Raw genomic sequence first — 57,671 nt, forward strand, 5'->3', positions numbered from 1 at the left:
TATGATCAAGCACATCCGCGCTCGCGCAAGGGTTGAAGGCTGTTGAATAAAAAAGTTCTTGACGCGAGGATGATGGGTGATTAGAATGAGCGGCTCTTCACTGCTCTGGCTTTTAAGTTTTAGCGGTGAAGCGGTCGACTTGGTTCGGCGGGTTTGAGGTTGTTGATTGGCGGGTTTGTTTTTTTGGTTTCGGTTTTTGAAATGGCTTAAAAATAAATTTGACAAACACTGAAAACGCTGTAGAATATGTCGGCTCAACAGGGCGAAATGCTCTGGCTCTTTAACAAACGAAATCGAAATAATTTGTGTGGGTATGTGTAGCGACTATGTGCCGTTAGAAATAGTCGACACAGAAACCACGTCAATTCGCAAGAAAAGATGTTCTGTAGTCGAGCCAAGATTGGTCACTAATCTTATTTAGTGACAAGTTAAAATTAAACTGAAGAGTTTGATCATGGCTCAGATTGAACGCTGGCGGTATGCTTAACACATGCAAGTCGAACGGTAGCAGGCCTTCGGGCGCTGACGAGTGGCGGACGGGTGAGTAATGCATAGGAATCTGCCTATTAGTGGGGGACAACGTGGGGAAACTCACGCTAATACCGCATACGCCCTACGGGGGAAAGCTGGGGACCTTCGGGCCTGGCGCTAATAGATGAGCCTATGTCGGATTAGCTAGTTGGTGGGGTAAAGGCCTACCAAGGCGACGATCCGTAGCTGGTCTGAGAGGATGATCAGCCACACTGGGACTGAGACACGGCCCAGACTCCTACGGGAGGCAGCAGTGGGGAATATTGGACAATGGGCGAAAGCCTGATCCAGCAATACCGCGTGTGTGAAGAAGGCCTGAGGGTTGTAAAGCACTTTCAATAGGAAGGAATACCTATCGGTTAATACCCGGTAGACTGACATTACCTATACAAGAAGCACCGGCTAACTCCGTGCCAGCAGCCGCGGTAATACGGAGGGTGCAAGCGTTAATCGGAATTACTGGGCGTAAAGCGTGCGTAGGCGGTTGTTTAAGTCAGATGTGAAAGCCCTGGGCTTAACCTGGGAACTGCATTTGATACTGGGCAACTAGAGTTTAGTAGAGGGGAGTGGAATTTCAGGTGTAGCGGTGAAATGCGTAGAGATCTGAAGGAACACCAGTGGCGAAGGCGGCTCCCTGGACTAAAACTGACGCTGAGGTACGAAAGCGTGGGTAGCAAACAGGATTAGATACCCTGGTAGTCCACGCCGTAAACGATGTCAACTAACTGTTGGGTTCTTAAAGAACTTAGTAGTGGAGCTAACGTATTAAGTTGACCGCCTGGGGAGTACGGCCGCAAGGCTAAAACTCAAATGAATTGACGGGGGCCCGCACAAGCGGTGGAGCATGTGGTTTAATTCGATGCAACGCGAAGAACCTTACCTACCCTTGACATCCAGAGAATCTGTTAGAGATAGCGGAGTGCCTTCGGGAACTCTGAGACAGGTGCTGCATGGCTGTCGTCAGCTCGTGTTGTGAAATGTTGGGTTAAGTCCCGTAACGAGCGCACCCCTTATCCTTAGTTGCCAGCGGGTCATGCCGGGAACTCTAGGGAGACTGCCGGTGATAAACCGGAGGAAGGTGGGGACGACGTCAAGTCATCATGGCCCTTATGGGTAGGGCTACACACGTGCTACAATGGCCGGTACAGAGGGCTGCGAACTCGCGAGAGTAAGCGAATCCCAAAAAGCCGGTCCCAGTCCGGATCGCAGTCTGCAACTCGACTGCGTGAAGTCGGAATCGCTAGTAATCGCGGATCAGAATGCCGCGGTGAATACGTTCCCGGGCCTTGTACACACCGCCCGTCACACCATGGGAGTGGGTTGCAAAAGAAGTAGGTAGTTTAACCTTCGGGAGGGCGCTTACCACTTTGTGATTCATGACTGGGGTGAAGTCGTAACAAGGTAGCCCTAGGGGAACCTGGGGCTGGATCACCTCCTTACAAAGACGGCACACCGTTACACGTACTCACAACAAATTATTTCGATTGAAAGACGCACCTGGGTCTGTAGCTCAGTTGGTTAGAGCGCACCCCTGATAAGGGTGAGGTCGGAGGTTCAACTCCTCCCAGACCCACCAACGCATAAAAGGCGAAAGCAATAAGGCGAAACACAATCAGACCACACGCCTGGTTAGAATAACTGGCGCTGTGCTTAGTCACGTTTCGGCTTGAGTCTTGGCTTTAGTCTGCTTTAGGGGCCATAGCTCAGCTGGGAGAGCGCCTGCCTTGCACGCAGGAGGTCGGGAGTTCGATCCTCCCTGGCTCCACCATCATGCTGAACGCTGAGGGTCAACCAGTTCGTCAAACGTAAGAAAAATAGTGGATGAACATCAACGCTATAGGGTTTTATCGGCGGCAACAGATAAAGACTTTATAGCATTGGTATTCGTACCGATAGCTCTTTAACAATATGGAAATCTGTAACTATAGTAATGATCAGCAATGATCAACACTAAAACGAGTTGCGGTTTGAATAACGTCAGTCTCGAAAGAGAAAGGCTGAAAGCAAACGGCATGTCGTTCTCAAGCAGAAAAAATCAGCGAAAATGTCAGCTGACAGTATAACCAAAGTACAGACGTATTCGGGTTATATGGTCAAGTGAATAAGCGCATACGGTGAATGCCTAGGCAGTAAGAGGCGATGAAGGACGTTGTAGCATGCGAAAAGCTTTGGGGAGCCTGCAAACCGGCTGTGATCCAGAGATGTCCGAATGGGGAAACCCGGCGCGCATAAGCGCGTCATCTTTGAGTGAATACATAGCTCACTGAAGCGAACCCGGAGAACTGAAACATCTAAGTACCCGGAGGAAAAGAAATCAACCGAGATTCCCTAAGTAGTGGCGAGCGAACGGGGACTAGCCCTTAAGCTAGGATAAGGTTAGTGGAACGGTCTGGAAAGTCCGGCGATACAGGGTGATAGCCCCGTACACGAAAACCTTTTTCTAGTGAAATCGAGTAGGTCGGAGCACGTGAAACTTTGACTGAATATGGGGGGACCATCCTCCAAGGCTAAATACTCCTTACTGACCGATAGTGAACTAGTACCGTGAGGGAAAGGCGAAAAGAACCGCGGAGAGCGGAGTGAAATAGAACCTGAAACCGTATGCGTACAAGCAGTGGGAGCCCCTTCGTGGGGTGACTGCGTACCTTTTGTATAATGGGTCAGCGACTTACATTTTGTGGCAAGCTTAACCGAATAGGGGAGGCGTAGCGAAAGCGAGTCTTAATAGGGCGTTTAGTCGCAAGGTGTAGACCCGAAACCGGGCGATCTATCCATGGCCAGGCTGAAGGTTGGGTAATACTAACTGGAGGGCCGAACCCACGTCTGTTGAAAAAGACGGGGATGAGCTGTGGATCGGAGTGAAAGGCTAATCAAGCTCGGAGATAGCTGGTTCTCCTCGAAAGCTATTTAGGTAGCGCCTCGTGTATCACTGCTGGGGGTAGAGCACTGTTTCGGCTAGGGGGTCATCCCGACTTACCAACCCGATGCAAACTCCGAATACCAGCAAGTGCCAGCACGGGAGACACACGGCGGGTGATAAGGTCCGTCGTGAAAAGGGAAACAGCCCAGACCGTCAGCGAAGGTCCCCAAATCTATGCTCAGTGGGAAACGATGTGGAAAGGCACAGACAGCCAGGAGGTTGGCTTAGAAGCAGCCATCCTTTAAAGAAAGCGTAATAGCTCACTGGTCGAGTCGGTCTGCGCGGAAGATTTACCGGGGCTAAGCATAGTACCGAAGCTACGGATTTACACGTAAGTGTGAGTGGTAGAGGAGCGTTCCGTACGCCTGCGAAGGTCGATTGAGAAGTCGGCTGGAGGTATCGGAAGTGCGAATGCTGACATAAGTAACGATAAAGGGGGTGAAAAACCCCCGCGCCGAAAACCCAAGGTTTCCTGCGCAACGTTAATCGACGCAGGGTTAGTCGGCACCTAAGGCGAGGCTGAAAAGCGTAGTCGATGGAAAACAGGTTAATATTCCTGTACCAGTAGTAACTGCGATGGGGTGACGGAGAAGGCTATATCAGCGGTCGGTTGGAAGTGGCCGTTTAAGCAGGTAGGCATGCATCTTAGGCAAATCCGGGGTGCTCTATGCCGAGACGTGATGACGAGCGGTTCGAAAGAACAGCGAAGTGATAGATGCCCTGCTTCCAGGAAAAACCTCTAAGCTTCAGGTTACTAGTGGCCGTACCCTAAACCGACACAGGTGGGTGGGATGAAAATTCTAAGGCGCTTGAGAGAACCCAGGTGAAGGAACTAGGCAAAATGATACCGTAACTTCGGGAGAAGGTATGCCCTCATTACGTGAAGGTCCTCGCGACTGGAGCGGAAGGGGGTTGCAAAAAATCGGTGGCTGCGACTGTTTAGCAAAAACATAGCACTCTGCAAACACGAAAGTGGACGTATAGGGTGTGACGCCTGCCCGGTGCTGGAAGGTTAATTGATGGGGTTATCTTCGGAGAAGCTCTTGATCGAAGCCCCAGTAAACGGCGGCCGTAACTATACCGGTCCTCAGGTAGCGAAATTCCTTGTCGGGTAAGTTCCGACCTGCACGAATGGCGTAACGATGGCCACACTGTCTCCACCTGGGACTCAGTGAAATTGAAATCGCTGTGAAGATGCAGTGTACCCGCAGCTAGACGGAAAGACCCCGTGCACCTTTACTATAGCTTGACACTGGACTTTGAACCTACTTGTGTAGGATAGGTGGGAGGCTTTGAAGCGGGAACGCCAGTTCTCGTGGAGCCAACCTTGAAATACCACCCTGGTATGTTTGGAGTTCTAACCTCGATCCATTATCTGGATTAGGGACAGTGTCTGGTGGGTAGTTTGACTGGGGCGGTCTCCTCCTAAAGAGTAACGGAGGAGCACGAAGGTACCCTCAGCCTGGTCGGAAATCAGTCTATGAGTGCAAAGGCATAAGGGTGCTTGACTGCGAGACGGACAAGTCGAGCAGGTACGAAAGTAGGTCTTAGTGATCCGGTGGTTCTGTATGGAAGGGCCATCGCTCAACGGATAAAAGGTACGCCGGGGATAACAGGCTGATACCGCCCAAGAGTTCATATCGACGGCGGTGTTTGGCACCTCGATGTCGGCTCATCACATCCTGGGGCTGAAGCAGGTCCCAAGGGTATGGCTGTTCGCCATTTAAAGTGGTACGCGAGCTGGGTTCAGAACGTCGTGAGACAGTTCGGTCCCTATCTGCCGTGGGCGTTTGAGATTTGAGGGAAGCTGCTTCTAGTACGAGAGGACCGAAGTGGACGAACCTCTGGTGTTCCGGTTGTCATGCCAATGGCATTGCCGGGTAGCCACGTTCGGACAGGATAACCGCTGAAAGCATCTAAGCGGGAAGCCCCTCCCAAGATGAGATCTCACTGGGACTTTAAGTCCCCTGAAGGGCCGTCGGAGACTACGACGTTGATAGGCACGGTGTGGAAGTCCAGTAATGGGCGTAGCTAACGTGTACTAATTGCCCGTGAGGCTTGACCATATAACACCCAATGCGTTTGGGTCAGGTCAGATGACAAGCTGATAACCAACTGAGAACGATAAGCTCAATACAGATTTCCATGAAAAACAGGACCGGGAACAACCTAAGTTAAATGCGAACGCATCACCCAAAGGTTTTTCCTAAAAGCAAAAGCTTATAACCTGTTTATGAAGGCTGACTAAAAGCAGCCAAACCAGTTTGCTTGGTGAACATAGCAAGCGTGAACCACCCGATCCCATCCCGAACTCGGAAGTGAAACCGCTTAGCGCCGATGATAGTGTGGCAGGTTGCCATGTGAAAGTAGGTCATCGCCAAGCTCTTAAACCAAAAGCCCCGCTAGCCTAGCGGGGCTTTTTTTTTGACCCCAAATCACCCCTACTGTTGCTCCCTTCTCTTTTGCGGACGGGGTTGTTAGAATCCCCTCTCATCAATGTTTAACGAGAAAACGCATGAGTGCAATAGACAGAATCCAAGCCCAATTAGCCAGCCATCCTGTGGTCTTATACATGAAAGGCACGCCAGATTTTCCCCAGTGTGGATTTTCCAGCCGGGTGGTGCAAGTCTTGCAGGCTTGCAATGCGGATTATGCCCACATCAATATCTTCGAAGACCCTGAAGTGCGTGAAGCCTTAAAAGAATACTCGCACTGGCCTACCTATCCCCAACTGTATATCAACGGCGAATTAATCGGCGGCTGCGACATCGTCATCGATCTGTTTAATAAAGGTGAGCTTAATAATTTGCTGGCAAGCGTTGGCTCCAAGCTTTAGTCGAAAAAGGTATATTAATTAAGCAGCAGCGTGCCTATTCGACCGTGTATTGCGATGGACTTTCTGCCATTCTCGCCAATATGTTTGGGTGCAATGTGTTCTAAGTCGCTAATTGGCTACATTTACGTCGCTTCGTACTCGCTTAATTTTTTCCAGCGGTTGATAATCATACAAAACAACTCGGCAGTTTGTTCGGCGTCGTAAAGCGCTGAATGTGCTTTTTCGTTATCCCAGACAATTCCGGCAGCTTGAGCAATTTTTGCTAAAACTGTTTGGCCGTACATTAGCCCTCCGAGTGTGGCGGTATCGAAACTACTGAATGGATGAAACGGGCTTCGTTTGTAGTTGGTTCGTTCAATAGCGGCGTTCAAAAAATTGATATCGAAAGCTGGGTTGTGTCCAACCAAAATGGCTCGCTTGCATTCGTTACGTTTTACAGCGGCTTTGATAGGGGTAAACAGCTTGTTAAGCGCATCCTTCTCTTCTATAGCCATGCGGAAAGGATGGTATGGATCGATACCGGTAAATTTGAGCGCTGCGTCATCCAGCTCTGAGTTTTTGAAAGGAATGATATTGCAGTGATGTTTTTCGGTGACATGCAGCCATCCATCAGTGTCTGGTTCGACTATTACGGCGGCGATTTCCAATAGTGGATTTTTTTTTGAATTAAAGCCGGCGGTCTCTATATCGACAATAACAGGAAGGTAACCTCTGAAACGGTTGCCTAACGGATTTAGGTTTATTTCCATTGAGTTTGATGGGCAAAAAAAGTCGGTTGTGCGTTATGTTACGTGAGTTTTGGATAGGTATAAACAATATTCAATTGGTGAGGTGAAGTTATGCAAGATCGGAAAAAAGGTTGGGTTATCTTAGGGTTACTGACCGTATTAAACGGTTGTGCCACGACCCGCGGTGTCGATCCTAAAGATCCTTGGGAGGGCTGGAACAGAGGCGTGCAATCATTTAATGACGGCGTGGACGATTATGTCATGAAACCGGTTGCCAAAGGCTACGATTGGGTGATGCCCGATTTTGCGGACCAAGCGGTTACTAATTTTTTCAGCAATGTCGATGACATAGGTGTTTGTACCAACGATGTTTTGCAAGGAAAACTCCTGCAATCGGGTCAGGACGGCGCGCGTTTCTTGGTGAACACCACCATCGGTGTCGCCGGGCTTATCGATGTTGGGACGATGATCGATTTGCCGAAGCATAATGAAGATTTTGATCAAACCTTAGGCTATTGGGGAATACCTACCGGCCCTTACTTGGTCCTGCCGTTTTTCGGACCCAGTTCGCCACGTGGCGTGTTCGGGTTGGTTGGCGATGCCGCGATGAATCCGTTTACTTATGCCGGTATCTACATAAATCCAAATTGGATTGGCGCGGCGGTTTCGATTGGTCCTGGTGCATTGAAAGTCATCGACGCGCGCTCAGATCTGCTGGGTATGGAAAAAGTCGCTACCGAGGCGGCACTGGATCGTTACGAGTTTTTTAAAAATGCCTATCTTTCCAGACGTAATTATCTGGTTCACGATGGCAAGGTTCCAGACGAAGATGTGTTGAAATTCGACGAAATGCAGGGCGGTGGGCGTGGACCGCTCGATCCGAATCCGTATTGATTTAAACTGTTCTACTCTTATGTAAAAGGCCGTAAAGCAAATAGCTTTGCGGCTTTTTTATTGCTTCAATCCAAGCGGACGAGCACGAAATCCGGTTTCGCTTCTATCAGTACTCCCGACATTATCCTATTTTCCAGAATGAGGTCGGGTGCCACATCGCAGGCTACCCTTAGATAGTTCGGTGTGTAGCCGAAATGGCGGACCACGCCATCTTGCTGAGCTTCTTTTTGCCCTTCCCATAAAATGTTGGCCTGTTCGCCGAGGTTTTCGGCAATGAAGTTATGCTTCATTGTGTCGGCTAATTCATGCAATTGCTTGCTGCGCAGTTTCTTTGTGTTCTGATCGACTTGATCCGGCAAACCCGCGGCTTTGGTGCCTTCCCGAGGCGAATAGCTGAAAATGTGAATATGACCAAAACCCAGGCTTTTGATGTAATCAAAACTTTCCTGCCATTCCAGTTCGGTTTCGCCCGGAAAGCCGACGATGATGTCGGTAGTGATATTGAAATGCGGAATCGTCGCTCGGGCCAGTTTAACAATCTGGCCGAATTCCTCCGTTTTACAGCGCCTGGCCATGCGCCGTAGTACGCTGTCACTGCCGCTCTGCAAGGGCAAATGCAGATGTGGCATCAGTCTTGAATTTTTGAACAACTCGAAGAAACCATCCGGCAATTCCCAAGGTTCCAGAGAACCCATGCGCAGGCGTGGAATCTCCGTCTTAGCCAGGATTTCGCTAACCAATTCGACCAAATTACTGTTGATGTCACTGCCGTAACCGCCCAAATGCACACCGGTGATGATGGCTTCGTTGATGCCTTGAGCGTGCAGCGCGTTGATCTCGTCAATGACTGCTTGAATCGGCCGGCTGCTTTCCTCGCCGCGAGCAACGGTAACGATGCAGAAGGTGCAGCGGTAGCGGCAGCCGTCCTGTACCTTGACGAAGGCGCGCTGGCGGCCACGGCTGAACAGCGACACTTCGCCGGGTTCGGTCGACATCGTCGGCATGCTATCCAAATTCAGTTCGGCCAGGGTTTTCTCCACCAGCTGGTTTTTGTCCTGGTTGCCGACTATCAAGTCCACGCCCATCAATTGCGCGGCTTCTTCCTCGTTCAGTGTCGCGTAACAGCCGCTGACCACCAGCTTGGCTTGCGGATTATCACGGTGAATGCGGCGTATCATTTGCTTGGATTTTTTCACGGCGTCCTGAGTCACCGCGCAGGAATTGATGATCACCAATTGCGCGTCGCTCAAGTTACGGGTGATGTCGTGGCCTCTAGCCTGAAAGGCTTGTGCCCAGGTTTCCAGTTCCGCTTCGTTGAGACGGCAGCCGAGGGTTTTTAAATGTATCTGCATGTAAATATAAAACAAAATGTAGGGTGCATAAGCGTAGCGTCATACGCCGACAATCAAAATAATTAACCAAAAAACCAATAAGTCACCAAAATCGCGGTCACGATGCCGCCAAGGTCTGCAACGATGCCGCAGGCGGCAGCATGGCGAATCTGCTTGATGTTCACCGCACCGAAATACACCGCCAACACATAAAAGGTGGTCTCGGTGCTGCCTTGCACCACCGATGCCAGCCGGCCGGCAAAGGAATCGGCACCGTGGGTCTGCATGGTGTCTATCATCATCGCCCGCGCGCCGCTGCCGCTGAACGGTTTCATCAGTGCAGTCGGCAGGCCGTCGATGAAACGGTTGTCGATGCCGGCAGCATTGACCAATAGCCTTACACCGTCGGTAATCAATTCCAACGCGCCGCTGGCCCGGCACACTCCGAAAGCCACCAGCATCGCCACCAGATAAGGAATGATGGTGATCGCGGTCTGGAAACCGTGCTTGGCGCCTTCGACGAACAATTCGTAGGCGTTCAGACCTTTGTAGGCAGCGGCGGCGATGAACGACACCACCAAGCCGAACAAAATCACATGGCTGACCAGAGCCGATTGCTTGAGCATTTCTGCCTGATCCAAGCCCGCGAAATAAGCCAGTATGCCGCCGACCAAGATGGTGATGCCGCCCAGATAAGCCATCACCACCTTGTCCAGCAAATTGATCTTCTGCACGGCGGCGACGGCCAGCAGGCCGGTCAGCGTCGACATATAGGTGGCGATCAATATCGGAATGAACACGTCGGTCGGATTGGCGGCACCCAGTTGAGCCCGGTAAGCGAAGATCGTTACCGGAAACAGCGTCACCGAGGAGGTGTTGATCACTAGAAATAAAATCTGCGCATCGCTGGCCCGCTCGGGATGCGGATTCAAGGTTTGCATTTCCTGCATGGCCTTGATGCCCATCGGCGTCGCGGCATTGTCCAGCCCCAACATATTGGCGGCGATGTTCATCACCATTGCCCCCTGCGCCGGATGACCTTTGGGAATCTCCGGCATCAACCGGCTGAATAGAGGATTCAGTGCCTTGGTCAATAGATCGATGAAACCGCTATGCTCGCCGACTTTCATGATGCCCAGCCACAAGGCCAGCACGCCGCTAAGCCCCAGCGAAATCTCGAACGCGGTCTTGGATAGGCTGAACATCGCATTCATCAACTCGGAAAACACCTGGGTATCGCCCAGCACCAGCAGCTTGAAGGCGGCGGTGGCGAAGGCGGTCAGGAAGAAGAATATCCAGATGAAGTTCAGCAACAACCGGTCCCGTGATTAGCCGATTTTCTTGGCCAAATCTGCCGCGTAGCCGGTGTAGCTGTGCGGCGTGAGTTTCAGCAACTCGGCCTTGGCTTCCGTAGGAATTTCCAGCTTCTCGACGAAGGCACGCATGCCGTCGCCGGTGACGCGATTGCCGCGGGTCAGCTCTTTCAATTTTTCGTAAGGCTTTTCGATACCGTAGCGGCGCATCACGGTTTGGATGGGCTCGGCCAACACTTCCCAGTTTTGGTCCAGGTCTTGATCGAGTAACGCCGGATTGATTTCCAATTTGGAAATACCTTTCAAGGTCGATTGTATGGCGATGCTGGTGTGGGCGATGCCGACGCCGATGTTGCGCAAAACTGTGGAATCGGTCAAATCGCGCTGCCAGCGCGAGACCGGCAGTTTGTCGGCCAGGAAGCCAAAAATCGCATTCGCCAATCCCAGATTGCCTTCGGAGTTTTCGAAGTCGATCGGGTTGACCTTGTGCGGCATGGTCGAGGAGCCGACTTCGCCGGCCACGGTTTTTTGCTTGAAATAACCCAGCGAAATATAGCCCCAGACGTCGCGGTCGAAGTCCAGCAGAATAGTGTTGAAACGGGACAGGGCGTGAAAAAACTCGGCCATGTAATCGTGCGGCTCGATCTGGATAGTGTATGGGTTGAAAGTCAGGCCCAGCGACTCGACAAAGTTTTGCGCAAAAGCAGCCCAATCCACATCCGGATAGGCGACGCTGTGTGCGTTGTAATTGCCGACCGCGCCGTTGATTTTGCCCAGCAGTTCGACGTTCGCCAGTTGTTGGCGCTGGCGTTGCATGCGGGCGACGACATTGGCGAATTCCTTGCCAACCGTGGTCGGTGTCGCCGACTGGCCGTGGGTACGCGACAGCATCGGTTGTTCGGCGCTATTCAGTGCCAATTGCTTGATCGCGTCTATCGTCGCATCGACTTCCGCCAGCATCAGGCCGCGGCCTTCCTTCAGCATCAGCGCATAAGACAGATTATTGATGTCTTCCGAGGTGCAGGCGAAGTGGAAAAACTCATTGATGGCCTGCAGTTCCGCGTTGCCTTCGATCTTTTTCTTCAGGAAATACTCGACTGCCTTGACGTCGTGGTTGGTGGTTTTCTCGATGTCCTTGACCGCTTGGGCGTCGGCTTCGGAAAAATCGCTGACGATGTTATTCAGCACGGTGGTCGCTTCGGCGGATAAGGCTGGCACTTCGGCAATTTTGGCTTCGGCGGCCAGTGCTTGCAGCCAGCGCACTTCTACCTCGACCCGGTAACGGATCAAGCCGTATTCGCTGAAAATGGGGCGCAAGGCGTCGACTTTGCCGGCGTAGCGGCCGTCGATGGGGGAGATGGCGGTGAGTGTCATAAAGCTATTTCCTTAGAAAATATTTGGATAATTATTTAAAAACCGAGACTAACCAGTTGCTGAAATTAGCAGCGGCTTCGATAGTTAATAGGTTTTCGGACAACGCATCCGGCAATCTTATGCCAGGCTCTTTTTGCCAAGCTCGCCATGTATAGATTCTGGCTTTCGACAAATGAATGTCTTTAAATAGCTTGGTCGGTAAGTTATTTATTGAGAAGTTTGCGTGAGCTAATAGCGATTGTTGTTCGGCGCTGGCTGAAATCATTTGCTCGACAAAATTTTCAATCATTCCGTCATTTTGATGATCGGGCATGATCCATAAGCCAATATCAGGTAAGCCGTTTGTGTGCTTGAAAATATCGCCTGTTTTGTAATTAGGCTGATCCGATATTTCGTAGAGGCCGTAATTTTGTTTTTGTAAAAAGTCGTTTATTTTCTTGGTGACCAAATCTCGTCTTGAAGTAACTCCACCATTGTTGTCTAGCTCAAAGTCAGCATCTATTACAATGGCTAACTTATCAATATCACCGCTACGTAAGCGTTTAATTTCTGTTGGTAAATGGTCAATCAGGTTGGTCCAGCCGTTTCGTTGTGAGCCCCTGTCCTTCGGAGTGACGATAGTTATTTCGGGTACTTCGACATCAATAAGTCCCAGTTTCTTGCAGAATGCTTTGAAAAAGGCTCGATCATCATTACCTTCAACTAACAATATCTTTTTAGACATTATCTAATCTCAAGTTCTGATGCAGTTATGGTTTGTAACTCGGCTTCATCGTAAACAGTGGTAATGATCTTTCCATTATCGCTGGTGAGTTTGCTTCTGGATACTTTCAGCAAAATGCCATCGCCAGGGCTTTCAATTGCCGTTTTGGTAAAACTCTCGATACAATCCCAGCTATGGGTCGTTGCAAATACTTGTATATTTAATTCTTTTGCAAGTTGAAAAATGATACGCCAGACTTCTTCTTGAACACTGTAGTGCAAGCCGTTTTCAAACTCGTCAATTAATAAAATGCCATCTTTTGCAGGAAATACAGATAATATCAGCTGTAATATGCGCGACATGCCGTCGCCCATGCTGCTGAGAGGGATTCTATTTTCAACATCTTTGGTTTTAACGATCGCAAAACGGCTGTTGTTTTGATGAGATTCGATGAATGCAAGTTTTTCAATACGATCATCAATCAACTTTAAAGCTTTTATGACAATATTCTCGTATGGGCTTAGTGTTATTTCATCCCAGAGAGTAGATAGTTGTTCTGATGATAAAAAATCTGACGGAACATAACTTAATCCAAATGAATAAAGTTTAGAATTCAGGAGCCAAAATGTAGAAAACTGATTTTTGGTTTCCTCTAATTCCTGAATTGTATTTTTACCTGATTCTAAGGTTATGCGAATTGCCGGATATAATAAAGCTGAATCTTTAACATTTGACAAGTCAGGTTTTACGATAACTCTTCGGCGAGTGGAAAATGGCTGCCCGTCTTCATCAATATCTGATTCATCTTTAAAATAATAAAAGATATACTCAATTTTTAGAAGATTTTTTTCATTGGATGATAAAGATATATTGATATTTTCACTTGAAGGGAACTTTCGATTAGGAAAGAGGTTTTTTAGCCCTAGCCAATTTTTTATACTACCGTCAAGAGATGTGCGATCTAAACTATATGATTCGTCATGTTCATTCAGTATTGCGCTGAGTAGCTCAAGATTTGCGTCCCCAGCATAGATGCGCAGTGCCTCAAGAATAGAGCTCTTGCCACTATTATTTTTTCCTACAATTAAATTCACGCGGCCAAGCTTTGGGATTTCCAAATCCTCTAACATGCGGAAATTTTTAATGCGTAAATTGGTTAGCATTGTTAATCCTTATGTTTGATTATATTTCGACTCAATTATCCCGCCACCCAAACAAACTTCGCCCTTATAAAACACCACCGACTGTCCCGGCGTAATCGCTCGTTGTTGTTCGTCGAAGCGGACTTTGACGCGGCTGCCGCCGTCGGTTGGTTCGACTATGCATTCCTGGTCAGGCTGGCGGTAGCGGGTCTTGGCGGCGCAACGAATGGTTTCAGTCAAAGGCCGGCTGCAGCACCAATCCAGTTGACCTGCTTCCAGGGTGTTATGCAGCATCAGCGGATGTTCATGCCCTTGGCCGACGATCAGCACGTTGTTATCCAGGTCTTTGTCCAACACGAACCAGGGTTCGTCAGGCGCGTCCTTGACGCCGCCAATGCCCAAGCCCTGGCGTTGGCCCAGGGTGTAATACATCAAGCCATGATGCTTGCCGATATATTGCCCTTCCGGAGTGCGCATTTCACCAGGTTGGTGCGGCAAATAGCGTTGCAGAAATTCCTTGAATTTGCGTTCGCCGATGAAGCAAATGCCGGTGCTATCTTTCTTCCGGCTGTTGGCAAAGCCGGCTCTGTCGGCCATTGCGCGGATTTCCGGCTTGTGCAGGTGGCCTATTGGAAACAGGGTACGAGACAAGGCTTTTTGTCCCATCGCATAGAGAAAATAGCTTTGCTCTTTGTTGGGATCCAGGCCTTTTAATAGCTGGAATTCGCCGTCTTGTTCGCGAACGCGGGCATAGTGGCCGGTGGCAATATATTGGGCGCCCAAGTCTTCAATGGCGTAATCCAAAAAAGCTTTGAATTTGACGTGTTTGTTACAAAGTATGTCGGGATTGGGGGTGCGGCCGGCCTTAAACTCTGACAAAAACACTTCAAATACCTCGTCCCAATATTCGGCGGCGAAGTTGACGGTTTTTAGTTTTATGCCAAGTTTGTCGCAAACTTGCTGTGCGTCGGCTAAGTCTTGCATCGCCGTGCAATATTCGGTGCCGTCGTCTTCCTCCCAGTTTTTCATGAACAAGCCCGTGACTTTGTGGCCTTGTTCTTGCAGGGCTAGAGCGGTAACGGAAGAATCGACGCCGCCGGACATGCCGACGATGATGTGTTTGCTCATTCTAAATCGATAAAAGACTGTAAGATGCTAAGCGGAAAGCGGTGACCTTTCAGGTATTCGTCCACAGTGGTCAATACCAAAGGGCTGCGCAATTGCTGGCGTTTTGCGTAAATTTCATTGCGGCTTAACCAGTGAGTGTCGATAATGCCGTCGTCGAGAGCTTGTTCTGGATTGTGGTTGTTGACTGTGCCGGAAAAACAGAAGCGAACAAAGCTGGGCATATGCGGATTTCTGCGCCATAACTGTGTGGCGATTAAAGCCTCCGGTTCAAATTGCCAAGCTGTTTCCTCGCAAACTTCGCGTTTGACGGCACTGATTAAATCTTCACCTTCTTCCAAATGACCAGCGGGCTGATTGAACGCAAGGCCTCGTGCCGTTGTCTCCTCAACCAGCAGAAAGCGACCGTCTTTTTCGATCACGGCGGCGACGGTGACGTGAGGTTTCCAAACCATGATATTGATAGAAAACGGTAAAAGGCGCGCATTTTACTAGAAATGTTTTTTATGTGCCTAAAGATTGAAATTTAATGTTTAAGACGCTATTTTTAAGACCACAATGATTCACAGCACCAAAGATTATGTCAGATTTTGAACCCTTGAAAGATGGTGACGGTAACACCGCGCTGCAAGAAGCCAAACCGCAGCTGAAAAGACCGCCACTGTATAAGGTTATGTTGCTTAATGACGACTTTACGCCGATGGATTTTGTCGTCGAGATATTGACTGATTTTTTTAACATGAGCCAAGAGAAAGCAACGCAGGTGATGTTGCAAGTGCATACACAGGGTGTCGGGGTTTGCGGTACCTATACCAAAGACGTAGCTGAAACCAAAGTACATATTGTTAATGAATATTCCCGTGAGCACCATCACCCGCTGATGTGCACGATGGAAGAGGCGTGAGGGCTAACCATGCTAAGTAAAGAACTTGAAGTGACATTGAATGCTGCTTTTACCGGAGCTCATGCCAAAAGACACGAATTCATCACGGTCGAGCATTTATTGCTAGCCTTGTTGGACAATGTCACGACGATACCGATTTTGATCGCTTGCGGCTGCAATGTTAATGCACTGCGGGCCGAACTAACCCGGTTTATAGATGAAACCATTTCCTTGATTCCGGAAGGCATACAGCGCGAAACGCAACCCACTTTGGGTTTCCAGCGCGTTTTACAGCGCGCCGTATTTCATGTCCAGGCTTCCGACAAAAAAGAAGTCACCGGCGCGAACTTATTTGTCGCCTTGTTCAGTGAGCAGGATTCGCACGCGGTTTATCTGTTGAACAAACAAGACATTACCCGTTTGGATGTGGTCAATTATCTGGCGCACGGGGTTTCCAAAATCGAGCAGTTCAGAAAAGAAAATAACGAAGAGCCGGAATCCGAGCGCGGCAGCAATGAAGCTTTGTCCAGCCCATTGGAAAAATACGCAACCAACTTGAACGAAGAAGCCCTGAAAGGCAACATCGATCCTTTAATCGGCCGCGAGCTGGAAGTGGAAAGAACCATTCAGGTGCTTTGCCGCCGCCGCAAAAATAATCCGCTATTGGTAGGGGAGGCTGGTGTCGGTAAAACCGCTATAGCCGAAGGTTTGGCGAAACGAATTGTTGAAGAACAAGTGCCGGATATTTTGTTGAATAGTGTGATTTATTCGCTAGATATGGGCGCACTGGTGGCCGGTACCAAGTATCGCGGTGACTTTGAAAAACGACTCAAGGCTTTAATTAGCCAACTAAAAAAAGAACCGGACTCGATTTTATTTATTGACGAAATTCATACCATTATTGGTGCGGGTTCCGCTTCCGGTGGGGTGATGGATGCCTCTAACTTGATCAAACCGGTGTTGGCATCCGGACAATTGCGTTGTATTGGGTCCACTACTTATCAAGAATATCGGGGTATTTTCGAAAAAGACCACGCTCTGGCGCGGCGCTTCCAGAAAATCGATGTGATAGAGCCATCAATAGAAGATACTGTATTAATCTTGAAGGGCTTGAAGTCGCGCTTTGAAGAGCATCATGGCCTGAAATACACCCAAGAAGCATTGCGACTGGCGGTGGAATTATCAGCGCGTTATATCACAGACAGACATTTGCCCGACAAAGCCATTGATGTGATCGACGAAGCCGGGGCCAGGCAGCGGTTGTTTGCCGGTATTGATCGCAAGGATCTGATCGATACTGCCGAGATAGAAGAAATCGTCGCCAAAATTGCCAGGGTTCCGGCACAATCGGTATCGTCAAACGACATTGATAAATTGTCGAGCTTGGAAAAAAACCTGAAGATGCTGGTGTTTGGCCAAGACGAAGCCATTTCAGAGCTGGCGTCGGCAATTAAGCTATCGCGAGCGGGTTTGCGCGATACCACTAAAACGATCGGTTCGTTCCTGTTTGCCGGTCCTACTGGTGTCGGTAAAACCGAAGTGACTCGGCAGCTAGCCAAAGTATTGGGCATAGAGTTGATTCGCTTCGATATGTCTGAGTACATGGAGCGGCATACTGTATCACGCTTGATCGGCGCGCCTCCGGGGTATGTCGGGTTCGATCAGGGCGGATTGCTGACCGAAGCGGTGACCAAACATCCCCATGCCGTGTTGTTGCTGGATGAGCTGGAAAAAGCGCACCCGGATGTGTTCAACCTGTTACTACAGGTGATGGATCACGGCACATTGACCGACAACAACGGTCGCAAAGCGGATTTTAGAAATATCATTTTGATCATGACGACCAATGCCGGCGCGGAAGAAAGCAGCCGGGCATCTATCGGCTTTACCCAGCAAAATCATGCTTCCGATAGTATGAAAGTGATCGAGCGAGGGTTTTCGCCGGAATTTAGAAATCGTCTGGACGCAATTGTGCAATTCAAACCGCTGGATTTGGCGGTGGTGGGCAGTGTGGTCGATAAGTTTATTTTCGAGCTGGAAGCCATATTGGCGGACAAAAATGTCACATTGACTTTAGAACCTGCGGCGAGAGCGTGGCTGGCCGAACATGGTTGCGATCCAAAAATGGGTGCGCGGCCAATGGCGCGATTGATTCAGGAAAAGATCAAAAAACCGCTGGCAGAAGATTTATTGTTCGGTCGTTTAGCGAATGGCGGTCACGTGCGAGTGCATGTCGAGAACGATGCGTTGGCTTTTGCGATCGAGAGCAAACAACTAATCGTTTCGGAATTGAATCAAGTAGTATAAAGCGAGGGAAGCAATCGCTTTCCCGAAAGACGGGTTAGCGATTGCGGAAAGTAATGCGGCCTTTGGTCAAGTCGTAAGGTGTCATTTCTACGCGGACTTTATCGCCAGTCAGGATGCGGATGTAGTGTTTGCGCATTTTGCCGGAGATGTGGGCGGTAACGATGTGACCATTTTCCAATTCGACGCGAAACATAGTGTTGGGCAGGGTATCGATAACCTTGCCATCCATTTCAATCTGATCTTCTTTTGCCATAGTCAAAGCTCTAAATTTAAAACGCCTATGTTAGCATGAATCCTCTGCTGAGCCGCTAAAAAAGTCTCCCGGATAGTTGAATTAGTGCTGATACAGGGCGCGTCAGACTTTCCTTCTCACTTCAATAATATTTGGCAAATGGCTGATACGTGCCAGCACCAAACTAAGTTGCTCGGTATTTTCGATTTGAATTGTCATATTCAGAATCGCGGACAAATCGTCGTGGGTCTTCAATGAGGCGTTGCTGATATGTACTTTCCCGGCGGCTAATACCTGAGAAACGTCGTTCAACAAATTTTGCGCGTTAAAGGCATGAATCAAAATCGGTACGCTGTGATGTACAGTTTGTTGACCGCTCCAATCGGCTTTCAACAATTGCAATTGCTGCTCGGGCGACAGATGCCGAATATTCTCGCAGTCGCGGCGATGAATAGTGATACCGCGTTTATGCGAGATAAAGCCGATAATTTCGTCACCCTTTACCGGCGAGCAGCAATGGGCCAGCGTGGTCACTACATTATCAATGTCATCGATAGTAATCGCTGATTGCGTAGAGGATTTGCTGGGCACCAATTTGATCGGTGTTGGTTCCAATTCCGGAATTTTCAACGCGCCGGCCAATTGCCGGTTGTTGATGTCGCCGTGGCCTAGCGCTTCATAAAAATGTTCTGTATCCGCGAATTTAAAATGCCTTAACAATTCGTTGATATCGACGGTTTTCAAGCCTAGCCGCTTGCTTTCCTTATCCAGCAGCAATTTGCCGGCCGCAATATTTTCGGCTTGCTGTTGTTGTTTGAACCAGCTTTTTACCTTGCTGATGGCTCGCGGGGTTTTTAGGTAACCGAGGTTGGGATTCAGCCAATTGTGATTGGGTTGACCGTTTTTAACGGTGATGATTTCCACCTGCTCCCCAGAGCACAGCTTGTAAGTCAAGGGCTTGATCTGGCCGTTAACTTTTGCGCCGCGGCAACTGTGACCCACCTCGGTATGGATCGCATAAGCAAAATCCAGTGGCGTAGCGCCCTTGACCAGGTCGATCAATTTGCCGGCAGGCGTCAGCACGAATACCCGGTCGGAGAACAGCTCGGTATGAAAGTTTTCCAGCAAGCCGTCAGTGTTATCTTTGTCTTCCAGCAGTTGTCGGAGCGAGGCGATGTTCTTCTCGGTGGCGGCGGTGACCTTGCTGCCCTCTTTATAACGCCAGTGCGCTGCCACACCCAGCTCTGCAAAGTCGTGCATGGCTTTGGTACGGATTTGAATTTCGATACGGTTGCCGTCTTCATCCAAAACTACGGTATGCAGGGACTGATAGCCGTTTTCCTTAGGGTTGGCGATGTAATCGTCGAATTCCCGCGGAATATGCTGCCAATGGCTGTGCGCCAAGCCTAGCACCATGTAGCAGGCCGACAAACTGTCCACCACCACGCGCACTGCCAATAAGTCGTACAGTTCGTTTATCGCCAGTTGCTTGCGGCGCATCTTGTTCCAGATGCTATAGATATGCTTGGGCCTACCGTAGACCTTGGCCTGTATGCCTTCCTGGTTTAAACGGTCTTGAAGTGCCGCTAAAAACCGCTCAATAAAGGCTTGGCGTTGTTCCCGATTGACAGCCAATGAGTCGGTGACAAAGCGGTAATGCTCAGGATCGGCATAACGAAACGCCAGGTCTTCCAATTCCCATTTGAATTGATTAATACCCAGGCGATTGGCGAGTGGCGCATAAATATCCAGGGTTTCCCTGGCAATGAAGCGGCGGATATTGTCTTGCTCGTGTTGGAGTCCGCGCAGCCGCTGAATACGAAAAGCCAATTTAATCAGCACCGCCCGCACGTCATGGGTCATTGCCAGCAGCATGCGTCGCAATATCTCGGCTTGATTGGGCTGGTTTGCCATGTCGGTACTGTAAATGCTGACATTATTCAACCAACTCACGTCTTTAACCAAGTCGGCGACTACCGGTCCGAATTGCTCGCGTATTGTCGAGTCGCTGAGTTTCCCGGCAACACGTGAATCGCTGAGCAGCGCCGCCAGAATAGTTTCCAGATCGATATGCACACTCATTAAAATTGAGGCGACATCGACGCCTTTGGGGCGGAGAGTGTCCTTGCAGTTTGCCGAAAGTTGCTCGACCAGCTTCAGCGCGTGGCTTATCTGTAAGCTATCGGCGTCTGAAAACCCGGGAAACAGTTTGCTGACGGAAGAATTATTTTGAGTCATACCAATATTGTAAGACTAGCGAGGTGGGGCGGAAAATAGGGAATTTCCTGAAACTTGGGGTTCGAATCCAGGCGTCAGATTAAACGGCTAGCGACGCGCTTTACCCGTCCGCGTTCCCCGAGTGTCTATACGGGCAAAGCTATTGGGCAAAATTCAGGACACTCTCAAGCAGCCTACTCAGGCAGTAAGAAAACCACTCAAGTATGGCCGGATTTATTAAACCGGCCCTCAATAAAGTCGCTCACGCTTATGCTAAGGCCGAGTTTTCAAGATGGATTCCCGCTTACGCGGGAATGACGGAGCAGGGAAATTTAAGTGTCCGGTTAACAGGCAGGAAATTCTAAGATTCTTAGCATTAAGTGCCTGGGGAGACAGCTATTAATAAGCATCTTTATCCGTGATTTTGCCCTTGTCGTTGACCGCCACCTTCCATTTGCTGCCACCCACCTCAATAAACAATTCGTATTCTTCGCCCACGCCGTTCGGATTAATCACCAATTCCGCCTTATGCAGCTTATAGCCGGGGAAGTTATCGGCCAGCACTTTGGTCACGTCAGGTGATATTTCTAGACCGTTGTCCAGCAGGATTTCGTTCGCAAACAACGCGCCGTCGGTTCTAAATAACTCATGCTTCAATTCGTCTTCCGTATCCTTAAAGCTGACTTCCAGTAGCTGTTGACCAAAGTGGGTTTCCTGAGTCGCTTTCAGGTCCTGCGCTTGCGGGTGTCGTTTCAAAATATTGGCCCTGACTTTATCCGGGATTGCCACGCTAGCGGAATCTTGGGCTTGAGCGGTTGATAAGCTGCTGTAAAAGGTGGTAGCGGCAAGTAAGGAAAGTAATAAAGTACGCATATGTTCTCCTGCTGTGTTGGATCCCCCAATGACTTAAAGCGCTGGGGATGGTTTCATCGTTGTTTTTGCGGTATTAGCAAAAGGTGGACGTTGGAAAAATTCATTCAAAACCAGAACGTGCTCTTCTGAGAGCTTGAAGCACTCTTAGCGCTTAACTATGGTCGATTATGCGATAAAAATAAAAATCGCCGGTAGGATTTTTCCGCGAACTTGGCATAGATCAATATTTGCATATCGATTATTCTAAAAGCAGTTTGATGCCATTGAGCCGCTGGGGAGCCGATTTGGCTTGCCGGAAGCTTCCGCAGCACCAGTCTAGCGCCATGGATCGTGCCCACTTTGCCTTTTTCTAAATTGCCTATGCCGAAGCAATATCGCCGTTTTCGAGATATTTCCACCAGTGAGAAGATTTTATATACCGTGTTTCTGTTGACCATCGGTTTGGGTTATCTGATGGCCCTCGTGAATTTGTATTACACCCATCAGGGCCGCGATGGTAAGCGCGGTTTGTCGATAGACGACATTGTCATCATGTACCACGGTTCGACCACTCAGTCCAGGCTTGGCGCGGCAGTCAACGGCATCATGGAGCCGAATCTGAAATACAAAAGCGATAAGGAAGTGATCTTGAAATGGATTCAGGATGGCGCGGAGCAACCGGCTTACGAGCAACAGATCGCGCCGATTTTGAACCGCGATTGCATCCACTGTCATAACCCGGCCGCCAACCCGAGCCTGCCCAATCTGACGCATTACGAAGGTGTCGCGGAAGTGGCGCATAAAGGCGGGGCGTCGACGCCGGCGCTGGTCAGGGTGTCGCATATTCATTTATTCGGCATTGCCTTCATCCTGTTTTTCATTGGCAAAATTTTTCTGCTCTGCGATATGAATATCTACGTCAAGCGGGTGGCGCTGGTGATTCCGTTTTTTGCAATGCTATTGGACGTAGTGTCCTGGTTTGTCACCAAGCATATTTCCGAATTTGCCTATGTGGTAGTGCTTAGCGGTGCGTTGATGGGCTTATCGATGGGCGTACAAATACTAATGAGTGTTTATCAAATGTGGTTTTACCAAAAGGACTGATGTTTTGACTGTTTCTCCCGTTTCATCCATGACGACCAACCCGCGCTGTTGTCCGGCCATGTTAATCAGCGCCCCGGCTTCCGGGCAAGGCAAAACCACCGTCACCGCCGCGCTGGCTTACTATCATAGACAGCAAGGCCGTCGGGTTCGGGTATTCAAGACCGGCCCGGATTTCATCGATCCGCAGATTTTGGCTTACGCCAGCGGGCAGCCGGTTTATCAACTGGATTTATGGATGATGGGCGAGGCCCATTGCCGTGACTTGTTGTACCGCGCCGCCGGCGAAGCCGATTTGATTTTGATCGAAGGCGTGATGGGCTTGTTCGACGGCGACAGCAGCAGCGCTGATTTAGCCCAGGCGTTGGCGGTACCGGTCGCGGCGGTGAGTGATGCGCAGGGCATGGCGCAAACCTTTGCAGCCGTGGCCTACGGCTTGGCCAATTATCGACCGGGTTTGGCATTTGCCGGTGTGATAGCCAACAAGATCGGCAGCGCCGGGCATGCAAAATTGTTGCAAGAAGCCTTGCCGGCGCAAACGCCACTGATTGCTGCAGTGGCCAGAGATGACGCCGTCGGTCTGCCATCGCGGCATTTGGGCTTGTGGCAGGCTGATGAAATTGGCGATCTGGACACGCGGCTCGCTAGGGCCGCCGAATTGCTGAACAGTTATACACCTTGCCAGTTGCCGGCCCCCGTGTCGTTTGTCGGAGTGTCGATCGATCCCCCGCCCCATTTGTTAGCGGGAAAGCGCATTGCCGTGGCCCGTGATGCGGCGTTTTCATTTATCTACCAAGCCAACCTGGATTGCCTGCAAGCGATGGGCGCCGAACTGGTGTTTTTCTCACCGTTGAAGGACTGTGCTTTACCGGAGGCTGACAGCGTCTACTTGCCGGGCGGCTATCCGGAGTTGCATCTGCAAGCCCTGGCCGACAATACGGCGATGAAGCAGGCATTAATCAGGCATCATCAAGCCGACAAAGCAATCTACGCCGAGTGCGGCGGCTTCCTATACTTGCTGCAGACCTTGGCCGATATAGATGGCAATCAGGCGGCGATGGCGGGTTTGTTGCCAGGTCGTGCGCGGATGCAAACCCGCTTGGCCAATTTGGGCATGCATAGTCTCCAACTGGAGCGCGGTGAGATTCGCGGTCACAGTTTTCATTTCTCCACGCTGGAAACCACGTTAGAACCGGTTGCTTCGTCCGTCGCGCAACGCAGCTTTGGCCACGGCGAAGGATTTTTTCGCAGTGGCTCGCTTCAAGCCTCGTATCTGCATTTATATTTTCCTTTCAATCCGCGGCTTGCCGCCGGCTTTTTCTGAACTTTGAATGGATATAAAAACTGTTTCACAGCCAGGGTCTATGGGATAATGCGCGGCTTTCACCGGCCAGACAACAGCAGGTACTCAAATGGACGAAAACAAGAAAAAGGCGCTGGGCGCCGCGTTGATGCAGATCGAAAAACAATTCGGCAAGGGCTCCGTGATGCGGATGGGCGATGTCGCCGCCAGCCGCGACATTGAAGTCGTATCAACCGGCTCGCTGTCTTTGGATATTGCGCTGGGTGTCGGCGGTTTGCCGCGCGGCCGGATTATCGAAATCTACGGCCCGGAGTCGTCCGGTAAAACCACCTTGACGCTGCAAACCATCGCCCAGATGCAAAAGTTGGGCGGCACGGCGGCATTCGTCGACGCCGAACACGCGCTGGATCCAATCTATGCGCAAAAAATCGGCGTCAATATCGACGATTTGTTGGTTTCGCAACCGGATACCGGCGAACAAGCCCTGGAAATCACCGATATGCTAGTGCGCTCCGGCGCGGTCGACATCGTGGTGGTCGACTCGGTGGCCGCTTTAACACCCAAGGCCGAAATCGAAGGCGACATGGGCGACTCGCACATGGGCTTGCAAGCGCGCTTGATGTCGCAAGCCTTGCGCAAACTGACCGCCAACATCAAACGTTCCAACACATTGGTGATTTTCATCAACCAGTTGCGGATGAAAATTGGGGTGATGTTCGGCAACCCGGAAACCACTACCGGCGGTAATGCGCTGAAGTTTTATGCCTCGGTGCGTCTGGATATTCGCCGCATCGGCGCGATCAAGAAAGGCGACGAGGTGATCGGCAACGAGACTCGCGTCAAAGTGGTTAAAAACAAAGTGGCGCCGCCGTTCAAGCAAGCCGATTTCGAAATCCTCTATGGCGAAGGCGTGTCATTCTTCGGTGAACTGGTCGACTTGGGCGTGGAATTCGGTTTCGTGCAAAAGTCCGGTTCCTGGTATGCCTACAACAACGAGAAAATCGGCCAAGGCAAGGACAACGCCAAGCAGTTTTTACGCGATAACCCGGATAAGGCCGCCGAATTGGAAAAGGCTATCCGCGAGAAGGCCTTTGCCAAATTAGCCAGCGCGCCGGCTGCAGTCAGTGAAGACGACGACGCCGAGTTTGTCGACGGCGATTGAACGCCGGCAGCAGATCGAAGCGGTCTGTCTGAGACTATTGGCCCGGCGCGAACATAGCCGCCGGGAATTGCTGGATAAATTGGCACTACGCGGCTTTAACCGCGACGACGTTGAACCGGTTATCGATCAGATAGCCGAGCAGAACTGGCAAAACGACGCACGCTATACCGAAGCCTATGTTCGCCAACGTATCCGAAGCGGTTACGGTCCGATGCGAATTCGTTATGAACTGCAGCAGCGCGGTATCAACGACGCCAATCTCGATGCGCAGGCCGAGGAGCAGGGCGGCTGGCAAAATCTGCTGCTGGACGTGTATTTGGGTAAATACGACGGCGAAAAATCGCTGACCCAAAACGAATGGCTGAAGCGCAGCCGCTTTTTACAGCAACGCGGCTTCAGTGGCGAAATGATCAAGCGCTTGTTTGCGGAATTGAAAATCAAACTATGTAGGTCGGAATAAGCGGTACCGTTTTCGACAAACTTTTAAGGCCAATTAGATGAAGTTCAGTAGAGTTGCAACCGGATATACAAGATCTAAAGCACGGCGAGACAACCTTCAAGTAGTTGAAATTGATGGTCCGAACATTAGTTGGGATTCCGGCAAGAAAGTTATAGTTCTGAGTAAGCAAGCGGTCCCTGATTTTGCACCAAGCTCAACGTCAACTTATAACTGCGACATTGAAATTTCCTTATCGGAAATTGCTGAAATGATAAAAGTGGTTGGGGATTCCTTAGTAAAAGTAACTCCCAACCCACCAAAGATTTCATTCCCTAAATTGAAGTCTGAGCTCGTAGCTCCGAATAGCGAAGCGTATTCGGAGAAATAGTTGAAATAAGGTTCAAGCAAATCGAAGCTAAGAGCTATTTATGCATCCTCTGATTCAGCAAAATAAATCCGCAATCGTCGACTTATGCAGGCGCTATCGGGTTAAGCGTCTGGAGGTCTTTGGCTCGGCCGCGCGGGCTACCGACTTCGATTTGGAACACAGCGATGCGGACTTTTTGGTCGAATTTGCCGAGGACGGTCAGTCGTCTTCGTTGCAGGTATTTTTTGCCCTACGGCAAGAACTGGAGAGCCTAATTGGGCGGCATGTGGATTTAGCGGAGACTGCAGCGTTGCAAAACCCTTATTTGCTAGCCAGCATAGAACAAAGTCGCGAATTGGTCTATGCAGCGTGATCCTCGGGTCTTTCTGTGGGACGCTCATTCCGCTGCTGAAGCGATACTGGAATTTGTTGCCGGTAAAACTGTTGCGGATTACAGATCAGACCGTTTATTACGCTCTGCTGTGGAGCGCCAATTTGAGATTATTGGCGAAGCTTTAAATCAGTTATGCAAAATAGAACCGGCTTGGGCCGAACGCATTCCGGATTTGCCGCAAATTGTGGCTTTTCGCAATCTATTGATTCACGGATATGCGTCGGTTAACGATTTAACGGTTTGGAATACCATCGAATCATCTTTGCCAGCATTGCACGAAACGCTGGCGAATTTGTTAAACGATTGAAAGTCCTATAGATGAGCTCTTATCATCAGCATATGCAACGTAAATTTACTTTCTGAAGTATCAAATCAACCGAAGTAACCACCATGAAAAAAATGACTAGCGCCGAATTGCGGGCCGCCTTTTTGGAATTCTTTCGCCAACACGGCCACGCCGTGCGTCCCTCCAGTTCGCTGGTACCGGGTAACGATCCGACCTTGTTGTTTACCAACGCAGGGATGGTGCAATTCAAAGACGTATTCCTGGGGCGGGAAAAGCTGGATTTTACCCGTGCCGCTACCAGCCAACGCTGTGTGCGGGCTGGCGGCAAACACAACGATTTGGAAAACGTCGGTTATACCGCGCGTCATCATACTTTTTTCGAAATGCTCGGTAACTTCAGCTTCGGTGACTATTTCAAGCGGGATGCGATTCATTTTGCTTGGGATTTTCTGACCAAGGAGTTGGGCATTCCTAAGGAAAGACTTTGGGTTACAGTATTTGATGAAGATTCCGAAGCCGAAGCGATCTGGCTGGAAGATGTAAAACACGACCCGAAACGCTTCTCGCGGATCGGTGCCAAGGACAATTTTTGGTCGATGGGCGATGTCGGCCCCTGCGGTCCTTGCACGGAGATTTTCTACGATCACGGCGAGCATGTAGCCGGCGGCCCTCCGGGCAGTCCGGACGAAGACGGTGATCGCTACATCGAAATTTGGAACTTGGTCTTCATGCAATACGACCGGGACAAGGATGGCAATCTGACGCCGCTACCCGCGCCTTCAGTAGATACGGGTATGGGCCTGGAGCGGATCTCGGCGGTGATGCAGGGCGTGCACAGCAACTACGAAATCGACCTGTTCCAAAACCTGTTAAAAGTCGCCGCTCAATTGGCCGGCACCACGGATTTGGCGAATAGTTCGTTGCGGGTAATCGCCGATCATATTCGTTCTTGCGCGTTCTTGGTGGCCGATGGTGTATTGCCTTCCAACGAAGGCCGCGGCTACGTGTTGCGCCGCATCGTCCGTAGGGCTATCCGTCACGGTTACCGCTTGGGCATTCAAGACACCTTCTTCTACAAATTGGTCGCGCCGCTAGTGGCGGAAATGGGGGAGGCTTATCCAGAACTGGCGAATGCCCAGGAACAAGTAGAGCGGGTGCTGAAAAAAGAAGAAGAGCGTTTCGCGGAAACCCTGGAACAGGGCATGAAGATACTGGAAGCCTGCGTCGCCAAAATGGACGGCCATGTCATCCCCGGCGATGTCGTGTTCTTGTTGTACGACACTTACGGCTTCCCGGTGGATTTGACCGCCGACTTTGCCCGCGAACATAAGCTCAGCGTCGATCACGCCGGTTTCGAAGTGGAAATGGCTGCGCAGCGTGATCGGGCTCGGGCCGGCGGCAGCTTCGCGGCCGATTACGATCAGGACATCAAACACGACAGCAGCACCGAATTTACCGGTTATTTTCATCTGGACGGCTCGGTACAAATTCTGGGCTTGTTCAAGCAAGGCCAGCCGGTCGAGGCTTTGGAAGCCGGCGACGAAGGTGTGGTGATTCTGGATCAAACCCCGTTCTATGCGGAATCCGGCGGCCAAGTGGGCGACACTGGGCGCATCGAATGTGGTGACGCGGTATTCGAAGTACACGACACCCAGAAACAGGGCGGTAAATTGTTCCTGCATAAAGGCAAGGTTTTGCGCGGCACGCTCAGCGAAGGCCAAGCTTGCGAAGTCAGCGTCGATGCCGAAATCCGCAAAGCGACCGAACGCAATCATTCGGCGACGCATTTATTGCACGCCGCTCTGCGGGCGACCTTGGGCGAGCATGTTCAGCAAAAAGGTTCGCAGGTCAATTCCGAACGCTTGCGTTTCGACTTTTCGCATTTCGAACCGATGACGCCAGCGGAAGTTGCCACCGTCGAACGCTTGGTCAACGAACAGATTCGTTTAAACAACGCGGTTGCCGCCGAAATCATGGCCAAGGACGATGCGGTGAAAGCCGGCGCGATGGCCTTGTTCGGCGAGAAATACGGCGATGAAGTACGCGTATTGACGATGGGTGAATTTTCTACCGAGCTTTGCGGGGGCACCCACGTGCAACGTACCGGCGACATCGGCTTGTTCAAAATCATCGGCGAAACCGGCGTCGCTGCCGGCGTCAGGCGTCTGGAAGCCGTGACGGGGCAAGGCGCATTGGATTGGATAGATCAGCGCGAAAAAGCCTTGCTCAGCATCGCCGGCTTGCTGAAAGCCGCACCGGACAAAGCGGCCGACAAAGTCCATCAGTTGATGGAAAAAAACCGCGGCCTGGAAAAAGAACTGGAAAAACTCAAAGCCAAACTGGCTAGCTCGGCCGGTGACGAGATGACCAGCCAAGCCGTCGACGTGAATGGCGTGAAAGTGCTGGCCGTGAAACTCGACGATGTCGATCCGAAAGCCTTGCGCGACTTGGCCGATCAATTGAAAAACAAGTTGGGTAGCGCGGCCTTGGTATTGGCGGCGGTCAGTGGCGACAAGGTGAGCCTGATTGCCAGTGTGTCCAAGGATGCGATGGACAAGGTCAAAGCCGGCGAATTGGTGAATTTTGTCGCTACTCAAGTCGGTGGTAAAGGCGGTGGTCGGCCGGACATGGCGCAGGCTGGCGGCAACGATCCTGCCGGATTGCCGGCGGCGTTGGTGGCGGTGCCGGAGGGGGTGAGGGAGCGGTTGGGTTAGATTAATCGCTACGGCGGGTGGTTTAAGCTTTTTGTTCGGAGATGGCGATGAAAACGGTTGAATATACTTCCTGGAAAGATGGCGATTTTTATTTGGGTTTTTTGAATGAATATCCCGATTATTTGACGCAAGGCGAAACCAAGCAGGAATTACAGGAAAATTTGTTGGATTTGTTTAAGGATTTTGAAACGCAGGAAATTCCTTTCGTTCGTAAAGTGGAGACTTTGCAGGTCGCCTGATGAAAAGACGGGATTTGCTAAAAATTCTTGAAGAAATGGGTTGTCGTTTATCTAGGCACGGTGGCAACCACGATTGGTATACCAACGAAGAAACGCGGCAATCTCAGGCCGTGCCGAGGCATAACGAAATTAACGATTATCTGGCCAAAACGATTATCAAGAAATTGAGTGGTAAATAGGCTGTTGGTTTGGTTGTGTCGCTATCGCGACGGATTATTTTAACCTCGGTTCTCGGACCGACAACCGAGATACTTTCGCTACGAAAACCATCCCTGGTTTTCGCCCTGCGGGCCAGCCTATCGGCTGTTCAAATTCGTTCCAGACGAATTTGTGCTTGTCCAAAGAAAAGTATCCAAAAGAAAAGACACCCGGACGCCGCTTGTTTCCTGCGCTCCTCGCTTTTGCCGGGGGTTGCCGAAAGGGGCTTCCTGCCCCTTCGTCAACGCGATGCATCCCTGCATCGCCCCTACGGGCTATTCCGTTCAAAAGCTCCGGTGCTCGGCGCGGCATACGGGACAAAACTCGCCCCAATTTAGGTTGGGTAAGCGATAGCGTAACCCGACATTTCGGAGCGGAAATCATTGGGTTATTGTTAGGTTTTGTAAGTTGAGTTGAATGAAATAAAACCTAGCTTGACGATTTTTCTGGGTTTCGCGTTGCTCTACCCAGGCTATAGGCCTAATAGGACCTTATTACGATGACTAGTTCAAAACTAATAACTTTTGTAATCTTATGTGGATTCGGTTTTTTATCGAAAGCACAATCTGCTGTTGTGACGGTAAATGCAGATGATTTTACACGAGGAGAAATTTCTAACAGTTTTCTGCCCGGGTTGTTTATTTATCCTGCCGGAAACCAGGGTGGTCAATTTGCTATTGTTGATAAACCTGGAAAGAACAATCACTTAAATACTGATTACGTATTTGGATACATTCAGAATCCTAATTGGGGATGGGGGGGAGGATATGATCAGACTTCGATAATGCTACGGTTTGATTTTTTATCTCCTATTGATTATTTTGCAGTTCAGTTTGCGACAGGTACTGGAACTAGTGAGTTTGTCGGCGAAATACGGGCTTATGATTCTTCTGATAGGTTATTAGACGATATTCTTTCCTCAATAAAAGGTCTTTCTGACACAGCTTGGTTGACTTTATACAGGGACTCTAAGGATGTCTCTTACTTATTAGCGTCAGGATATGGTGGTACTATTGCAAGTATAGATGCGTTCAAATACAGTCCTGTACCGATTCCTTCCTCAGTTTTTTTGATTATGTTTGGTATTCTATTTGTATTGAGAGCAGGTGGTATGAAAAACCGGATAGGCACCCGATGAATTTACTGAAAAAGCTTATTCTGATCGGTTTTTCCGGGTTCGTTTAACTGTACGTCTACAGAATAACCTTCAAAATATAATTCAAGTTGGTCCTTAATTGATCTCGTGGCTTGATCAAGAATTCCAGCCTGAAGAGCAACTTGTCTCATTGTAGCCTTTGCTTTTTGTATTAGGGCATTATGATTATTGATCGTAAGCTGACCTTTGATATCATAGTACTTATAAGTGGGATCAATACTGAGAATCTGGGGTTTTGGTAATCTAATTTTTATTAGATGTTCAGGATTTGAAACAGATACTGAAATATCTTTTGACAGATCAAAGCCGGCTGATACTTTGGCTTTTGCAATTACAATTGCTTTTTGATCTGGTTTGTACCATGGCTCTTGTTCATTAAACTCAACAATATCAGTTACAAAATGTTCAATAGTGATTAATTTCGCAGCCTTTTGTATTTTCTCTACTATTGTGTTTTCGCTAGGTGAAAAAGGAAGTATATCTATCTGCTTAATGTAAACTCCTAATATAGCGCCAATTGAGGTGAAAATTATATTTATCAAAAATCCTTTCATAGTAAGTTGTCACTTTTAGGTAAATTATAAATTCAATTCGTAGTGTAACCTGATTTATGGATTGTTGGTGTATGACTGCCTTATAACGTATCTAAGGCAATAATGAAAATATGCATGGTCAGTTTTTGTGGAAATTGGTTGGCTAGACACGAAGTATTTTTGCAGATGCCAATTAATTTTCAGGTGCCAGGATGGGTTTCTCCCGTATGCCGCGCCGAGCACCGGAGCTTTTGGCGGGATTAGCCCGCAGGGGCGATGCATGGATGCATCGCGTTGCCGAAGGGGCAGGAAGCCCCTTTCGGCAACCCCCGGCAAAAGCGAGGAGCGCAGGAAACAAGCGGCGTCCGGGTGTCTTTTCTTTTGGATACTTTTCTTTGGACAAGCAAAGAAAAGTATCTCGCCTGTCGGTGCGAGAACCGACGTTAAAATAATCCGTCGCGATAGCGACACATTATTACTACAGATTTTAAATTCGTCGGAATAGGCCCTAACCATGTTGACTTACCAAGCCACAGACAAAACAGTCAATTTAAGTTTTTCTAAAGAGTTTCTGTCGGCCCATGAATTAACAAGATTGATCGAAATGCTGCGTGTTAAAGAGCTGATTTCCAAAAGCCAAATGTCCAATGATGACGCAAGCTCGCTTGACAATGAACTGAAAGAAAATTGGTGGCGGGAAAATCAAGAAAGGTTTCTGGCAAAAATTAAATGAAACCGGTGATTGTCGATACCAATATCGTTTTTTCGGCATTGGTGAATAAAAACTCCAAAATAGCCACATTATTGTTGCGCTCGGAGCAGCCCCTATTAATGCCTAAATATGGGTTTGTCGAACTGTTCAAATACAAGGAAAAAATCTGCGCGGTCAGTAAACACACCCAGGATGAAGTCCTAGAGCTACTTTATGAATTGATCCGACATATTGATTTCTTCGATGAAAATAGTATCTCGGCCGAAGCTTTACAAAAAGCGTGGGCATTGGTGAAAGATGTGGACGCTAAGGATTTGTTGTTTGTTGCGCTGACCATTGAAATGGGCGGCTTGTTATGGACCGGCGACAAGCAGTTGCGAATGGGGCTTGACGCACTCGGATTTGATGCGTTCTTTTTACCAACCGATGACGCCGGATAATTTTGCATCGGCTAAATCGGTATCTCGCGTTAAAATTGGCCGTTATCTTGGCGACATCAAACAATAAATCGCCAAGTAAGCAAAAATCCTAATGAAGAGATCGCATTCGATTTTCCTCACTCCAACCCTCCCCAGCACGGCGAGGGCGTAATAAAAGCCAAAAGGTCAATAAAAACATGGCATTGTACGTCTATAAATTTGGCGGCACTTCCGTTGGTACGGTGGAACGTATCAAGGCGGTCGCCGAGAAAGTCAAAACAGCCCGCGATGCGGGCGATCAGATTGTGGTGGTGGTGTCCGCGATGAGCGGCGAAACCAATCGCCTCGTGGCCTTGGCGAAAGAGTTGCAGCCGCAGCCGACCGACCGGGAGTTGGACGTGTTGCTGTCCACAGGCGAGCAAGTCACCATCGCTTTGCTATCGATGGCCTTGCACCAAATCGGTTGCGAGGCGCGATCCTATACCGGCGCGCAAGTGCGGATTCTCACCGATAGCGCGCACACCAAGGCGCGGATTCGGGAAATCGACGAAGCCAATATGCGTGCCGACTTGGACGCTGGTCGAGTGGTGGTGGTGGCCGGATTTCAGGGCGTGGACGAGCATGGCAACATCACGACGCTTGGCCGTGGCGGCTCGGATACTACCGGTGTGGCATTAGCTGCGGCTTTGAAGGCCGATGAGTGTCATATCTACACAGATGTGGACGGTGTGTATACGACCGACCCGCGCGTGGTGCCGAAAGCCCGCCGCCTGGATCGCATCACGTTTGAAGAAATGCTGGAAATGGCCAGCCTCGGCTCCAAAGTGTTGCAAATCCGCTCGGTCGAGTTCGCCGGCAAATACAATGTCAAATTGCGCGTGTTGTCTTCGTTTATGGAAGGCAACGGCACCCTAATTACCTACGAGGAATCAGAAATGGAAAGAGCGTTAATTTCAGGCATCGCGTTTAACCGGGACGAGGCCAAGCTGACCTTGACCGGCGTGCCTGATCTGCCGGGCGTGGCGTCGAAAATCTTGGGACCGATCGCCGCCGAGAATATCGAGGTGGACATGATCGTGCAGAACATCTCCGCGCATGGCACCACGGATTTTACCTTTACCGTCAACCGCAACGATTTCGCCCGCGCGCAGAAAGTGTTGGACGGTTTGCGCGCCGACCTGGGCGGCAATACCACGGTGATTGGCGATAACAGTATCGTCAAAGTGTCGATTGTCGGCGTTGGTATGCGTTCGCATGCCGGTATTGCCAGCACGATGTTTAAAGTGCTGGCCGACGAGGGTATCAATATCCAAATGATCTCGACATCCGAAATCAAAATTTCCGTGGTGGTCGACGAGAAGTACCTGGAACTGGCGGTGCGTGCGTTACACAAAGCGTTTGGTCTCGATCAGGAGTAGTTCCGGCACTCTAATGTTTGCTCGTTGCGAGCGCTAGAGAGTCAATATATCCCCAGTTTTTTGTATCGTATTCAGATACAAGGCTGGGGATTTTTTTTGAATGTCCTTTGCAAAAACTATGTTAAATAACTTAAAAATAACGAGGCATTTCCCTGATTTTTTCTGGTTTTTTACAAGGCATTTACTTTTAGTCAATATAATCAAACGATTATATTTTGGCATTCTTTATGCTGTTTAGCTCCGGTGGATTTTAAATTTATTCTGCGTGAGGTATCTAAATGGCTCAAGAATTAATTGTTGTAAATCAAGAAGTCGTGGCACAGCAAATCAATACTGCCGGCTTGGTGCTGGGGGCAGGTTTGGCGGTGGCGTCGATGATTTTGGTGCCAGCTTTGGCGATGCGCCTTGGTTTGAGCGCGAGTTTGACTGGCGCACTGAGAATTGCTTTGATGAAGGCATCCAGTCGAGCGGCGCACGGCAAACGATGATCGCAGTCGCTACCTCAGCGGATGTATTGATTGGTCAGCTTCAGAGTGATCGATCATTTCCTGCTTGCGCTGGCCTTGTCAGCGTATGATTTTGTTTTCGCTCGTGCCGTGTTTACCAAGGTTATTTAGGCGCTATAATCCGCGCATGTGCACAGGTAATAAGTGAGTTCGTGTAACAATGGATGATAATAAGAAAAGCTGCGATCTTTGCGGGCTAGCTGTTGAAGTGGAAGGGTTTAGATTAAAAACCCTGCAAGGCGACAAGCGCTTTTGCTGCGAGGGCTGCAAGGGAATCTATCAAATGTTGCACGAGGCACAGGTTTTACCTGAAGACGCCGACGATTCAACCCAGCCCCAGTCTTAACCAGCAACGAGGATGCATATGGCACATGTTCACAACCCAAAGAAGAGCTCGAACGATTCATCCATGACTAAGCAGGTGGTGGCTGGTACACTAGCCACTGCAACTGTAAACACTGGAGGAAAATTGATGACTAAATTAGCGAAACACCCTCTATTGGTGTTCGGTGCAGGCATGGTGGCGGGCTATTTTGTGTACAAATACAGAAAGGAAATTATTTCCAGCGCCACAAAAACGATTGATGCCGGCAAGGATTTTGTATTGCATCAAAAAGAAAACCTCGAAGACATCGTTGCCGAAGCGAAAGAAGGCAACTAATCCCGTTCGATTCTTGGACATTTGGCTGTAACTTGAAACGGGTGGTCGTTGCCATGGCAGGACCGCCCGTTTTACTTTTCCCTGTTGACTATGGCTATCCAAAAAGAATTTGTACTACGTTACCGCCATGACGGTCATGTGCGTTTTCAGGTGCCCGCGCAAGCTTGTCAACCGACTGCGGCGAACTTAATCAGCACCAAGCTTGCCGCAATTAATGGCGTCCAATCAGTGAACCTTTATCGCGGGCAGGGCAAATTATCAATCCGATACGATGGGGCTGTCTGTGGCTTTACCAGTTTGGCGGCACAGCTGTTTCAAATTCTTGCCGAGCTGGAACAGCAAGGTTATTTCGACAGTAAGCCGCTAGCGGAGAAGGCTAAAAAGTCTGTTCTCGGCATTAAAAAGCGCTTGAAAGGCACCCGGATTGGTGGCTGGTTCAGTGATAAATATCAAGCCGGCAAGGAAACGGTACAGGCGGCCAAAATTATCGGCAAAGTCAGTACCAAAGGCCCGAAAGCCCTGTTTAAAGATCCCGAAAAAGCTACGATAGATTTCTTGAATGATGTGCTGGTCTTGTACTTAATAAAAACCCACTGGACCCGCATCACGCAGGAGTGGCTGGTCAAACCCATCGTGCATCGTTACGAGTGGATGGCGGTGTTTTATATGTTTTTCTTATTAGTACGTTCGCGCCGGCCCAAGTAGAGATTGTCAACGCCCATCCTATGATTTCCATAGGATGGGCTCGCTAGTCCATCAAATCCTCAGTCGCCCATGGAAACCGATACTCTAAATTACGCGCATTTTTCCGTTCGACATCAGCTAAAAAATCGGATTCGGATCATTACGCCGGTGTTGCTTAACGACCCGGAGCGTGGCTATATCCTGGAAATCCTGCTGAAAAAGCGCCCGGAAATTAAAAGTGTGCGCTCGGTGTTTGAAATTGGTTCGGTAGTCATCGAATTCGATTCTAATCGTCTGCCGGCGAAAAATTTGCTGATTATGTTGGACGCGGTGTTGGGCAATATCGCGTTAAAGCAGACTGAGTTAAAAAAAGACAAGAAAAAAGCCTTCGACGGGCCGTTGCAAGAAGTTGATTTGGCCGTGCAAGGCATGAGTTGCGCGTCCTGCGCGTTGTTGATCGAAATGGTGTTAAACCGCGACGAACGGGTTAAAAAAGCCGGCGTCAATTTTGCCACTGAAACCGTTACGGTGCAGGGCCAGATTAGCAAAGCCGAGGTGATCGATAAAATCGAAAAACTGGGATATAGCGCCATGCCCATCGATACGCTGTCGCAGCGGAAGAAGCTCATCGAAAAGGAGTTGCAACGAATTGACGTAGCCCGGCGTCGATTTGTATGGGCAGGGCTGTTAACCACACCCGTGGTGACGATAGCCATGACGATGGGCGGCCGCTCCTGGATGCATTGGTTGCAGTTTGCGCTGACCACGCAAGTCGTATTCGGCACAGGCTGGCAATTTTTCAGCAAGGCGTATCGGCTGGCCAAACAACGCGCGGCCAACATGGATAGCTTGATCGCGCTGGGCGTGGGTTCCGCGTACGGCTACAGTATTCCCTCGCTGTTCCGGCGGCGCGGGCATGTGTATTTCGAAGCTGCCGCCGCTATCATCACCTTTGTGTTACTGGGCCGTTATTTGGAAGAACGGGCCAGAGGCAAGGCCGGCGAAGCGATCCGCAAGTTGGTGGATTTGCAACCGCAAACAGCAACCTTGTTGATGAGCGACGGTAGCGAGCGCAGCGTCGATGTAGACGAAATCAAGATCAATGACGTGATGCTGGTCCGGCCGGGTGAAAAAATTCCCACCGATGGCGTGGTGATTGTCGGCCTTTCCACCGTCGATGAAGCAATGATTACCGGCGAAAGCATGCCGGTGGTGAAAAGTGTCGGCCAAACCGTGATCGGCGGTTGTGTCAACGGCAATGGCGTATTGCATGTCAAGGCCACGGCGGTAGGCATGGATACGGTGCTGGCGGGCATTGTGCATATGGTCGATCAAGCCCAGGCCGCTAAGTTACCGATTCAAAAGCAGGTCGATAAAATCTCGGCGGTGTTTGTGCCGGCGGTGATGGCTATTTCCGGCGCGACGCTGGTGGGATGGCTGCTGGCCGGCGCGCCGTTCGCGTTTGCTTTCGGCAATGCCATCACCGTTTTGTTGATCGCTTGCCCATGCGCGTTGGGTCTAGCAACACCAGCGGCAATCATGGTCGGCACGGGTCAAGCTGCTAAGCAGGGGGTGTATATCCGCAATGGCGAAAGTCTGGAAATCGCCAGTAAATTGAACGCCATCGTGTTCGATAAGACCGGCACCATCACCGAAGGTAAACCTCGGGTGAGCAAGGTTTATAAAATATCCCGCCTGGCTGAAAACAAACTAGTCATGTTGGCGGCTTCCGCCGAGAACAACTCCGAGCATTTTCTCGGCAAAGCCGTGGTGGCCTATGCCCGCGACGCGGGTGTCGAGTTACAGGATTGCGCCTATTTTTATAGCGAAACCGGTCACGGTATTCGCGCCGAGGTGGACGGTTATAAATTGTTACTGGGCAACCGGGCTTGGCTGGAGAATCAGCAAGTTGATGTAAGTCGCTTAGTGGAGCAGGCCGATAATTTTGCTGATCAAGGGCAAACTCCGGTTTACATGGCGATCAACGGCAAGGAAGCGGCCATATTCGCGATTGCCGATAATCCGCGCCCGGAAGCCGCCGCCGCTATTGCGCGGCTGCACGACTTGGGTATTAAAACCATGATGGTCACTGGCGATACCGAAAAAACCGCTTATTGCATCGCGGATACGGTCGGCATCGCGGATGTAGTCGCTAATGCCAAGCCCGAGCAAAAGCTGCAAATCATTCGTCAGTTGCAGGATGAAGGGCATAATGTCGGCATGATAGGTGATGGCATCAATGATGCGCCGGCGCTGGCGGCGGCCAATGTTGGCTTTGCAGTAGGCAGCGGCACGGACATTGCCATCGAATCAGCGGACCTGACGCTGGTGCAGGGCGATATTGGCAAGGTCACCGACACTATCGAACTTAGCGCATTTACCATCCGCGTCATTAAGCAAAACCTATTCTGGGCGTTCGGTTACAACACCATAGCGATTCCGGTGGCGGCGCTGGGCAAGCTCAATCCGATGATAGCCTCCGCGGCGATGGCCTTGAGCTCGGTGTCTGTCATCGTCAACTCACTTCGATTGAACAAATAAATGGAACACAATATGGAAGGTATGGATCATGCCATGCACGGCATGACCGAAATGGCTGCGGCCACGGGATTCGATTATTCCCTGGCTTTTGTGGCCGGATTTTTAGGCAGCGGGCATTGTCTGGGGATGTGCGGCGCGTTGGTGTCCGGTTACTTCATGCGGGCCGGGAAAAGCCGCACCTATCTACCGTATGTTGCATATCAGGCCGCTCGCATTTCCGTGTATACCATGATCGGTGTATTGGCTGCTTCTTTGGGCGTGGTACTGGTGTCCAGCGGTTTGTTCGGCAAAATCCAAAGTATCTTGCAAATGTTGATGGGCGCGGTCGTCATTGTGCTGGCGCTGGGCGTATTGGGCTGGATACCTTGGCAAGGCTCGATACGCTTGATTCCCATGCAAGTGTTGCGCAAAGGCTATGCTGCGGCGAATCAAAAAGGGCCGCTGCTAGGTTCGGTTATCGCGGGTCTCTTGAATGGTTTGATGCCCTGTATGTTGACGTTTGCGATGGCTGTGAAAGCCACCACGGCTGCTACCTTGCTTGAGGGGGGCGCGTTGATGTTGGCATTTGGTGCAGGGACTTTACCGATGATGCTGTTTATCAGCGTCGCCTTCGGCAAAATGAGTGTGAAATTACGCGGTTTAATGTTGAAGGCGGCGGCGTTCATCATGTTGTTGATGGGGGCTAATACTATTAACAACGGTTTGAGTTTTTACAAAGATCAAAACTTCAACCACAGTCATTTTCTGATGTTTGTGCAGGATAAACTCGATGAATTAATTGTTTTTCTGCACGAAACCCTCAATTACATCGGCAGCATGCTGAGCAGTATTCAAGGGGTGTGACTGCAATTCGACGAGCTAAGTGAACTTAGTGCTGGAAATGTTCGAAATAACAGGTATAATGCGCGAATAATTTGCTGGTGTAGCTCAGTTGGTAGAGCAGCTGATTTGTAATCAGCCGGTCGCGGGTTCGAGTCCCATCGCCAGCTCCATATATATCAAAGGCTTAGGTGTTTTTCACCTAGGCCTTTTTTATTGCTTGTACAAAATACCGTCCAAAATCGTTTGTGTAATCGGTAAAACCCCTGGTGACAAATTTTCACCCGGTTCTTAAGTTCCCTGTCACCGATAGGGACTGCAGTTAAATCTCCCTTTCCTCCGAAACGTGCGTGCGGTTTTCTGTGCGCAGTTCTCCAGTTGATGCTTTTCTCATGTTGGGTGTCTTTCAGTGTTACTGAAGCAATTCTGTATTCCGGAAATATTTGATGATGTGCCGTTCTGCACATGCCAATTCGCTGAGGTTTCTTGAGCAAAACAGAGAAAATAAGCAGTTTTCGTCCATTCGGACTTATTTCGCCAAACTTTTTTTACGGACAGGACTGCAATATCCGCTCTTGAGCGTCTTGTAGCCTAATGGCCATGCTGAGTCCCTGGTGCGCACGACGTTTGTCGCCACGCATTGTCGGGGATTCAATTTCTTCTAGGTTGAAGGGCAGGAGCGGCTGCCAGTAAGAGTCGATAAGGTGATTTTAGTCGCACCAGAATGGGTGCTAGCGGCGTATTACATGTCATGAAAACTTAACAGAACTGCAACTTTAATTTCTTGAGCGCTGGTTAACATTCTTTCTGCAAATTCTGTGAGGCAGATTTTTGCGGAAGACCAAAAACAATTAACCGACTTTGCTTTAGGAATGACTTTTTTATGAAAGCTTTTAAATTAACTCTGATTGCCGCAGCTGTTACCGCTGTCGTTTCACCTTTGACTGCGCAAGCGGCTTCAACCGAATTCGACAATTTTACGCCAATGACAGGCAACACGGTTCCTGTTAACCCAGGTTCAGCGACACCTTATAAATTGTCTTCGCCCAATTTTACTCAACAAACCATCGCCGACCGTAAGACCCAAAACACCTTGGTGCCAGGTTCCAACTCAGGTAGCTGGGACATGATAGCCGCCAACGAAACCGGTCCTGACGCCGGCCGTTATTTGTTCATGCCGTTCGAAACCGGTTCCGCGGGCGTGCAACGTATCGATCTTTGGAATAACGACTACAACTCGCGCACCACCACTATCGTTGCGCCAGGTACGCAAGGTTTTATTTCCGGCGATGCCTCATTATGGACACCACGGGGTGGTTATTTGACCGCTGAAGAATCTTGGGGAACTGGCAGCAGCAAAGGCCGTTTGTTTGAAGTGACCAATGCCACCACTGCGGCGGCGAATGGCGGCACATTTATCCAACGTTCCATTCTGCCGCGCGTTTCTCACGAAGGTTTGGCGTTCGACAAAAACAACAACTTGTATTTTGTCGATGAATTGAACGGTGGGTCTGTATACAAATACGTATCGGCCAATCCATTTGCCACTAGCGGCGACAGCTTTTTTGCCGCGGGGCAAACATTTGCTTTAAAAGTCGGTGCAGGAGCCCAGTTTGAAGGCACTACCGGTGCTGCTATCACCGGTGCATCAACATGGGAAGCTATTACCGATGTCAACGGTGGCGTTTTAGCCGGTATTTCCGCACAGCTTAGCGACGGCACGATCGACGGCCGCGTCAGCGCTGATAATGCCGCTGTAAAAGGCACAGGTTTTAATCGCCCTGAAGACATGGAAATTCAAAACTTGGCTAACGGTAACCAGTTTTTGTACTTCACGACTACCGATTCAGACACCGACGGCAACCAAGGCACCGGCCGCAGCCGCGTTTATTCTATTGATCTTGGTACTAGCGAAGTCAAACTGTTTGCCGACAGCAACACCATCGATTTGGCGACTGGTTTGGCGGCAGGCGGTGAATTCAAAAATGCCGATAACTTGGCTATTGATGCCGAAGGCAATATCTACATCGTTGAAGATCAAGATGGTGGTGTGGAAGATGTATGGTTTGCCAAGGATGCAGATCGTGACGGGGTTGCCGAGTCTCTCTCCAAATGGATCAGTTTGACTACTCAAGGTGCTGAAAGCACCGGTTTGTATTTCGACAAATTCAATCCAAACAAAGCGTATATCAACGTACAGCATCCAGCTGATGGCATTGATCGCACCATTGAGTTGACTGCTGCGCCAGTACCGGTACCTGGAGCGGTTTGGTTGTTCGGTTCAGCAATTGCCGGCATGATCGGCCTGCGCCGCCGTAAAGCCTGATTGCTTAGGGGGCAGGGCGTGTTCCCAAATTGATTGATCGAAAGCCCGACTTTATGTCGGGCTTTTTTGTGATGGATATTCTTCCGGGCCCGATAAGCAGTCCGGAAATGTCTTCTTGACCACCAATAATTAAGAGAATCCAAACATGAACAAAAAAATGATGATGGCTAGCGCGCTAGTGGTTCTATCTGTAAGCGCCGGCGCGGAAGCGGCTGTAATTACACAATGGAATTTCAACTCGAATCCTGCTGATTCTGCCACCGGTACCGGCACAGGCGCCCCTAGCATCGGTAGCGGCTCGGTTTCGCTGGTAGGAGGCACCACAGCAACTTTTGCTAGCGGCGATGCGAGTGGCGGTTCATCCGACCCGGCGATAGGCGATGATAGTGGTTGGAATACCACCAGTTATGCGGCTCAAGGTGCCGGCAATAAAACCCGCGGTACGCGGTATCTGGTTAGCACTGTGGGTTTCAATAACATTCAGGTTAGTTACGACTTACGCCACAGCAATACGTCTTCTAAATATGAGCAAGTGCAATACACTACGGACGGTAGTACCTGGACTGATTTTGCCTTGTTTAGCGGCGCAGCAGGCGATACTTGGTTCAACGGCCGTTCAGTCGATTTCAGCAGTATCGCCGGGGTAGCCAACAATGCTAATTTTGGCTTTCGTGTCTTAGCGGCATTCGCGCCTTCAACAAGCGCATACGCGGCATCTTCTCCAACCGGTACTTATGGTTCTACCGGCACCTGGCGTTTTGATATGGTAACGGTATCAGGCACTGCGGTAGTAGCCGTACCAGTCCCTGGCGCAGTTTGGTTGTTCGGTTCCGCATTGTTAGGTTTTTTGGGCGTTCGCCGCAAAGCTTAATCACCGTAGTTCAAGATATTGGCAATTTCTTTAGGAATGGCGACATGAGGTGGCTTGCTTCAAAGCAGCTGGCAACTCACTGATCAGGAAATGACCTTCTTGGTGTTGAATTGATCGCAGATGAAACGGGAGAGTTTTTAACGCCATGCCTGTGGATTCAGACATGGCGGAGGATTTTCAGACTCAGGAGTAGATTACGTGTGGTTTGCCGTCGCCGAGGACTATGTCGCCGATGCTGAAGGCGGTTTCGCCTTGCTGTGCCAATATTTCCAGCGTAGCGGCTTCGTCTTCTGCCGCGACGCAGACTATCATGCCGATACCGCAATTAAAGGTAACCAGCATGTCGGCTAATTCGACATTGCCTTGTTCTTGCAGCCAGGCAAAAATCTCCGGCAATTGCCAGGCGGATAGCTGAATGCTGGCGTTCAAACCGTTGGGCAATACGCGCGGCAGGTTTTCGGTGATCCCGCCGCCGGTGATATGGGCCATTGCGTGTACCGGCACAGTTTTCAGTAGTTCCAGCAGGGGCTTGACGTAAATACGGGTTGGAGTCAGCAGGGTTTCGCCTAGTGGTTTGCCGTTGACATTGTCGGACCAAGCCAGACCACTACGGGCGACGATTTTGCGAATCAAGGAATAGCCGTTGGAATGCGGGCCGGACGAGGCCAGGGCGATCAGTTTGTCGCCGGCTTTGACTTGGCTGCCGTCGATGATGCGATCTTTTTCGACGATGCCGACGCAAAAGCCTGCCAAGTCGTAATCGCCATCAGAATACATGCCGGGCATTTCCGCCGTTTCACCGCCAACCAAAGCCGCGCCGGATTGCTCGCAGCCTTTGCCTATGCCTTCGATGACGTTGGCGGCGGTATCGACTTCCAGTTTGCCGGTGGCGAAATAATCCAGGAAAAACAGCGGTTCAGCGCCCTGGACGATGATGTCGTTCACACACATGGCCACCAGATCGATGCCGACGCTGTTGTGGATGTTTAAATCCAGCGCCAATTTCAATTTGGTGCCGACGCCGTCGGTGCCGGAGACCAACACCGGCTGTTTATAACGATCCAGCGGTAATTCGAACAGCGAACCGAAGCCGCCTAAACCGGCCATGACGCCCGCATTACGGGTTTTGGCCGCGATGGGTTTGATGCGCTCGACCAAAGCGTTGCCGGCTTCAATATCGACGCCCGCGCTTTTATAATTCAGGCGGTCTTGTTGTTGTTCGCTCAATGTCAGTCTCTCGTTAAAGTTAAGGTTGAAACGGGCGATATTGTACTATAGTTCCCATTAATGCACTGTCAGGGTAGGCTTGTGGTCAAAGTTTTTATGAAGGGTAAATCGGGGTTTTTCAGCCTTTGTATGTGGGGATTGTTGTGCAATTGCCCAATAGCGGAGGCTGTCGAAGTAAAAGGTTTGTATGAGATTGAACTGATCGCCAACAGCCAATCCGCGGAGGATAGGACGCAAGCAATCAAGCAGGCCATGTATGCCGTTTTGAGTCGGGTCTTGGTGTCTGAGGATATTTCCAAAATTCCGGTAGTGCAGCAGGCGTTGTCCAGTGCGCAGAACTATGTCAAGCAATCGCAATTTTCCTTGATTTCCGCCGATGAACTGCCTGACACCGACGCGCGCTTGCTTAGAGTGCAGTTTGATGAAGATCAACTGATGGAAGTCATGCGCAAAAGCCAAGTGGGTATCTGGAGTGAAATTCGGCCGGAAACCCTGGTGTGGCTGGTTGTCGATGACGAAGAGGGTAGACGGTTTTACAACGCTGACAGCATGCCGGAGTTGGAAAGTGCATTGGCGTTTGCGTCCAAAATTAAGGGCGTGCCGATGATATTTCCGATGCTGGATTTGGAAGAACAGCAAAAAATTTCGCTAAGCGAAGTGCTGGGAGCTGATTCCCGCAATTTGTTGGCAGTATCTGCTCGCTACGAAGTGACCTCCGTGATGGCGGGTCGCATCGCCAAAAAAGGCGATTGCTGGCAGGGCGAATGGGCGTTTTATTTCGATGGCAAGATCAAGCAATGGAGCGGGGCTTGTTTACCTTTGAAAGCGGCAGCGGTTGCGGGCGTGCAAGGCGCCTATGATGTGCTGTCGAATTATTACGGCGTTAAACCGGAGTCCTCAGCCGCCCACTAAGCTGTAGATGCCGTAGGCCCCGCCGTAAGTGGTTAGAAAATAGAATAAAGACACCACCAAACTGGCCGGAGTATTAACCTGCAATACGTCTTTAAATATCCGCGCAATAATCGCCATGTCCCACATCAAAAACAACGCCAAGGTTGCATAGCTGGGCGTATCTTCGGCTACGGTCACCCAAAATACGATAGGAATCAGAAAGATCGCGACGACATTTTCACAAAACAAAATAGCCGACGCGACTTGTATGAAGGTGTTAAAAGTTCTATTCAGCAGTAAAACCAGCGCGATAAAGCCCAGCGTTAGCAAGGTCTCCAGCAGCACTTCGAAGGCCGAATCAATGTCGTCCGACATGTTGAATTGAATAAAAAACACCGCGATAAAATAAAAAATCGCATTGTTTTTAAAAAAGCGCGTCGATCTGGGCAGATTCAATACTGAGACATTGAACCAGCACAGCGGGAAATAATGTCTGAAAATTTCCATCACGACGCACGCTACTTAATCAGTTTTCCTCTGAGTCGGCATAAGAATATGCGTCGTATTGGCTGCGATATTCCGGTTGCTGACCGTGGCTGAACTGGTCGTTCAATGCTTGTACCAGATCTTTGGTTTGTTCTATGAGACCGTTCAGTTTTTTGCGGTTTTTCTTGTTTTTACCGACTGGGTCGGTGATGGGCATTAAAATTCGCCAGAAACTCAGGCTTTTTTCAAACAAACCCGCCAAATCTTCACTGAGGTTCAATTGTTTCTGCCGCTTGTGCAAGTGTTTGATCAGAAATTTGGCGTGTACGCGGCTGACGATTATATGTAGCGGTGTCAATAAGGCAATCAGTGCAGCGAGGATGGCCGGGCCGATAATCGGGTCGATCAGTAGTTCGAGTATCCCCACCGCAATTTCCGCAAATAACATCAGCATTACGATAAAGCCCAGCACAATGAGGGTGGAGGCGTTGCATCTGTCCTTCCAGGTGGTTAACGCTTCTTCCACTTCCGAAAAAATGGTGTCGTCGATGGCGCGGATGCTGTTTTCCAGGGTGCCGAGTATGCGGTACGAGCGGTCATTATAAATGTTGTTGAAGCGCTGATCGAACAGCGAAGTATCGCCCGATTGCGATAACACAATAAATTGGCCGGTGTGGATGCCCAGTTCGGCCAGGCGGCGTTGCCAGGATGCGGCGATTTCCTGGCTTTTCAGCGCATCGATAGTTATTTCCGAATGGTCGATCACGAAAATGAATTTATTGGCATCCTGGTGAGCAACGATCTCTGCCAGGGTGTCCTTGATCAAATCGGCATCGGCCTCGAACAAGTCGTTAAATACCAATACCAAATCGGAGATGCCTATCACGTATTTTCGCAACAGGCCGGAGACTGGATTTTCCGCGGCGGGATTGAATACCGGGGTGTCAATCAACAGCTTGTTTTTTAATTTGCCGCTATTGACGGTGACCAGTTCCAGATAGCCGTTCAGTTTGCTGCCTTCGCCGTTGGCGACCAAATCGATTTGACGGCTGATTTGATAGAAAGGTAAACGGTGGTCGGCGTCCAGTGCGGTGCCGGGTAGCGTCGCGGTATTGGTTTGTGGCGTATATTGCAGTACGGTGAATTTATGGCGGGCGGTGTGTAGTTGCACGCCCAGGTAACGATTAACAAAGTCTGATTTGGCGGGCGAGTAACCGCCCAGCGTACTGACGATGGGCCACCAACTGGTTTTGCGTGCGGTGGTCTCGTCGTTATCGATCAACCCCAGTTCAAACTCGATTTCATCCAGGTCCTGGAATATCTTGGCGGTTTTTTGCAAAACCGGATCGTTCGCCGCGAACTGCCGTTCAAGATTGCTCAGGTGTTTACTTACCGTTTTATCCGCCATTAGATATGAACCTTCTCTGCTTGTTATTGAGGTTAATCAGACGGCGGGAGTATACACCGATGGCATTTAAACGGATAAAAAAACCTGCCGGTTTTTGCCGGTCAAAATGCCCCGGCAAACGGCTGTCGCAAATACCAAGCTGCGCCGGAAATGGCGGCTTTCCCGCCGCGCTTATTCTCTAATATCCAGCTCCTTGATTTTGCGGGTCAAGGTATTACGACCATAGCCCAACAATAGTGCTGCTTCGTGTTTGCGGCCATGCGTATGATTCAACGCGGCCTCGATCAACAGGGTTTCCAAGGTGGGGATAGCCTGTTTGGCGATGTCCACTTTGCCGGTTGTTAATTGTTGCTTGACCCAGTTTTTGAACTGGCTTTCCCAATCTCCCGGTGTCGTTTCGCCGGATGCGGAATCGCCGCTATTGTGGGTTAGTTCCGGCGGTAAATCTTCCAGATGAATTTCCCGGCCCGAGGCCATCACCGTCAGCCAGCGGCAGATATTCTCCAATTGCCGCACGTTGCCGGGCCACCTTAAGCCGCTTAAAAATGCCTCTGTTTCCGGTTTTAACAGTTTGATTTCGGTATTCAGTTCCTTCGCGCTTTGATACAGATAATGCCGCATCAATAATCCTATATCTTGCCGGCGCTCGCGTAAGGGCGGGATATGAATCCGAATAACGTTCAGGCGGTGAAACAAATCTTCGCGAAACCGGCCTTGTGCCACCAAGGCTTCCAGATCCTGGTGGGTCGCGGCAATGATACGCACGTTGACTCGCACTGAGGTATGCGCGCCCACCGGATAAAACTCGTTGTCTGCCAGCACCCGCAGCAAGCGGGTTTGTAATTCGGCGGGCATGTCGCCGATTTCGTCCAGAAACAGCGTGCCGTTATTGGCTTGCTCAAACCGACCGATGCGCCGGGCTTGGGCGCCGGTAAATGCACCTTTTTCGTGGCCGAACAGTTCCGATTCCATCAAATCTTTGGGGATGGCCGCCATATTCAAGGCAATAAACGGCTGGTCGGCGCGCGGACTATGGCGATGCAGGGCTTTGGCGACCAGTTCTTTGCCGGTACCCGATTCGCCATTAATCAACACGGTGATGTGCGAGCGGGCCAGACGGCCTATTGCCCGAAACACTTCCTGCATGGCCGGCGCTTCACCGATGATCTCCGGGGTTTCCTCGACGGTAGGCGGTGCTTGCACAAGGTCGCTTTGCCGCTGTTTGCTGTGCGCGCAGGCGCGTTGTACGGTTTCGACCACTTCGGTGACATCAAAGGGTTTGGGCAGGTATTCGAAGGCGCCGCCGTGAAATGCCGACACCGCGCTTTCCAGATCGGAATGCGCGGTCATCACGATCACCGGTAAATCCGGATAACTGTTTTGAATGTTCCGCAGCAATTCGAAGCCGTCCATGCCCGGCATGCGAATATCCGTGATCAGCACTTGCGGTAGGCCGCCGGGGAGCGATTTTAGCAATTCGTTGGCGCTGGCGAAGCTTTGGGTATGCACGCCGGCTTTTTGCAAGGCTTTTTCAAGTACCCAGCGGATGGATTTGTCATCATCGACAATCCAGACCTTGTCAGGTATTTGCATGATTCGTCTCCAAAGGTAGGTAGATGGAAAATACGGTATTGCCCGGCTCGCTTTCGCATTCAATCAAGCCGTTATGCTGGTTGATCAAAGATTGAGCAATCGACAGGCCAAGTCCGGTACCCTCGGCGCGGCCGGTGATCATCGGATAAAAAATCTGCCCCATCAGCTCGGGTTTGATGCCCGGGCCGTTATCGATAATGTCGATTTTCACGGTCAGCTTGTAGCGTTTGCGGCCTATAGTCATATGCCGCTGCACCCGGGTTTTTATCGTAATCACGCCATGGTTTTGCACGGCTTGTACGGCGTTGCGGACGATATTGAGTATGGCCTGGATCAGCTGGTTTTTGTCGGCGAAAATCTCCGGGATGCTCGGATCGTAATTGGTCTGCAGCATAATGCCGTGGGCGGCCTCCACCGTAACCAGGTGCCGGACCCGTTCCAATACCTCGTGAATATTGAGCTGGCTTTTATGCGCGGGTTTGTTGGGGCCGAGCATTTTGTCCATCAGATCCTGCAAGCGGTCCGATTCGGCGATAATAATTTGCGTATATTCCTTTAATTCAGGATCTTGCAATTCCAGGTCCAACAATTGTGCTGCGCCGCGCAAACCACCTAGCGGGTTCTTGATTTCATGCGCCAGGCCGCGCACCAGCATGCGGCTGGTGTTTTGCTGGGCCAGCAATTGTTCTTCTTTGGTGATCCGCAAATGCCGGTCTACCTGTTGCAGTTCGATCAGGATTTCGCTTAATTTCCCATCCTCGAGCAAGGGCGTGGCGCTGAGGTTAACCGTAATCGATTGGCTGAGCCGTTCTAGGATTAATTCTCTATCGACCAGCGGCTCGAGCAAATACAAGCGCGGTAATAAATCGTTAAATAGCGTGTTGTGCGCGGTTTTGAACAGTTTGTGCGCCGTTTGGCCGAGCAAATGCTTGGCGCTGTCGGCAAGCAGCATTTCGCCGGCGGGATTGATATAGGTCAGGCGCAAGTCCTTGTCGAACAGCAGGATTGCTTCGTTTAAATGATCCAGTATCTTTTTGTGCACGGGTTAATTTAAGTGTTAAGAGTTGTAGTGAATAAGCAATTTGTACGCCAAGCGTAAAGTTGCCTTATTGCTTCATTTGTCTGATAAAAAACGGCTCTAATGCACAATATTAGTGCGTTCGCCCAGTTTGGTGGTTCATGTTAGTGCAAAGGTGGGTGCGGAGTGGGATTTTTATCGCTATCCCGGCTTTAAGCCTTATGCTTAGGAATACGATCAATATCGATTAAGGCGGCTAAAATGTTTGGGGACCTTATCAGCAGCTCGGATACGCGGCTATGCGGCATATGATTGCACAATATTGGTGCATTAAAAGTTGAGTTGAATCAAGCGACGTTCCGGGGTGATAGTGATCCATTCAAGCTGTTTGCATCGTGTATCCTGATCGCTGTTCCAGCATAGATGAAGGCGTTATGGGTTGAAGGGCTAGTGAATAAACCGGTAGGTGATCTCTGGCAATGGCACACTTTGATCTGAATTGGTGCGCCTTTCGGCATCGGTAACCAGGCTGGTGCGTCAGTCGAACAGCTGCTTCGCTAATTCGGTGCGTTTGTCGATTGGCGGCTAGTCTGCGTAATCAACGATCAATGGCGCATGGTCGCTGAAGCGTTGCTCTTTAAAAATGCTGGTTGACTGTGCACGATTGGCTATACCCGGCGTGGCGACTTGGTAATCGATTCGCCAACCGACATTTTTGGCCCAAGCCTGGCCACGATTGCTCCACCACGTGTAGCAGGCGTCGGTAGCGTCGGGATGTAGTCTGCGATAAACATCTACCCAGCCCAGCTCATCATATATTTGGGTCATCCAGGACCGTTCCGCCGGTAAAAAACCGGAGTTTTTCTGGTTGCCGCGCCAGTTTTTCAAATCGGCTTCCTTATGGGCGATATTCCAGTCGCCGCAAATGACCACTTCCCGGCCGCTGGCTTTGAGGTCGGCAAGATGCGGATAGAAGCGTTCCATCACGCTGTATTTGACGGTTTGTCTCTCTTCGCTACTGGAGCCGGAAGGCAGATACAGGGAAATGACCGATAGATTGCCGACTTGCACTTCCAGATAGCGGCCTTCGCTATCGATGTCCGCATGGCCCAAGCCCTCAATGACGTTATCGGCCGGCTGTTTGCTGTAGATACCGACGCCGCTGTAGCCTTTCTTTTCGGCATAATGAAAATAGCCGTGCAGGCCTTTCGGTGTCAGCATCTCGGCTGTCATATCGCCGGCCTGGGCTTTGAGTTCCTGTAGGCAGACGAAGTCTGGATTTTGGGTGTCTAACCAGTCGTAAAAACCTTTTCTGGTTGCCGAGCGAATGCCGTTTAGATTGGCGGAGATGATGCGGAGCATGGACTTTGGTTGGGGAATAGGTTAATAAACTGCGTCGCAGTTTAACAGTTTCGATGCCATCGCCCCAAAGCGCTTACGGCCGCTTGGCCGACACTCCGCGCACGTCTGTCGGGAATGAGGCTTTAGCCCTTACTCAACAATTGCCGGGCTCGGCTATCAGCGCCGGAAGGCAGTTGGTTTGGGCCGGATTTGATCCAGGCCACGATGTCCTGCCAGGCGGTAGGGGCTTGTAGATCCCGGAGTAGCATGTGGTAACCATTTTGGTAAATAGCCACGGTTTTTTCCGCGGTATCGGTAGTCAGCATTTGTTGCAGGAAAGCGTAGGTGGGTTCCTTGGGGATGACTTCGTCTTTCTCGCCGTACAGCATTAGCGTATGCGCCCGCAACGAGCCGGCGCTGTCGAACGCCGTATCCATCAAGTTAGTTAAGCCGTAGACCGTTTCTACGCGGGTGGCCTTGATCACCATCGGATCGCGGCCCATCGCCCGCAACATATCGATATTATCCGACGGTAAAATTTCCAGTCCGCTGCCGGTCAAGGTCAGCCAGGGCATGCTGTGCGCCAGTGTCCACAGTAAGCTGGTTTGATACCAAGGCATGGTCGATCTGGCCCATAGCGCCGGCGCGGCCAGGATGATGCCGGCGACGTCCGGCATGTTTTCCTGCTGCATGGCGGTGATCACAATCGCACCGCCCATGCTTTCGCCCAGCAGGTAAATCGGTTTGTCTGGGTAGCGCTGTTTCAGCAGTCGGGTTAATTGTTTTAAATCCTGCGCGTATGCGTCACTGCCGGCCCACAACCCGCGTTGCGGCGCCGCGCCGAAACCGCGTTGGTCGTAAGCAAAACAAGCGATGCCGAGTTTGCTGAAATAGTGGCCAGGCGCATCGAAAAAGTGGCTGTAATCGTTAAAACCGTGCAGCGCGATGATCACTGCATTGGGTTCTGCCTCGGGCAGCCACCGCCGTAGCGGCAGACTTGCACCGTCTTCGGTTAGGAAAGCATTGTCGCCTAACTGCGCGGTATTGGTTCTGGCGCCGGGTGGATAGCTCATTGGCATGCAGCCGTTCAGCGACAGCAGCACTAATAAGCCGACCAGTTTGCCTGCGTGTGGCATGCGTTGTCGATAGGTTCTGCGAGCGTTCACTATTTTCAAAACAAGATTGTTCATCGCTAACACATTATTTCAGTATTGAATTTCCCAAAATATCCCCGAGTGTGATGCGCAAAACGGGGCATTGTTCCGGTCAAACTTATCTTAGCTGAAGTGGATGCCCAATTTTATGACAATTCAGGAATGGCTAGTTTCCTGTTATCGAACTATTCATCGTCCCACAACACGGGAAATGCTTTACGCACCCGCTCGATGGCCTCTTGATCGACGTTTTTACCGCGCAAGGTCAATACCAAGGCATAAATATCCTGGGTGCTGACCTTAAACGTGCGTTTGGGATCGGTTTTTACGGAGCTGGACAAACGCTTGATTGTGGTGTGAAAGGGCAGGGGTTTGGCGACTGCTTGCACGGGCCGCGACAGCTCACTTTCGATGATCTGTTTTTCGTTGCCGGGCGGTGCGTTTAAGGCTTTGCGCAAGATGTCGCGCGCCCTGGTCCAGGACAGCTCGCCGCCGGCCAGTTTTTCGCGCATCGTCTCCGTAGTCAGCGGCGCGTAGCGAATGATGTCGTCGATCCAACTGACGCTTTTGTCGAAGAATTCGGCGATGCACTCCCTGGACCAGTTGGCATTGTTCAAGTAAATCACCGTTTGAAAATAATCGGTGATGCAGGTATCGACGCGGTCGGAATTCAGCTTCAGATTCAGTGCCTTGATTTCATCCGGATCGCCGGTGACGATTCTGACATCCACTCTGTCGAAATAGCCGGGATTGGCGCGGCGGATACCTTGAATGGCTTCCATGCGATGAAAGCCGCCGACCAGATAGTATTCGCGATTGTTACGTTCCCATACCACCAGTGGCTCAAACAGGCCGTTGACCAGAATATCTTTTTCTAGATGACTGACCTTGGCCCGATCCAATTCCCGGTGGTTGGTCAGGGTGTGGTGAAATTCAATTTGGTCGATGGGAAGATATTCATAGCGTTTGGTGGCTAGCATATTCGATTCTCCGAGAAAGCGGGGTCCGCCTCGGGGTGTGTCGGCCTGGTGCCTATTCCCTTGTCCGGGCAGATAAGCAGTCACCATCGCATTTTTTCTAACGAAATTCAATCGTTTGGCATTGGCGATACGCGGCTCCTGCGGACGGTGGACGGCTTTGCGAGGCTAACCGAGTACTTTCATCATGATGGATAAGTAGTCTGTATAACCGATGGCGGCGGCCATGATAATTAGCAGCATGCCCTGAAAAATCGGGCGCTGCACAAACGGTTTATAGGTACCTTCGGCGTAGCGTTCCGCCAACTCGGAGAGGCTGGTCAGTTTACCGGCGAGGGATGAATCTTTCACGTTGCCATGATTGGCTATCGATAATCGGCGCAGGTTTTTCATGGCGTTTTGCTCGGTTTCATCCGCTAACGCTTTCAGGCGGAAGTCGCAATAGAACAAGTATGCGATGCAAAAGCCGATCACGATCAGCAGACCGGGCGGCGTATGCCAGTTATCGAAATAACTCATGCGCGCCAAAACCATCAGAGCGGCGGCGAATAGCGGATACGAGATCAGGCGGCTTGTCTGTTGCGTCATATCGCCGACCAAACGTATCGTCACCCAGTCCTGAAGGTACGCTGCATCGATATTCAATGTGTCGCTGTATTCCTTCGTCATGGACGCCGGCCAAGGCGCCGCGCGCGGAATGGTGCGGATAAACTGGATGATCGCTTGCGCTGCCTCGGTGACGCTGATCATCAAAAACAGGAATGCCGGCACCAAGATCGCCTTCAGCAGGATTAAATCGAGGTAATAGACGAAAGGGCCGCGATAAGGCGTAAAAGGCACGCCCAAGGACAAAATCACCACAAACGATAAGATCCACGCTAAAAATGTCAAAATGCTGATTCGCCTAACATGCATATTTCGTTTCAGTCGCCTGTCCAAATATCTATCATGCGCGTAACAGCGATTGTCGGCGGATACGCCGAACTTACCGCTGAAGTTCAGCTGTTCCCAAAGCAATAGCGGAAACTTGGCGGTTTCGATAACCCAATACACTGTGACAACCAGTGCGGCGAAGCGGATTGCCTCCGTCGACCACATGCTTACGCCTTCGATTAAGGCCAATGGTTCGGTTTGTAGGGTATTGAGCACGAAAGCCGCCAGTCCGCAGCCAATCGCGAAAGCGGTTAGCAACCAGACTCTTTGTCGGCGCAGCACGGCGGCTTTCACCGGGAGTTTGGCGGCAGTCGCGATTTTGATTTTGCGCCGAAAATACAGCCCTAGCCCGATCAATACGAATGCGCCGATTAAAATTTTCAATGTCAGGCGCGGAAATCTTGAAAATGGTTGCGCGGCTGCCGAATCCGGTGTCGAGGCGGTGTCGCTGAGATCGCCTCCGGATTGTATCAGGGTCTCCATAGGCCCTAAGGCATCACATTTTTGCCGGTCGGTTTTGCCGGTGTCCGTGTCGAGAGGGAAAGCTTTGCTACGGCCGATTTCATGCAAGGCGGGTTGATTGAATACCTCGCTGTCCAGCAATTGTTGGCGCTTGGTCGTATCGCACGCGGTTGCTGCGCCAGTCGCTTCGGAGGGCTCATGGTTGGAATCCCACAAGGCCATTTGCGCGGCTAAAAAATATGCAGTTTGATAGCTGTCGCGGAACGGCGGGATACGAGTTTGTAATGCCGGTGGTAATTGCAAACCGAAACTCGAGACAACAATCAGGTTACGAGCCCACTCGTTTTGCTCCGGGTGTAGAAGTCGGGCATCCATCACGTTTGTGAAATACCAAACATCCGGAAATTTGGCATGCAGCGCTTGCAGCACCAGTAGTTTGTCGTAGACATCGCTGCCGAGGATGCCGATGGCACCTATGGCTTGGTCGTGGTCTTCCAGTTCCTGTTCCAGTTCTTCAACCCTATCGGTTAACCGGCGCATGTAATCAAACTGACTGTCGCCGTCGGCATGCTCCATGGCTTTGGAAGCCTCGGCGGCACTGTTGGTATCATTGTTGCCGGATTTGTTGCCGGTGCTGGTACTACTTTGGCCGCGCAGGGTTTTGCCGTCCAAGCCTCGGAAATAGGTGTATTGGTGTACGTATTTTTGCAAGTAATTCGCGCAACCCGCTGTTGAAATCATGGGGTCGCGGCATGCGCCAAACGAGTGTTTTCCGTTCATGGCGGTTTCGACTAACGCATCGGCAAATGTGGTGCCAATATGGTAGGCGTACAGTGATTCGGTTTCGGAGATCAATACCACGTGTTTAGTGGGCTTAGCCAGCTCGGCTTGGTCGCCGATCCGTACGCCGCGGAGTTCCAGTTCCTGGCTCAGCGCGCCCGCCAGCTGGCTGTCGGTCGCCGTGGTGCGGAGGAACGACAGGTGATTTTTGAAGTGCTCGGCCAAGTTGCTCGGTTGATGGGCCGTTGCCGCTTGGTTGCCGTACATTAATTTACCTTCATCGACCGTTGCTCGGGGCGAATACATTCGAAACAACGGCGCGTCCTTGGGCTTGCCGACTTTCAGTGCCTCGCTCGCCATGGCTTGCAGATCGTCCGAAGTTGCCGGTCCCAGTACGTTGAGCTCTAGCTTGTTGTTTTTCTCGTAAAGTTTGCGCAAATTTTTGAAAAGATCTTTTAGCGGCTCATAGCCGAAGGCTTTGCTGTCAAGGTATAGCAGCAAAATAGGCGGATGTTTCTCCGCTTCCGGACTCCGGGCCATCGGTTGGGCTTTCCAAACCAAATGTTCGAATGCGATCAAGGTACTCGATTTGTTCAGCAGGTAATTGACGTAACCGATATGCTCCTCGTCGCTTGGGCCGTACTCTTGTTTGGAATTGCCGATTAACCCTGATAATACCGCGTAGCGGATACGGCGCCGGGTTTCCACGTCTTCTTGATAATGACCATTGGGCATTAGTGTGGCGATGACGATTTGCCGCCCGTCGGGAATGTCTTCCAAGTGGGACTGAAGGGTTTTTATCAATTCCTTCTGGTCTTTATATTGCTGATACCCCTGACTATTCACATTTTGGTTGGCGATGGCTTCGAATGGATCTTGCCACAAACGCGCGTCTATGTCGGACTTAAAGCCGGCTTGTTGCAATTGCGATAAGGACGCTTTATTGGGTCTGGAATCGTTGAAGGGGCTTTGGCCTACGAACAGGCTGCCGCCCAAAATGATCAATAGCACGCTTAATAAGTTAGGCGAGATCGCTGTGGATTTGTTTTCTTTAGACATAAGCGCCAATCTCTGATTGCGATGGAGAGTAGTGGGGCATACCCGGTTGTGCAACTAGACTAACACTAGAGGTTTTCGGCTTCAAAGGCAGAAACTAACAACGTTTTTTGTAAAATTGCACTATCGAGCAGGGCGCGGATTTCAAATTTCGCGAACCCAGACCATGAAATCCATGTTTATTTTCGCAACAACCAAGGATTGCCGCCGATAGCGGTGAGGTTGGTGGTCAGGGTTTGTTCGTTGGCAAAGCGTTGCAAGTAATGGGGGCCGCCGGCTTTCGGGCCGGTGCCGGACAGGCCCATGCCGCCGAACGGCTGCACACCCACCACCGCGCCTATCATGTTGCGGTTGATGTAAATGTTGCCGACCCGCGCGTGCTCTTGGATGTAACGCATATTGGCGTTGATGCGGCTGTGAATGCCCAGTGTCAAGCCGTAGCCGCTGGCATTGATGGCCTCGACCACTTTTGCCAGCTCGTTGGCTGGGTAACGGACTATATGCAGGATGGGGCCGAACACTTCGTGGTCAAGGAAGGATAGGGCAGGTATTTCCGCTAACGTCGGTGGAAAAAAACAGCCGTTTGTTAGATCGTCGGTCAAGGGCAGTTGATATAACAGCTTGGCGTCGTGTTCAAGCTTCTCGATGTGCTGTTGCAGGGCGGCTAACGCGCGTTGATCGATAATAGGGCCGACGTCGGTGGCAATATCCAGCGGCGAACCGACCCGCAGCACACGCATCGCGCCGATCAAGCGCGCAATGACGCTGTCGGCGATGTCGTCCGGTAGAAACAATACCCGCAATGCCGAGCAGCGTTGGCCCGCGCTGTTAAATGCTGATTGCAAGGCGTCCGTCACCAGCTGTTCCTGGTGCGCGGAGCTGTCGGCGATCATCGCGTTTTGCCCGCCGGTTTCGGCAATAAGCGTGGCGATGGCGCCGTTACGACTCGCCAGTTGCCGGTTGATATTCAGGGCGGTGGCGACGGAGCCGGTAAACGCCACGCCGGCGACGCGCTCGTCGCTCAGCAAATGACGGCCAATCTCGGCGCTCTCGCCCGGCAAAAACTGCAGTACCTGTTCCGGGACGCCGGCGCTATGTAACAGGCGCAAACAGGCCGTGGCCGTTAATGATGTTTGTAGCGCCGGTTTCGCGATTACCGTATTGCCGGCCACCAACGCGGCGGCGATTTGGCCGATGAAAATCGCAATCGGAAAATTCCACGGACTGATGCAGACAAACACGCCGCGCCCGACACTAAATAATTGATTGTCTTCACCGGTTGGACCCGGTAAGCGCAGTGGCTGAGCAAATTGTTCGACCGCGCAGGCCGCGTAATACCGGCATAGATCGACAGCTTCCCGCACTTCCGCCAGCGCGTCGCGCACGGTTCGGCCACCTTCGCGAATGCACAGCGCCACCAATTTCAGGCGCTGCTGCTCCAATAAATCTGCCGCTTTTAGCAGATACCCGGTGCGGGTTGCGACCGGGCATAAACGCCAGTCATCGAACGCGCGTGTGGCTTGTTGCAAGGCTTGTTCTATATCATTTGCGGAACTGAACACCACTTCGCCAACCAGGCTGAGCTGGTCGTGCGGACTATAAACCGGATGCGGTTCGCCATGCATTTGTTGACCAGCAATCAATGGTGCGGCTTGCCAAGTCTGGTCCGACATAGCAGCCAATTCATTTTGCAACTGCTGTAATTTCTCGGGATCGCTTAAATTCAGCCCCTGCGAGTTCTTGCGTTGCGCGCCGAATAAGTCAGTGGGAACAGTAAGAGGGTTAGTCTCGACTTCGTTTAACTGGTTCAAAGGATCGCCGGACAGCATGGCAGAGCTAATCGCCGGATTTTCGATTTGATTGATAAACGAGGTATTCGCACCGTTCTCCAGCAAGCGTCTGACCAAATAAGGCAACAAATCCCGGTAGCTGCCGACCGGCGCATAGACGCGGCAATTGATCGGGCGTTGATTGAGCAATTCATCATACAAAGCGCTCCCCATGCCATGCAGTCGCTGGAACTCAAACCCCGGATGCTCTTTGCCAAACTCGCAAATCGCCGCGACGCTGTGGGCATTATGCGTGGCAAATTGCGGATAAAAAGCTTG

The 57,671-nt window shown here is 50.6% G+C and carries 48 protein-coding genes, 3 tRNA genes and 3 rRNA genes (1 of these 54 running past the window's edge); 32 read left to right on the forward strand and 22 right to left on the reverse strand.

Annotated elements, in window-relative coordinates; all coding sequences use genetic code 11:
- Window positions 1–436 precede the first annotated feature (436 nt).
- The 6 genes from CWO84_RS00855 to grxD all read left to right on the forward strand — a co-directional run bounded on the left by CWO84_RS00855 (window position 437) and on the right by grxD (window position 6,287).
- Window positions 437–1,970, forward strand: a 16S ribosomal RNA gene (locus CWO84_RS00855).
- Between the two features lie 60 nt (window positions 1,971–2,030).
- Window positions 2,031–2,107 (forward strand) — tRNA-Ile (locus CWO84_RS00860).
- Window positions 2,108–2,223: 116 nt separating this feature from the next.
- Window positions 2,224–2,299, forward strand: a tRNA-Ala gene (locus CWO84_RS00865).
- Between the two features lie 323 nt (window positions 2,300–2,622).
- Window positions 2,623–5,517, forward strand: a 23S ribosomal RNA gene (locus tag CWO84_RS00870).
- Between the two features lie 201 nt (window positions 5,518–5,718).
- Window positions 5,719–5,834 (forward strand): 5S ribosomal RNA (gene rrf, locus CWO84_RS00875).
- Together the 16S, 23S and 5S rRNA genes with 2 tRNA genes alongside form the textbook arrangement of a ribosomal RNA operon.
- A gap of 132 nt (window positions 5,835–5,966) precedes the next feature.
- The gene (gene grxD / locus CWO84_RS00880) at window positions 5,967–6,287 is read left to right on the forward strand and encodes a Grx4 family monothiol glutaredoxin (RefSeq protein ID WP_033157254.1); all 321 of its coding nucleotides are present in this window, start codon (window positions 5,967–5,969) and stop codon (window positions 6,285–6,287) included.
- Between the two features lie 122 nt (window positions 6,288–6,409).
- Here the strand turns inward: grxD and rnt are convergent, their stop codons facing one another.
- Window positions 6,410–7,036, reverse strand: a complete 627-nt coding sequence (rnt, locus tag CWO84_RS00885; RefSeq protein WP_101051509.1) for a ribonuclease T — start codon at window positions 7,034–7,036, stop codon at window positions 6,410–6,412.
- A 90-nt stretch (window positions 7,037–7,126) separates the two neighbouring features.
- On the opposite strand from rnt, the gene CWO84_RS00890 reads away from it, so the two are divergent.
- Window positions 7,127–7,909: a VacJ family lipoprotein gene (locus CWO84_RS00890; protein ID WP_033157256.1), complete on the forward strand. Its 783-nt coding sequence runs from the start codon at window positions 7,127–7,129 to the stop codon at window positions 7,907–7,909.
- Window positions 7,910–7,974: 65 nt separating this feature from the next.
- On the opposite strand, the gene mtaB is transcribed toward CWO84_RS00890, so the two are convergent.
- The 7 genes from mtaB to CWO84_RS00925 all read right to left on the reverse strand — a co-directional run bounded on the left by mtaB (window position 7,975) and on the right by CWO84_RS00925 (window position 15,352).
- The gene (gene mtaB / locus CWO84_RS00895) at window positions 7,975–9,261 is read right to left on the reverse strand and encodes a tRNA (N(6)-L-threonylcarbamoyladenosine(37)-C(2))-methylthiotransferase MtaB (protein ID WP_101051628.1); all 1,287 of its coding nucleotides are present in this window, start codon (window positions 9,259–9,261) and stop codon (window positions 7,975–7,977) included.
- Window positions 9,262–9,323: 62 nt separating this feature from the next.
- On the reverse strand, window positions 9,324–10,553 hold the full coding sequence (locus CWO84_RS00900; RefSeq protein ID WP_033157458.1) for a spore maturation protein: 1,230 nt from the start codon (window positions 10,551–10,553) through the stop codon (window positions 9,324–9,326).
- A 15-nt stretch (window positions 10,554–10,568) separates the two neighbouring features.
- The gene (gene purB / locus CWO84_RS00905) at window positions 10,569–11,927 is read right to left on the reverse strand and encodes an adenylosuccinate lyase (protein ID WP_101051510.1); all 1,359 of its coding nucleotides are present in this window, start codon (window positions 11,925–11,927) and stop codon (window positions 10,569–10,571) included.
- Window positions 11,928–11,958: 31 nt separating this feature from the next.
- A complete protein-coding gene (locus CWO84_RS00910; protein ID WP_101051511.1) occupies window positions 11,959–12,651 on the reverse strand; it encodes a DUF3226 domain-containing protein in 693 nt (230 codons plus the stop codon).
- Entirely contained in the window at window positions 12,651–13,793 is a 1,143-nt protein-coding gene (locus tag CWO84_RS00915; protein ID WP_101051512.1) for an ATP-binding protein, read from the reverse strand. The genes CWO84_RS00910 and CWO84_RS00915 overlap by 1 nt, the downstream gene beginning before the upstream one ends.
- Window positions 13,794–13,802: 9 nt before the next feature.
- Complete coding sequence (gene mnmA / locus CWO84_RS00920; RefSeq protein WP_101051513.1) at window positions 13,803–14,900, reverse strand: tRNA 2-thiouridine(34) synthase MnmA; 1,098 nt, start codon at window positions 14,898–14,900, stop codon at window positions 13,803–13,805.
- Window positions 14,897–15,352, reverse strand: coding sequence for an NUDIX hydrolase (locus CWO84_RS00925; protein WP_033157261.1), 456 nt, complete (start codon window positions 15,350–15,352; stop codon window positions 14,897–14,899). Before CWO84_RS00925 ends, mnmA begins: the two co-directional genes overlap by 4 nt.
- A 125-nt stretch (window positions 15,353–15,477) precedes the next feature.
- Between CWO84_RS00925 and clpS the strand changes: the two genes are divergently transcribed.
- The gene (gene clpS / locus CWO84_RS00930; protein WP_020482550.1) at window positions 15,478–15,801 is read left to right on the forward strand and encodes an ATP-dependent Clp protease adapter ClpS; all 324 of its coding nucleotides are present in this window, start codon (window positions 15,478–15,480) and stop codon (window positions 15,799–15,801) included.
- A 9-nt stretch (window positions 15,802–15,810) separates the two neighbouring features.
- The gene (gene clpA, locus CWO84_RS00935; RefSeq protein WP_033157262.1) at window positions 15,811–18,087 is read left to right on the forward strand and encodes an ATP-dependent Clp protease ATP-binding subunit ClpA; all 2,277 of its coding nucleotides are present in this window, start codon (window positions 15,811–15,813) and stop codon (window positions 18,085–18,087) included.
- Window positions 18,088–18,121: 34 nt separating this feature from the next.
- Here clpA and infA read toward each other — a convergent pair whose 3' ends face one another.
- The 3 genes from infA to CWO84_RS00950 form a co-directional block, all read right to left on the reverse strand.
- Complete coding sequence (gene infA / locus CWO84_RS00940) at window positions 18,122–18,340, reverse strand: translation initiation factor IF-1 (protein ID WP_013819653.1); 219 nt, start codon at window positions 18,338–18,340, stop codon at window positions 18,122–18,124.
- Window positions 18,341–18,442: 102 nt separating this feature from the next.
- Window positions 18,443–20,557, reverse strand: a complete 2,115-nt coding sequence (locus CWO84_RS00945) for a bifunctional (p)ppGpp synthetase/guanosine-3',5'-bis(diphosphate) 3'-pyrophosphohydrolase (protein ID WP_101051514.1) — start codon at window positions 20,555–20,557, stop codon at window positions 18,443–18,445.
- 378 nt (window positions 20,558–20,935) lie between these two features.
- On the reverse strand, window positions 20,936–21,409 hold the full coding sequence (locus CWO84_RS00950; protein ID WP_033157264.1) for a hypothetical protein: 474 nt from the start codon (window positions 21,407–21,409) through the stop codon (window positions 20,936–20,938).
- A gap of 360 nt (window positions 21,410–21,769) precedes the next feature.
- Here CWO84_RS00950 and CWO84_RS00960 point away from each other — a divergent pair, with 360 nt between their 5' ends.
- The 10 genes from CWO84_RS00960 (at window position 21,770) to CWO84_RS01015 (ending at window position 30,729) form a co-directional block, all read left to right on the forward strand.
- Window positions 21,770–22,492, forward strand: a complete 723-nt coding sequence (locus CWO84_RS00960) for a hypothetical protein (RefSeq protein ID WP_033157266.1) — start codon at window positions 21,770–21,772, stop codon at window positions 22,490–22,492.
- A 28-nt stretch (window positions 22,493–22,520) separates the two neighbouring features.
- The gene (locus CWO84_RS00965; protein WP_240617930.1) at window positions 22,521–23,813 is read left to right on the forward strand and encodes a cobyrinate a,c-diamide synthase; all 1,293 of its coding nucleotides are present in this window, start codon (window positions 22,521–22,523) and stop codon (window positions 23,811–23,813) included.
- Window positions 23,814–23,901: 88 nt separating this feature from the next.
- The gene (recA, locus tag CWO84_RS00970; protein WP_033157268.1) at window positions 23,902–24,954 is read left to right on the forward strand and encodes a recombinase RecA; all 1,053 of its coding nucleotides are present in this window, start codon (window positions 23,902–23,904) and stop codon (window positions 24,952–24,954) included.
- Window positions 24,917–25,414: a regulatory protein RecX gene (locus CWO84_RS00975; RefSeq protein ID WP_084153322.1), complete on the forward strand. Its 498-nt coding sequence runs from the start codon at window positions 24,917–24,919 to the stop codon at window positions 25,412–25,414. Before recA ends, CWO84_RS00975 begins: the two co-directional genes overlap by 38 nt.
- A gap of 407 nt (window positions 25,415–25,821) precedes the next feature.
- Entirely contained in the window at window positions 25,822–26,133 is a 312-nt protein-coding gene (locus CWO84_RS00985; RefSeq protein WP_033157270.1) for a nucleotidyltransferase domain-containing protein, read from the forward strand.
- Window positions 26,123–26,461 (forward strand): HepT-like ribonuclease domain-containing protein, encoded by a 339-nt coding sequence (locus CWO84_RS00990; RefSeq protein ID WP_101051515.1) that lies wholly within the window; start codon window positions 26,123–26,125, stop codon window positions 26,459–26,461. The genes CWO84_RS00985 and CWO84_RS00990 overlap by 11 nt, the downstream gene beginning before the upstream one ends.
- An 83-nt stretch (window positions 26,462–26,544) precedes the next feature.
- Complete coding sequence (gene alaS, locus CWO84_RS00995) at window positions 26,545–29,154, forward strand: alanine--tRNA ligase (RefSeq protein WP_205800332.1); 2,610 nt, start codon at window positions 26,545–26,547, stop codon at window positions 29,152–29,154.
- Window positions 29,155–29,201: 47 nt separating this feature from the next.
- Window positions 29,202–29,393 carry a hypothetical protein gene (locus CWO84_RS01000; protein WP_101051516.1) on the forward strand — a complete coding sequence of 64 codons (192 nt, stop codon included), beginning with the start codon at window positions 29,202–29,204 and terminating at the stop codon, window positions 29,391–29,393.
- Window positions 29,393–29,572, forward strand: a complete 180-nt coding sequence (locus CWO84_RS01005) for a type II toxin-antitoxin system HicA family toxin (RefSeq protein WP_026601379.1) — start codon at window positions 29,393–29,395, stop codon at window positions 29,570–29,572. Before CWO84_RS01000 ends, CWO84_RS01005 begins: the two co-directional genes overlap by 1 nt.
- A 518-nt stretch (window positions 29,573–30,090) precedes the next feature.
- Window positions 30,091–30,729 carry a hypothetical protein gene (locus CWO84_RS01015; protein WP_133120631.1) on the forward strand — a complete coding sequence of 213 codons (639 nt, stop codon included), beginning with the start codon at window positions 30,091–30,093 and terminating at the stop codon, window positions 30,727–30,729.
- Window positions 30,730–30,731: 2 nt separating this feature from the next.
- Here the strand turns inward: CWO84_RS01015 and CWO84_RS01020 are convergent, their stop codons facing one another.
- Entirely contained in the window at window positions 30,732–31,301 is a 570-nt protein-coding gene (locus tag CWO84_RS01020) for a DUF4230 domain-containing protein (RefSeq protein WP_101051518.1), read from the reverse strand.
- Between the two features lie 493 nt (window positions 31,302–31,794).
- Between CWO84_RS01020 and CWO84_RS01030 the strand changes: the two genes are divergently transcribed.
- From CWO84_RS01030 to CWO84_RS01090, 12 genes are all read left to right on the forward strand, one after another.
- Window positions 31,795–32,013: a hypothetical protein gene (locus CWO84_RS01030; RefSeq protein ID WP_033157276.1), complete on the forward strand. Its 219-nt coding sequence runs from the start codon at window positions 31,795–31,797 to the stop codon at window positions 32,011–32,013.
- On the forward strand, window positions 32,010–32,432 hold the full coding sequence (locus tag CWO84_RS01035) for a PIN domain-containing protein (RefSeq protein WP_101051519.1): 423 nt from the start codon (window positions 32,010–32,012) through the stop codon (window positions 32,430–32,432). Before CWO84_RS01030 ends, CWO84_RS01035 begins: the two co-directional genes overlap by 4 nt.
- A gap of 176 nt (window positions 32,433–32,608) precedes the next feature.
- Window positions 32,609–33,829 carry an aspartate kinase gene (locus CWO84_RS01040; protein WP_101051520.1) on the forward strand — a complete coding sequence of 407 codons (1,221 nt, stop codon included), beginning with the start codon at window positions 32,609–32,611 and terminating at the stop codon, window positions 33,827–33,829.
- Between the two features lie 278 nt (window positions 33,830–34,107).
- Window positions 34,108–34,317 carry a hypothetical protein gene (locus CWO84_RS01050; protein WP_026601374.1) on the forward strand — a complete coding sequence of 70 codons (210 nt, stop codon included), beginning with the start codon at window positions 34,108–34,110 and terminating at the stop codon, window positions 34,315–34,317.
- A 178-nt stretch (window positions 34,318–34,495) separates the two neighbouring features.
- Window positions 34,496–34,681 carry a heavy metal translocating P-type ATPase metal-binding domain-containing protein gene (locus CWO84_RS01055; protein WP_033157280.1) on the forward strand — a complete coding sequence of 62 codons (186 nt, stop codon included), beginning with the start codon at window positions 34,496–34,498 and terminating at the stop codon, window positions 34,679–34,681.
- 63 nt (window positions 34,682–34,744) lie between these two features.
- Window positions 34,745–34,996 (forward strand): hypothetical protein, encoded by a 252-nt coding sequence (locus tag CWO84_RS01060; RefSeq protein ID WP_225587427.1) that lies wholly within the window; start codon window positions 34,745–34,747, stop codon window positions 34,994–34,996.
- A 90-nt stretch (window positions 34,997–35,086) separates the two neighbouring features.
- Window positions 35,087–35,701: a hypothetical protein gene (locus tag CWO84_RS01065; protein ID WP_101051521.1), complete on the forward strand. Its 615-nt coding sequence runs from the start codon at window positions 35,087–35,089 to the stop codon at window positions 35,699–35,701.
- A 69-nt stretch (window positions 35,702–35,770) separates the two neighbouring features.
- Complete coding sequence (locus CWO84_RS01070) at window positions 35,771–38,221, forward strand: heavy metal translocating P-type ATPase (protein WP_101051522.1); 2,451 nt, start codon at window positions 35,771–35,773, stop codon at window positions 38,219–38,221.
- Window positions 38,222–38,233: 12 nt separating this feature from the next.
- A complete protein-coding gene (locus CWO84_RS01075) occupies window positions 38,234–39,064 on the forward strand; it encodes a sulfite exporter TauE/SafE family protein (protein ID WP_101051631.1) in 831 nt (276 codons plus the stop codon).
- A gap of 73 nt (window positions 39,065–39,137) precedes the next feature.
- Window positions 39,138–39,213, forward strand: a tRNA-Thr gene (locus CWO84_RS01080).
- A 710-nt stretch (window positions 39,214–39,923) separates the two neighbouring features.
- Window positions 39,924–41,366: an alkaline phosphatase PhoX gene (locus CWO84_RS01085; protein ID WP_101051523.1), complete on the forward strand. Its 1,443-nt coding sequence runs from the start codon at window positions 39,924–39,926 to the stop codon at window positions 41,364–41,366.
- A gap of 145 nt (window positions 41,367–41,511) precedes the next feature.
- Window positions 41,512–42,237, forward strand: coding sequence for a PEP-CTERM sorting domain-containing protein (locus CWO84_RS01090; RefSeq protein WP_101051524.1), 726 nt, complete (start codon window positions 41,512–41,514; stop codon window positions 42,235–42,237).
- A gap of 183 nt (window positions 42,238–42,420) precedes the next feature.
- Here the strand turns inward: CWO84_RS01090 and purM are convergent, their stop codons facing one another.
- A complete protein-coding gene (gene purM, locus CWO84_RS01095) occupies window positions 42,421–43,464 on the reverse strand; it encodes a phosphoribosylformylglycinamidine cyclo-ligase (protein WP_101051525.1) in 1,044 nt (347 codons plus the stop codon).
- Window positions 43,465–43,560: 96 nt separating this feature from the next.
- On the opposite strand from purM, the gene CWO84_RS01100 reads away from it, so the two are divergent.
- Window positions 43,561–44,376, forward strand: coding sequence for a DUF2066 domain-containing protein (locus CWO84_RS01100; protein WP_225893054.1), 816 nt, complete (start codon window positions 43,561–43,563; stop codon window positions 44,374–44,376).
- Here CWO84_RS01100 and CWO84_RS01105 read toward each other — a convergent pair.
- The 9 genes from CWO84_RS01105 to putA all read right to left on the reverse strand — a co-directional run.
- Window positions 44,362–44,862 carry a hypothetical protein gene (locus tag CWO84_RS01105; protein WP_101051526.1) on the reverse strand — a complete coding sequence of 167 codons (501 nt, stop codon included), beginning with the start codon at window positions 44,860–44,862 and terminating at the stop codon, window positions 44,362–44,364. The two genes, CWO84_RS01100 and CWO84_RS01105, sit on opposite strands and share 15 nt — an antisense overlap.
- A 19-nt stretch (window positions 44,863–44,881) precedes the next feature.
- Window positions 44,882–46,249 (reverse strand): hypothetical protein, encoded by a 1,368-nt coding sequence (locus CWO84_RS01110; RefSeq protein WP_101051527.1) that lies wholly within the window; start codon window positions 46,247–46,249, stop codon window positions 44,882–44,884.
- 171 nt (window positions 46,250–46,420) lie between these two features.
- Complete coding sequence (gene ntrC / locus CWO84_RS01115; protein ID WP_101051528.1) at window positions 46,421–47,842, reverse strand: nitrogen regulation protein NR(I); 1,422 nt, start codon at window positions 47,840–47,842, stop codon at window positions 46,421–46,423.
- Window positions 47,829–48,884, reverse strand: a complete 1,056-nt coding sequence (glnL, locus tag CWO84_RS01120; RefSeq protein ID WP_033157300.1) for a nitrogen regulation protein NR(II) — start codon at window positions 48,882–48,884, stop codon at window positions 47,829–47,831. Before glnL ends, ntrC begins: the two co-directional genes overlap by 14 nt.
- A 561-nt stretch (window positions 48,885–49,445) precedes the next feature.
- Window positions 49,446–50,222, reverse strand: coding sequence for an exodeoxyribonuclease III (locus tag CWO84_RS01125; RefSeq protein WP_101051529.1), 777 nt, complete (start codon window positions 50,220–50,222; stop codon window positions 49,446–49,448).
- Window positions 50,223–50,344: 122 nt separating this feature from the next.
- Window positions 50,345–51,337: an alpha/beta hydrolase gene (locus CWO84_RS01130; protein WP_165786249.1), complete on the reverse strand. Its 993-nt coding sequence runs from the start codon at window positions 51,335–51,337 to the stop codon at window positions 50,345–50,347.
- A 203-nt stretch (window positions 51,338–51,540) separates the two neighbouring features.
- Entirely contained in the window at window positions 51,541–52,335 is a 795-nt protein-coding gene (locus tag CWO84_RS01135; RefSeq protein ID WP_101051531.1) for a ParB/RepB/Spo0J family partition protein, read from the reverse strand.
- A 165-nt stretch (window positions 52,336–52,500) separates the two neighbouring features.
- Complete coding sequence (locus CWO84_RS01140; protein WP_101051532.1) at window positions 52,501–55,566, reverse strand: hypothetical protein; 3,066 nt, start codon at window positions 55,564–55,566, stop codon at window positions 52,501–52,503.
- Between the two features lie 176 nt (window positions 55,567–55,742).
- Window positions 55,743–57,671, reverse strand: partial view of a bifunctional proline dehydrogenase/L-glutamate gamma-semialdehyde dehydrogenase PutA gene (gene putA / locus CWO84_RS01145; RefSeq protein ID WP_101051533.1) — the 3' portion only. 1,152 nt of this gene lie beyond the right edge of the window; only the last 1,929 of its 3,081 coding nucleotides appear in the window; its start codon lies beyond the right edge, outside the window — the gene reads right to left on this strand; its stop codon occupies window positions 55,743–55,745.

This window comes from Methylomonas sp. Kb3 (assembly GCF_002834115.1).
Taxonomy (GTDB): domain Bacteria; phylum Pseudomonadota; class Gammaproteobacteria; order Methylococcales; family Methylomonadaceae; genus Methylomonas; species Methylomonas defluvii.

Coding starts and splice junctions, on each gene's coding strand:
- CWO84_RS01135 (WP_101051531.1), bottom strand. CDS start 52,335: ATGCTAGCCACCAAACGCTATGAATATCTTCCCATCGACCAAATTGAA.
- mtaB (WP_101051628.1), bottom strand. CDS start 9,261: ATGCAGATACATTTAAAAACCCTCGGCTGCCGTCTCAACGAAGCGGAA.
- CWO84_RS01100 (WP_225893054.1), top strand. CDS start 43,561: ATGAAGGGTAAATCGGGGTTTTTCAGCCTTTGTATGTGGGGATTGTTG.
- CWO84_RS00985 (WP_033157270.1), top strand. CDS start 25,822: ATGCATCCTCTGATTCAGCAAAATAAATCCGCAATCGTCGACTTATGC.
- CWO84_RS00945 (WP_101051514.1), bottom strand. CDS start 20,557: ATGACTCAAAATAATTCTTCCGTCAGCAAACTGTTTCCCGGGTTTTCA.
- CWO84_RS01000 (WP_101051516.1), top strand. CDS start 29,202: ATGAAAACGGTTGAATATACTTCCTGGAAAGATGGCGATTTTTATTTG.
- recA (WP_033157268.1), top strand. CDS start 23,902: ATGGACGAAAACAAGAAAAAGGCGCTGGGCGCCGCGTTGATGCAGATC.
- CWO84_RS01130 (WP_165786249.1), bottom strand. CDS start 51,337: ATGCCACACGCAGGCAAACTGGTCGGCTTATTAGTGCTGCTGTCGCTG.
- CWO84_RS01005 (WP_026601379.1), top strand. CDS start 29,393: ATGAAAAGACGGGATTTGCTAAAAATTCTTGAAGAAATGGGTTGTCGT.
- CWO84_RS01035 (WP_101051519.1), top strand. CDS start 32,010: ATGAAACCGGTGATTGTCGATACCAATATCGTTTTTTCGGCATTGGTG.
- CWO84_RS00910 (WP_101051511.1), bottom strand. CDS start 12,651: ATGTCTAAAAAGATATTGTTAGTTGAAGGTAATGATGATCGAGCCTTT.
- purB (WP_101051510.1), bottom strand. CDS start 11,927: ATGACACTCACCGCCATCTCCCCCATCGACGGCCGCTACGCCGGCAAA.
- CWO84_RS00965 (WP_240617930.1), top strand. CDS start 22,521: ATGACGACCAACCCGCGCTGTTGTCCGGCCATGTTAATCAGCGCCCCG.
- CWO84_RS01060 (WP_225587427.1), top strand. CDS start 34,745: ATGACTAAGCAGGTGGTGGCTGGTACACTAGCCACTGCAACTGTAAAC.
- CWO84_RS00925 (WP_033157261.1), bottom strand. CDS start 15,352: ATGGTTTGGAAACCTCACGTCACCGTCGCCGCCGTGATCGAAAAAGAC.
- grxD (WP_033157254.1), top strand. CDS start 5,967: ATGAGTGCAATAGACAGAATCCAAGCCCAATTAGCCAGCCATCCTGTG.
- CWO84_RS01055 (WP_033157280.1), top strand. CDS start 34,496: ATGGATGATAATAAGAAAAGCTGCGATCTTTGCGGGCTAGCTGTTGAA.
- CWO84_RS01140 (WP_101051532.1), bottom strand. CDS start 55,566: ATGTCTAAAGAAAACAAATCCACAGCGATCTCGCCTAACTTATTAAGC.
- CWO84_RS01110 (WP_101051527.1), bottom strand. CDS start 46,249: ATGGCGGATAAAACGGTAAGTAAACACCTGAGCAATCTTGAACGGCAG.
- CWO84_RS01105 (WP_101051526.1), bottom strand. CDS start 44,862: ATGGAAATTTTCAGACATTATTTCCCGCTGTGCTGGTTCAATGTCTCA.
- CWO84_RS01075 (WP_101051631.1), top strand. CDS start 38,234: ATGGAAGGTATGGATCATGCCATGCACGGCATGACCGAAATGGCTGCG.
- CWO84_RS01040 (WP_101051520.1), top strand. CDS start 32,609: ATGGCATTGTACGTCTATAAATTTGGCGGCACTTCCGTTGGTACGGTG.
- CWO84_RS01050 (WP_026601374.1), top strand. CDS start 34,108: ATGGCTCAAGAATTAATTGTTGTAAATCAAGAAGTCGTGGCACAGCAA.
- CWO84_RS01065 (WP_101051521.1), top strand. CDS start 35,087: ATGGCTATCCAAAAAGAATTTGTACTACGTTACCGCCATGACGGTCAT.
- CWO84_RS00960 (WP_033157266.1), top strand. CDS start 21,770: ATGCCGAAGCAATATCGCCGTTTTCGAGATATTTCCACCAGTGAGAAG.
- CWO84_RS01030 (WP_033157276.1), top strand. CDS start 31,795: ATGTTGACTTACCAAGCCACAGACAAAACAGTCAATTTAAGTTTTTCT.
- ntrC (WP_101051528.1), bottom strand. CDS start 47,842: ATGCAAATACCTGACAAGGTCTGGATTGTCGATGATGACAAATCCATC.
- CWO84_RS00950 (WP_033157264.1), bottom strand. CDS start 21,409: ATGCGTACTTTATTACTTTCCTTACTTGCCGCTACCACCTTTTACAGC.
- CWO84_RS00890 (WP_033157256.1), top strand. CDS start 7,127: ATGCAAGATCGGAAAAAAGGTTGGGTTATCTTAGGGTTACTGACCGTA.
- infA (WP_013819653.1), bottom strand. CDS start 18,340: ATGGCAAAAGAAGATCAGATTGAAATGGATGGCAAGGTTATCGATACC.
- alaS (WP_205800332.1), top strand. CDS start 26,545: ATGAAAAAAATGACTAGCGCCGAATTGCGGGCCGCCTTTTTGGAATTC.
- CWO84_RS01020 (WP_101051518.1), bottom strand. CDS start 31,301: ATGAAAGGATTTTTGATAAATATAATTTTCACCTCAATTGGCGCTATA.
- CWO84_RS01085 (WP_101051523.1), top strand. CDS start 39,924: ATGAAAGCTTTTAAATTAACTCTGATTGCCGCAGCTGTTACCGCTGTC.
- clpS (WP_020482550.1), top strand. CDS start 15,478: ATGTCAGATTTTGAACCCTTGAAAGATGGTGACGGTAACACCGCGCTG.
- mnmA (WP_101051513.1), bottom strand. CDS start 14,900: ATGAGCAAACACATCATCGTCGGCATGTCCGGCGGCGTCGATTCTTCC.
- CWO84_RS00915 (WP_101051512.1), bottom strand. CDS start 13,793: ATGCTAACCAATTTACGCATTAAAAATTTCCGCATGTTAGAGGATTTG.
- CWO84_RS01015 (WP_133120631.1), top strand. CDS start 30,091: ATGACTAGTTCAAAACTAATAACTTTTGTAATCTTATGTGGATTCGGT.
- rnt (WP_101051509.1), bottom strand. CDS start 7,036: ATGGAAATAAACCTAAATCCGTTAGGCAACCGTTTCAGAGGTTACCTT.
- clpA (WP_033157262.1), top strand. CDS start 15,811: ATGCTAAGTAAAGAACTTGAAGTGACATTGAATGCTGCTTTTACCGGA.
- CWO84_RS00990 (WP_101051515.1), top strand. CDS start 26,123: ATGCAGCGTGATCCTCGGGTCTTTCTGTGGGACGCTCATTCCGCTGCT.
- CWO84_RS01090 (WP_101051524.1), top strand. CDS start 41,512: ATGAACAAAAAAATGATGATGGCTAGCGCGCTAGTGGTTCTATCTGTA.
- CWO84_RS01070 (WP_101051522.1), top strand. CDS start 35,771: ATGGAAACCGATACTCTAAATTACGCGCATTTTTCCGTTCGACATCAG.
- CWO84_RS01125 (WP_101051529.1), bottom strand. CDS start 50,222: ATGCTCCGCATCATCTCCGCCAATCTAAACGGCATTCGCTCGGCAACC.